Origin of the sequence: Streptococcus suis (genome assembly GCF_029616525.1) — a bacterium.
GTDB classification, from domain to species: Bacteria; Bacillota; Bacilli; order Lactobacillales; family Streptococcaceae; genus Streptococcus; species Streptococcus suis_AF.
Genome location: NZ_JANFME010000001.1, coordinates 119,880 through 172,635 on the forward strand (window position 1 = coordinate 119,880; position 52,756 = coordinate 172,635).

47 protein-coding genes and 1 other annotated feature (1 of these 48 running past the window's edge) are annotated in these 52,756 nt (G+C 38.0%); of the genes, 40 read left to right on the forward strand and 7 right to left on the reverse strand.

Annotated elements, in window-relative coordinates:
- The 3 genes from NOL38_RS00590 to NOL38_RS00600 form a co-directional block, all read left to right on the forward strand.
- Nucleotides 1–90, forward strand: the 3' portion of a protein-coding gene (locus NOL38_RS00590; RefSeq protein WP_105256005.1) for an LPXTG cell wall anchor domain-containing protein. The gene continues 954 nt to the left of window position 1, outside the view; the window shows 90 of its 1,044 coding nt (coding positions 955–1,044); its start codon lies beyond the left edge, outside the window; its stop codon occupies nucleotides 88–90.
- A gap of 37 nt (nucleotides 91–127) precedes the next feature.
- Nucleotides 128–3,235: an N-acetylmuramoyl-L-alanine amidase gene (locus NOL38_RS00595; RefSeq protein ID WP_425244224.1), complete on the forward strand. Its 3,108-nt coding sequence runs from the start codon at nucleotides 128–130 to the stop codon at nucleotides 3,233–3,235.
- A gap of 68 nt (nucleotides 3,236–3,303) precedes the next feature.
- A complete protein-coding gene (locus NOL38_RS00600) occupies nucleotides 3,304–3,741 on the forward strand; it encodes a glycoside hydrolase family 73 protein (protein ID WP_228475263.1) in 438 nt (145 codons plus the stop codon).
- Between the two features lie 59 nt (nucleotides 3,742–3,800).
- On the opposite strand, the gene NOL38_RS00605 is transcribed toward NOL38_RS00600, so the two are convergent.
- Complete coding sequence (locus NOL38_RS00605; RefSeq protein ID WP_024401401.1) at nucleotides 3,801–6,350, reverse strand: LTA synthase family protein; 2,550 nt, start codon at nucleotides 6,348–6,350, stop codon at nucleotides 3,801–3,803.
- A 213-nt stretch (nucleotides 6,351–6,563) separates the two neighbouring features.
- On the opposite strand from NOL38_RS00605, the gene cps2T reads away from it, so the two are divergent.
- The 15 genes from cps2T to NOL38_RS00680 all read left to right on the forward strand — a co-directional run bounded on the left by cps2T (nucleotide 6,564) and on the right by NOL38_RS00680 (nucleotide 22,928).
- On the forward strand, nucleotides 6,564–7,712 hold the full coding sequence (gene cps2T, locus NOL38_RS00610) for a beta 1-4 rhamnosyltransferase Cps2T (protein ID WP_208583913.1): 1,149 nt from the start codon (nucleotides 6,564–6,566) through the stop codon (nucleotides 7,710–7,712).
- Entirely contained in the window at nucleotides 7,709–8,638 is a 930-nt protein-coding gene (locus NOL38_RS00615) for a glycosyltransferase family 2 protein (protein WP_024413828.1), read from the forward strand. The genes cps2T and NOL38_RS00615 overlap by 4 nt, the downstream gene beginning before the upstream one ends.
- 2 nt (nucleotides 8,639–8,640) lie before the next feature.
- The gene (locus NOL38_RS00620) at nucleotides 8,641–9,447 is read left to right on the forward strand and encodes an ABC transporter permease (RefSeq protein WP_024384359.1); all 807 of its coding nucleotides are present in this window, start codon (nucleotides 8,641–8,643) and stop codon (nucleotides 9,445–9,447) included.
- Nucleotides 9,447–10,661, forward strand: a complete 1,215-nt coding sequence (locus NOL38_RS00625) for an ABC transporter ATP-binding protein (protein WP_105256010.1) — start codon at nucleotides 9,447–9,449, stop codon at nucleotides 10,659–10,661. The genes NOL38_RS00620 and NOL38_RS00625 overlap by 1 nt, the downstream gene beginning before the upstream one ends.
- On the forward strand, nucleotides 10,643–12,406 hold the full coding sequence (locus tag NOL38_RS00630) for a rhamnan synthesis F family protein (RefSeq protein ID WP_277941093.1): 1,764 nt from the start codon (nucleotides 10,643–10,645) through the stop codon (nucleotides 12,404–12,406). The genes NOL38_RS00625 and NOL38_RS00630 overlap by 19 nt, the downstream gene beginning before the upstream one ends.
- A gap of 32 nt (nucleotides 12,407–12,438) precedes the next feature.
- A complete protein-coding gene (locus NOL38_RS00635) occupies nucleotides 12,439–13,698 on the forward strand; it encodes an MATE family efflux transporter (protein ID WP_024378821.1) in 1,260 nt (419 codons plus the stop codon).
- On the forward strand, nucleotides 13,695–15,002 hold the full coding sequence (locus tag NOL38_RS00640) for a DUF2142 domain-containing protein (protein WP_105121780.1): 1,308 nt from the start codon (nucleotides 13,695–13,697) through the stop codon (nucleotides 15,000–15,002). Before NOL38_RS00635 ends, NOL38_RS00640 begins: the two co-directional genes overlap by 4 nt.
- 24 nt (nucleotides 15,003–15,026) lie before the next feature.
- Nucleotides 15,027–16,016, forward strand: a complete 990-nt coding sequence (locus NOL38_RS00645; RefSeq protein ID WP_277941094.1) for a glycosyltransferase family 8 protein — start codon at nucleotides 15,027–15,029, stop codon at nucleotides 16,014–16,016.
- 2 nt (nucleotides 16,017–16,018) lie between these two features.
- Nucleotides 16,019–16,999, forward strand: a complete 981-nt coding sequence (locus NOL38_RS00650) for a glycosyltransferase family 2 protein (RefSeq protein ID WP_277941095.1) — start codon at nucleotides 16,019–16,021, stop codon at nucleotides 16,997–16,999.
- Nucleotides 17,000–17,008: 9 nt separating this feature from the next.
- Entirely contained in the window at nucleotides 17,009–19,069 is a 2,061-nt protein-coding gene (locus NOL38_RS00655) for a rhamnan synthesis F family protein (RefSeq protein ID WP_063725199.1), read from the forward strand.
- Nucleotides 19,069–20,322 (forward strand): glycosyltransferase family 4 protein, encoded by a 1,254-nt coding sequence (locus NOL38_RS00660; protein WP_105256015.1) that lies wholly within the window; start codon nucleotides 19,069–19,071, stop codon nucleotides 20,320–20,322. Before NOL38_RS00655 ends, NOL38_RS00660 begins: the two co-directional genes overlap by 1 nt.
- A 102-nt stretch (nucleotides 20,323–20,424) precedes the next feature.
- Nucleotides 20,425–21,141: a glycosyltransferase family 2 protein gene (locus NOL38_RS00665; RefSeq protein WP_024395477.1), complete on the forward strand. Its 717-nt coding sequence runs from the start codon at nucleotides 20,425–20,427 to the stop codon at nucleotides 21,139–21,141.
- Complete coding sequence (locus NOL38_RS00670) at nucleotides 21,141–21,497, forward strand: DUF2304 domain-containing protein (RefSeq protein WP_002937073.1); 357 nt, start codon at nucleotides 21,141–21,143, stop codon at nucleotides 21,495–21,497. Before NOL38_RS00665 ends, NOL38_RS00670 begins: the two co-directional genes overlap by 1 nt.
- Nucleotides 21,487–22,257, forward strand: coding sequence for a glycosyltransferase family 2 protein (locus NOL38_RS00675; RefSeq protein WP_105256016.1), 771 nt, complete (start codon nucleotides 21,487–21,489; stop codon nucleotides 22,255–22,257). Before NOL38_RS00670 ends, NOL38_RS00675 begins: the two co-directional genes overlap by 11 nt.
- A 182-nt stretch (nucleotides 22,258–22,439) precedes the next feature.
- The gene (locus NOL38_RS00680; RefSeq protein ID WP_014637746.1) at nucleotides 22,440–22,928 is read left to right on the forward strand and encodes an EbsA family protein; all 489 of its coding nucleotides are present in this window, start codon (nucleotides 22,440–22,442) and stop codon (nucleotides 22,926–22,928) included.
- On the opposite strand, the gene NOL38_RS00685 is transcribed toward NOL38_RS00680, so the two are convergent.
- On the reverse strand, nucleotides 22,917–23,111 hold the full coding sequence (locus NOL38_RS00685) for a ferredoxin (protein WP_014637747.1): 195 nt from the start codon (nucleotides 23,109–23,111) through the stop codon (nucleotides 22,917–22,919). The genes NOL38_RS00680 and NOL38_RS00685 overlap by 12 nt on opposite strands.
- A gap of 50 nt (nucleotides 23,112–23,161) precedes the next feature.
- Here NOL38_RS00685 and NOL38_RS00690 point away from each other — a divergent pair, with 50 nt between their 5' ends.
- From NOL38_RS00690 to NOL38_RS00715, 6 genes are all read left to right on the forward strand, one after another.
- Complete coding sequence (locus tag NOL38_RS00690; RefSeq protein WP_015646683.1) at nucleotides 23,162–23,644, forward strand: SAG1386/EF1546 family surface-associated protein; 483 nt, start codon at nucleotides 23,162–23,164, stop codon at nucleotides 23,642–23,644.
- A 9-nt stretch (nucleotides 23,645–23,653) separates the two neighbouring features.
- A complete protein-coding gene (gene cmk, locus NOL38_RS00695) occupies nucleotides 23,654–24,331 on the forward strand; it encodes a (d)CMP kinase (protein WP_099831389.1) in 678 nt (225 codons plus the stop codon).
- A 26-nt stretch (nucleotides 24,332–24,357) separates the two neighbouring features.
- Nucleotides 24,358–24,486, forward strand: a sequence feature (ribosomal protein L20 leader region).
- A gap of 40 nt (nucleotides 24,487–24,526) precedes the next feature.
- A complete protein-coding gene (gene infC, locus NOL38_RS00700) occupies nucleotides 24,527–25,033 on the forward strand; it encodes a translation initiation factor IF-3 (protein WP_002940606.1) in 507 nt (168 codons plus the stop codon).
- 26 nt (nucleotides 25,034–25,059) lie between these two features.
- Nucleotides 25,060–25,260 carry a 50S ribosomal protein L35 gene (gene rpmI / locus NOL38_RS00705; RefSeq protein ID WP_002940607.1) on the forward strand — a complete coding sequence of 67 codons (201 nt, stop codon included), beginning with the start codon at nucleotides 25,060–25,062 and terminating at the stop codon, nucleotides 25,258–25,260.
- 49 nt (nucleotides 25,261–25,309) lie between these two features.
- Nucleotides 25,310–25,669 carry a 50S ribosomal protein L20 gene (gene rplT, locus NOL38_RS00710; RefSeq protein WP_012028296.1) on the forward strand — a complete coding sequence of 120 codons (360 nt, stop codon included), beginning with the start codon at nucleotides 25,310–25,312 and terminating at the stop codon, nucleotides 25,667–25,669.
- Nucleotides 25,670–25,898: 229 nt separating this feature from the next.
- Entirely contained in the window at nucleotides 25,899–28,394 is a 2,496-nt protein-coding gene (locus NOL38_RS00715) for a pneumococcal-type histidine triad protein (protein ID WP_105256017.1), read from the forward strand.
- A 296-nt stretch (nucleotides 28,395–28,690) separates the two neighbouring features.
- Here NOL38_RS00715 and NOL38_RS00720 read toward each other — a convergent pair whose 3' ends face one another.
- The gene (locus NOL38_RS00720) at nucleotides 28,691–30,844 is read right to left on the reverse strand and encodes an LTA synthase family protein (protein WP_105256018.1); all 2,154 of its coding nucleotides are present in this window, start codon (nucleotides 30,842–30,844) and stop codon (nucleotides 28,691–28,693) included.
- Nucleotides 30,845–30,959: 115 nt separating this feature from the next.
- Here NOL38_RS00720 and NOL38_RS00725 point away from each other — a divergent pair, with 115 nt between their 5' ends.
- The 11 genes from NOL38_RS00725 (at nucleotide 30,960) to NOL38_RS00775 (ending at nucleotide 42,284) form a co-directional block, all read left to right on the forward strand.
- Nucleotides 30,960–32,123, forward strand: coding sequence for a class I SAM-dependent rRNA methyltransferase (locus NOL38_RS00725; RefSeq protein ID WP_105256019.1), 1,164 nt, complete (start codon nucleotides 30,960–30,962; stop codon nucleotides 32,121–32,123).
- The gene (aroD, locus tag NOL38_RS00730; protein WP_024378346.1) at nucleotides 32,120–32,794 is read left to right on the forward strand and encodes a type I 3-dehydroquinate dehydratase; all 675 of its coding nucleotides are present in this window, start codon (nucleotides 32,120–32,122) and stop codon (nucleotides 32,792–32,794) included. The genes NOL38_RS00725 and aroD overlap by 4 nt, the downstream gene beginning before the upstream one ends.
- A 2-nt stretch (nucleotides 32,795–32,796) precedes the next feature.
- Nucleotides 32,797–33,963 carry a chorismate synthase gene (aroC, locus tag NOL38_RS00735; RefSeq protein ID WP_044670862.1) on the forward strand — a complete coding sequence of 389 codons (1,167 nt, stop codon included), beginning with the start codon at nucleotides 32,797–32,799 and terminating at the stop codon, nucleotides 33,961–33,963.
- Nucleotides 33,964–33,970: 7 nt separating this feature from the next.
- A complete protein-coding gene (locus NOL38_RS00740; RefSeq protein WP_044670864.1) occupies nucleotides 33,971–35,074 on the forward strand; it encodes a prephenate dehydrogenase in 1,104 nt (367 codons plus the stop codon).
- A 9-nt stretch (nucleotides 35,075–35,083) separates the two neighbouring features.
- Complete coding sequence (locus tag NOL38_RS00745; protein WP_002938966.1) at nucleotides 35,084–35,422, forward strand: YlbF/YmcA family competence regulator; 339 nt, start codon at nucleotides 35,084–35,086, stop codon at nucleotides 35,420–35,422.
- A 261-nt stretch (nucleotides 35,423–35,683) separates the two neighbouring features.
- Nucleotides 35,684–36,829: an N-acetylglucosamine-6-phosphate deacetylase gene (gene nagA, locus NOL38_RS00750; RefSeq protein WP_044692960.1), complete on the forward strand. Its 1,146-nt coding sequence runs from the start codon at nucleotides 35,684–35,686 to the stop codon at nucleotides 36,827–36,829.
- A gap of 23 nt (nucleotides 36,830–36,852) precedes the next feature.
- Nucleotides 36,853–37,854 (forward strand): tagatose-bisphosphate aldolase, encoded by a 1,002-nt coding sequence (lacD, locus tag NOL38_RS00755; RefSeq protein ID WP_002940627.1) that lies wholly within the window; start codon nucleotides 36,853–36,855, stop codon nucleotides 37,852–37,854.
- 714 nt (nucleotides 37,855–38,568) lie between these two features.
- Nucleotides 38,569–39,528 (forward strand): ABC transporter substrate-binding protein, encoded by a 960-nt coding sequence (locus NOL38_RS00760; RefSeq protein WP_105119945.1) that lies wholly within the window; start codon nucleotides 38,569–38,571, stop codon nucleotides 39,526–39,528.
- Nucleotides 39,529–39,551: 23 nt separating this feature from the next.
- Nucleotides 39,552–40,526 (forward strand): ABC transporter substrate-binding protein, encoded by a 975-nt coding sequence (locus NOL38_RS00765; protein ID WP_012028291.1) that lies wholly within the window; start codon nucleotides 39,552–39,554, stop codon nucleotides 40,524–40,526.
- A 54-nt stretch (nucleotides 40,527–40,580) separates the two neighbouring features.
- Nucleotides 40,581–41,474 (forward strand): ABC transporter permease, encoded by an 894-nt coding sequence (locus NOL38_RS00770; RefSeq protein ID WP_002940642.1) that lies wholly within the window; start codon nucleotides 40,581–40,583, stop codon nucleotides 41,472–41,474.
- Between the two features lie 9 nt (nucleotides 41,475–41,483).
- Entirely contained in the window at nucleotides 41,484–42,284 is an 801-nt protein-coding gene (locus NOL38_RS00775; protein WP_002940641.1) for an ABC transporter ATP-binding protein, read from the forward strand.
- Nucleotides 42,285–42,488: 204 nt separating this feature from the next.
- On the opposite strand, the gene aroB is transcribed toward NOL38_RS00775, so the two are convergent.
- Genes aroB through NOL38_RS00795 form a run of 4 tightly spaced genes read right to left on the reverse strand, consistent with a single transcriptional unit; the run spans nucleotide 42,489 to nucleotide 46,556 of the window.
- Nucleotides 42,489–43,556: a 3-dehydroquinate synthase gene (gene aroB / locus NOL38_RS00780; protein WP_044755630.1), complete on the reverse strand. Its 1,068-nt coding sequence runs from the start codon at nucleotides 43,554–43,556 to the stop codon at nucleotides 42,489–42,491.
- 12 nt (nucleotides 43,557–43,568) lie between these two features.
- Nucleotides 43,569–44,438 (reverse strand): shikimate dehydrogenase, encoded by an 870-nt coding sequence (locus NOL38_RS00785; protein ID WP_277941096.1) that lies wholly within the window; start codon nucleotides 44,436–44,438, stop codon nucleotides 43,569–43,571.
- A gap of 45 nt (nucleotides 44,439–44,483) precedes the next feature.
- Nucleotides 44,484–45,509, reverse strand: coding sequence for a 3-deoxy-7-phosphoheptulonate synthase (locus NOL38_RS00790; RefSeq protein WP_277941097.1), 1,026 nt, complete (start codon nucleotides 45,507–45,509; stop codon nucleotides 44,484–44,486).
- Between the two features lie 9 nt (nucleotides 45,510–45,518).
- Entirely contained in the window at nucleotides 45,519–46,556 is a 1,038-nt protein-coding gene (locus NOL38_RS00795) for a 3-deoxy-7-phosphoheptulonate synthase (RefSeq protein ID WP_277941098.1), read from the reverse strand.
- Nucleotides 46,557–46,768: 212 nt separating this feature from the next.
- On the opposite strand from NOL38_RS00795, the gene aroA reads away from it, so the two are divergent.
- The 5 genes from aroA to rlmD all read left to right on the forward strand — a co-directional run bounded on the left by aroA (nucleotide 46,769) and on the right by rlmD (nucleotide 52,405).
- Entirely contained in the window at nucleotides 46,769–48,049 is a 1,281-nt protein-coding gene (gene aroA / locus NOL38_RS00800; RefSeq protein ID WP_029176011.1) for a 3-phosphoshikimate 1-carboxyvinyltransferase, read from the forward strand.
- Nucleotides 48,050–48,057: 8 nt separating this feature from the next.
- Nucleotides 48,058–48,549 carry a shikimate kinase gene (locus tag NOL38_RS00805; protein ID WP_277941099.1) on the forward strand — a complete coding sequence of 164 codons (492 nt, stop codon included), beginning with the start codon at nucleotides 48,058–48,060 and terminating at the stop codon, nucleotides 48,547–48,549.
- Nucleotides 48,540–49,367: a prephenate dehydratase gene (gene pheA / locus NOL38_RS00810; protein WP_277941100.1), complete on the forward strand. Its 828-nt coding sequence runs from the start codon at nucleotides 48,540–48,542 to the stop codon at nucleotides 49,365–49,367. Before NOL38_RS00805 ends, pheA begins: the two co-directional genes overlap by 10 nt.
- Before the next feature lie 11 nt (nucleotides 49,368–49,378).
- Nucleotides 49,379–50,701, forward strand: a complete 1,323-nt coding sequence (locus tag NOL38_RS00815; protein WP_277941101.1) for an LCP family protein — start codon at nucleotides 49,379–49,381, stop codon at nucleotides 50,699–50,701.
- A gap of 66 nt (nucleotides 50,702–50,767) precedes the next feature.
- Complete coding sequence (gene rlmD / locus NOL38_RS00820) at nucleotides 50,768–52,405, forward strand: 23S rRNA (uracil(1939)-C(5))-methyltransferase RlmD (protein ID WP_277941102.1); 1,638 nt, start codon at nucleotides 50,768–50,770, stop codon at nucleotides 52,403–52,405.
- Nucleotides 52,406–52,756 lie beyond the last annotated feature (351 nt).

A 52,756-nucleotide genomic window follows, 5' to 3' on the forward strand; every position in this document is an offset into this window, starting at 1 on the left:
TCAGGGAAATCTGGTCTTCCATTAACTGTACTAGGGCTCGTAACAATTTTTGCTGGTTGGTTATTGACAAAGAAGCAAGAAGAAAAATAGAAGATTAGTGTAATTGCATCTATTTTGAGAAATATAGTTGTTTTTACATGTGAAATATATAAAGGAGATATTTGTGAAAAAAAGAACGTTGTTATTTCTTTCTTTGTGTGCATCAGCGTTGAATGCTCAGCTTGTTCAAGCGGATATGGTAAATGCCCCATCTAGTCAAGTTTCTTCATCTCAGGTTGCTGAAACTGGCGGGCAACTATCTGTCGTTGATGAGGCTGGTCAGATTAAAGCTATTCTATCGAACATTCAAGGGGAAATTATTGGTGTTACAGCCCAGTTTAGCTCTGAAACAAATAGCGGCATTACTGTCACCTTCTCAATGGATGAGCAGGGTAGATACGTAGCGGTTTTGGATCGGTCTGCATTTGCGGAGGAAGACCAAGTCTTTTCGCTGAAGTTAACAGCACAATTAACAGATGGAAGTTTTCAGACCTTATCAGATTATAGTTTCGAGTGGAAGAAGGATGTCGTAAGCGCGGCTGAGAAGCCTACTACTTTGGATAATAGTGATGCAACTCCGTCTAAAATTGAGGTGGAAGCAACTTCGACTACTACAAGCTCAACGGTTAATTCTAGTTTGACAGCAGGTGCAACAAGTAGTACCTCGAATTCGCTGACAAGAAGTTCTTCAAATACGATTGCAGGAAGTTCGAATGGCTCTACAAGTGTTCCAAGTGCTCGAGTCAGTACTGCTTCCAGTTCGGTCAATGTTACACAACCTACAGGCACCATCACAATTGAAAATCGTAACGATGCCCAAGGTACCTTCGATGTTCGCATCACTAATGTTTCATCACCGAAAGATATAGCAAGTGTTATCTTACCCACTTGGTCACAGTCAGACGATTTACGCTGGTATGAAGCAAAGCGTCAAGCAGACGGAAGTTATAAATTAACTGTCAATAAGAAAGATCATAAATACCGCACAGGTACCTACACGGTTCACTTATATTATAAGGACTCAAGTGGTGGCCTAACAGGTGCAGGTGGAACAACGACTCATTTATCAGAAGTGAAGCCAACAGGTACCATTACAATTGAAAATCGTAACGATGCCCAAGGTACTTTCGATGTTCGTGTTACTAATGTTTCATCGCCGAAAGATATAGCAAGTGTTATTTTACCCACTTGGTCACAGACGGATGATTTACGTTGGTATGAAGCCACTCGTCAGTCAGATGGCAGTTATAAGTTAACTGTTAATAAGAAGGACCATAAGTACCGTACAGGTACCTACACGGTTCATTTATATTATAAGGATTCAAATGGTGGTTTGACAGGTGCAGGTGGAACAACGACTCATTTATCAGAAGTGAAGCCAACAGGCACCATCACAATTGAAAATCGTAACGATGCCCAAGGTACCTTCGATGTTCGCATCACTAATGTTTCATCACCGAAAGATATAGCAAGTGTTATTTTACCCACTTGGTCACAGACGGATGACTTACGTTGGTATGAAGCCACTCGTCAATCAGATGGCAGTTATAAGTTGACTGTTAATAAGAAGGACCATAAGTATCGCACAGGTACCTACACGGTTCATCTATATTATAAGGATTCAAATGGTGGTTTGACAGGTGCAGGTGGTACAACAACTCATTTATCAGAAGTGAAGCCAACAGGTACCATCACAATTGAAAATCGTAACGATGCCCAAGGTACTTTCGATGTTCGTGTTACTAATGTTTCATCGCCGAAAGATATAGCAAGTGTTATTTTGCCAACTTGGTCACAGACGGATGATTTACGTTGGTATGAAGCAACGCGTCAAGCAGACGGAAGTTATAAATTAACTGTCAATAAGAAAGATCATAAATACCGCACAGGTACCTACACGGTTCATCTATATTACAAGGATTCAAATGGTGGTTTGACAGGTGCAGGTGGTACAACAACTCATTTATCAGAAGTGAAGCCAACAGGTGCCATCACAATTGAAAATCGTAACGATGCCCAAGGTACCTTTGATGTTCGTGTTACTAATGTTTCATCGCCGAAAGATATAGCAAGTGTTCTCTTACCTACCTGGTCTCAGTCAGACGATATACGTTGGTATGAAGCAAAGCGTCAAGCAGATGGCAGTTATAAGTTAACTGTTAATAAGAAAGACCATAAGTATCGTACAGGTACCTACACGGTTCACTTATATTATAAGGACTCAAGTGGTGGCCTAACAGGTGCAGGTGGAACAACGACTCATTTATCAGAAGTGAAGCCAACAGGTACCATCACAATTGAAAATCGTAACGATGCTCAAGGTACCTTCGATGTTCGTGTTACTAATGTTTCATCGCCGAAAGATATAGCAAGTGTTCTCTTACCTACCTGGTCCCAGTCAGACGATATACGTTGGTATGAAGCTACTCGTCAATCAGACGGTAGTTATAAGTTAACTGTTAATAAGAAGGACCATAAGTATCGTACAGGTACCTACACGGTTCACTTATATTATAAGGACTCAAGTGGTGGCCTAACAGGTGCTGGCGGTACAACGACTCATTTATCAACCCCGTCGGTACAGCGCTCCTACACAGTCTATATTGACCCAGGACATGGAGGGCGAGACTCAGGAGCTTCTTATGGAGGCGTACATGAAAAAAATCTTGCTTTGTCTGTTTCAAATAAGTTGCGTGAAAATCTCTTGAAATATGGAATCAATGTTTTGATGACCCGTACAGGTGATTATGATGTAGACTTCAAAACAGAGAGGTCACGAATGACGAATGCAAGCAACGCAGACTTATTTATTAGTATCCATTTTAATGCGACGGGTGCAGGAGTTTCGAATGCAACTGGTATCGAAACATATTGGTATCAATACGATCCGGAATACCAACCTAAAATTAATAAAGAAATGCATAATAACCCTACTCGTTTAGCTGAAAGTGAGATTTTAGCTAACAAGGTTCAGGAGAGTTTAATTAAGGAAACAGGTGCAGTTAACCGTGGCGTAAGAAGAGAAACTTTTGCAGTCCTTCGCGAGACAGCAATTCCTGCTATTCTAGTGGAGCTAGGATTTATGGATAATCCTTCGGAGTTACAAGTTATCAAACAAGATTCTTATCACACTCGCCTTGCGAAAGCATTGGCACAAGGTGTGATGAACTGGTATGGTGCTGTTGAGGGAAAGTAGGAACTGCAGGTACAGGTATTGAAACAGGAAAACTTTCTAATGATCAGAAAAGTTTCATAGCTAATCTAGTGCCTGCAATTGAGCAAAATTCAAAAGTGAATTCTGTCCTTTCGAGCGTCATGTTATCTCAAGCCATCCTAGAAAGTGCATGGGGAACGTCATACTTGGCGACTCATGGGAATAATCTTTTTGGCATCAAAGCGGATGCTGCATGGACGGGGGATACAATTGAAATCATTACCAATGAATACCGTGATGGTGAGAAGAAGCAAGAAAAGCACTTGTTTAGAAAATATAATTCATGGAATGAAAGTGTAGCAGACTATGCTAAGTTCTTTACCTCTACTCCGTGGAGAATAAAAAATTACCAGAGTTTTAGGGAGGCAACTGATTATCAACAAGCGATTCTTGCGTTAAGACAATCTGGATATGCTACTGATCCGAAATATGGTGAAAAATTACGATCAATTATCGAGAATTACAAGCTTTATCTTTTAGATAATTAAGTTTTTTGGATGATTGATGATAAAATAGCCTTGCTCAAAAACGAGCAAGGCTATTTTTATCACTCATATAGATCTGTTAGAGGTCGTTTATCAACGGCACTATTGTATTCTAGTTGTAAGTAGGTTTGGTAAAGTGATAGGCTTGATATGTCTTCAATTTGTTGGCCGCTATTATCGATGTTTCCCCAACTAGTAATGATAGGTGCTTCGATTTGCATATCGCTCAAAAATTGTTGGTAAGGTGATCGAGGAAGGGCATAGTCGGATTCGGATAAAATATCCATCAAATATGGAACGAGATAGTTTGGGCTAATAGTTGTAGATTCACGTTCCTTAATATCAAAATTAGACCAAATCACAAAAGGGGTAGAATATTTAGCAGCAGGATTATTTTCATCCATAAACTGCGCGTAAAATTCTTGACTCAAACTAGGTTGGTGATCGCCGTACATGACGATGACCGTAGGCTCTTTGTAAGTGCTAAAGAAAGTAATTAAATCAGCAAATGCTTCGTCCGTCTTCTTCATGCTAGTCAAAAATTCTGTTTCAGCTAAGTATTCAGATGTTGAACCATTAATGCTGACTTCACGAGGGTAAATTTCTTCCGTACTTGGATAGCCTCCATGTCCTTGCATGGTAACAACAAAGCTAAATAGAGGCTGGTCTCCTTTTTGGGTATAAAGTTCTTTTATTCCGTTGAACAAGAATTGATCAGATGGCCAGCCACGATCGATTGTTAGTGGTGCTAAGCTACTAATAGCAGGTTCCGAATCTAAAAAATAAGATTTATTAAATCCTAGTAGAGGATATACTGCATGACGGTTGTAATTATTTCCAGATTGAGGATGTAGAGCCACGGTCTCATAATTTTTATCTTTTAGATAGGATGTAAAACTTGGTCGTTCTTGTGTGATAATCTGTTGATATGGAAATAAATTAGAAGATAGTAAACTGATTGGGTTACTTGTCAGAACTTCATACTCTGTATTAGCTGTTCCGCCTCCAAATACAGAAACGTTTAATGTACCGTGAACAGCATTATCTGTTAAAGCATGTTGGTTTGAGAGTGGGTCAGGCTCCATATTTAATCCCTGTAAGTTTGAAAAATCACTCTGTGATTCATTCTGTATAAAGATAATATTAGGCCGGATTGTTTGTTTTTCTGTTTCAGGAGAGTACTTCTCAAGAACTTCATTAAGTTTGGGAACTGAGTATCCGTCAGGCTTAGTTATTTTACTATCTTCATAGAAAGAGGCGAGCGAGAGTGGCAGCCCAAATTGACCGTAGGTCACGTACATTCTCCAGTAGTTCAATGATATATTTGCATTAGAGACGATAGTTTTATTAATCATTGGAACGATTGTTATTAAAGTTATATATCCTAGTAAGATTCTGCTGAAACGTTTCGGCCATTTGAAATCATAACTAGAATAGAACGTTCTAGAAGGTAGAAGTTTTGGTAAATATAATTTAGGGATAAAGAAAAAGAAGGTCAATAAAATATAAGAAAATACCATGCTTTGTAGCATCCGATTGTTGATATTAATCGCTACGCTAGAAGCTACATTTAATCCATCTGTGATTTGAAAAAGATTATAAAATAATAGAGGAGCACCACGGCTGTCAATCAAAAGTTGGTTACTTATACCAATAAATACTGAAGCGGACAGAATTAATAGGCTGGCAAATCGTAGGTTAGTTGTAAAGACCAGTATTAGGTAGAGGACTCCGATAATGATTAGATTGTTCCAAAGACTGTTTGGGGAAAGAGTAGAGAATTGTGAGTAGCTATTTTCAATAATAAATAATGAAAAAATGGGAACTAGAAGATAAATCACTGATAGGCTAATCGTTTTGAAGGCTTTAGAGATATGACCTCGGAGTTGTTTGTATCCTAAAAGACCAAAAAATATCAGGAAAGTTAGTGCAACTAATAGCTGTTGGGTTTCCATTTTATTAAAACTGGAATTAAACAGTACTAGTTCGTTGCGATATAAACGTGGGAATGTAAAAGTAGTGAATATATATTGAGTGATTAATAATATTGTTAAGATGCTGATATGTCTTCTCTTGATTCTCCATGTTGATCCATTTAAGATAAAGCATGATAGGCCTAAAGCAAGGACTATTAAGTGGAGATACCAAAATTGATTATCTTTAGTTATCCCTAAAGTATAGGGAAGTTCAATAAAGGCTAAATTTTTATATTTATCTCCAGTTGATGTGTCAACGGATTCAACCAATTGTCCACCAACTTTAATTTTTACAATAGTCGGATTTTCACTAACAAAGTATTCAAATGATAAGGTTCTTACAGAAGAGGAAGATTTAATTATGAGTGAATTTTCCTCACCTAGAGAAGAGAAATTAGGGATTAAATCAGCATCATTGATTCCCCATTGGTTTTCTATAATTTCTGATGAATGAATATAGCGTCCATTTATTTGGATGCTGTCGATTACTTGGTTTGGTTGTTCTGCGATTATTTCTATAGTTCCATCATTTTTTGTAGAACCTAATTCGTTTTGAATGAGATGTGCATAGAGAAAAAAACTTCCAATCAATCCGATGGAGATTAGTATGTGAATAAGCTGTTTGATTAATTTCATATTTATTAACAATTCTAAGTTTTATATTTTTATGTAAAAGCCAGTACATATTATATCAAATTTTTCTTATTAACTCAAAATTTGTTTTTACCTATACTGTGGAGTTAGAAGTGTAGAAAAAGAAAAGGCTTTATAGCCAAACTAGGATAGAATTAGGAAAAAAAACTAAAAAATGGTATAATGAAAAGAACTGCAATTTGATGGAGAGGATTCATGAAACACGTTTTTATTATCGGTAGTCGTGGACTGCCAGCAAAATATGGTGGCTTTGAGACCTTTGTCCAACAATTGGTCAGTCACCAGCAATCTGAGAAGATTCATTACCATGTGGCTTGTTTATCGGATACAAGTCATCATCAACATTCGACCTACTTAGGTGCAGATTGCTTCACCATTAATCCACCAAAACTTGGACCGGCTCGTGTGATTGCTTATGATATGATGGCGATCGCTTATGCCCTTAAAATCATTAAGGAACAGCAGATAGAGCGACCAATTTTCTATATCTTGGGAAATACCATAGGTGGCTTCATAGCACCTTTTGCGAAAAAGATTCACTCTGTTGGAGGTACCTTGTTTGTCAATCCAGATGGTTTGGAATGGAAACGGGCCAAGTGGGCTAAGCCAGTCCAGAGGTATCTAAAATTTTCTGAAAAAATGATGGTCAAATATGCTGATTTGATTATTGCTGATAATGAGGGAATTGAGGATTATATTCAATCTGAATACTCGGCTACCAATACACGCTTTATTGCCTATGGTACAGATTTAAGTCCGACTAAGTTAACAAAAGAATCTGAGCCAGTTCGCCAATATTTTACAAATTGGAACATTAAAGAGAAAGAATTTTATCTGATTATCGGTCGTTTTGTACCCGAGAATAACTATGTGACAGCAATTCGGGAGTTTATGGCAAGCAACACGAGACGTGATTTAGTCATCGTTGCAAACCATGAAGGCTCTGCCTATTTTCAAAAATTGAAAGATGAGACAGGCTTTATATCCGATAAGCGGATTAAGTTCGTAGGAACAGTATATGACCAAGAACTACTTAAGTATCTGCGCCAAGAATGTCGAGCTTATATTCATGGACATGAAGTTGGAGGAACCAATCCTAGTCTCCTAGAAGCGCTGGCGCAAACCAATGAAAATTTGGTTTTAGGTGTTGATTTTAACCGCAAAGTTGCCCTAGAAGGTGCTCGGTATTGGAGTAAGGAGTCAGGTAGCCTGAGTCAATTAATTAACCAAATTGATGAGAATGCTGAAGCGATGGAATTAGGAGAAATTGCGAAAAAACACATGAAGGATGAATACACCTGGGAAAAAATCGTCCAAGAGTACGAGGAATTATTTTTACAATGAAAGTAAACATACTCATGTCGACCTACAATGGTCAACAGTTCTTAGCTGAGCAAATTCGCTCTATCCAAGAACAGACTTACACAGACTGGACACTATTTATTCGTGATGATGGTTCCAGTGATCGAACTAGAGAGATTATTAAAGATTTTGTTGAACAAGATCAGCGAATTCATTTCATAGATGTTGAGACAGACGAAAATCTCGGTGTCATCAAAAGTTTTCATAGGCTAGTTCATTATGATACTGCTGATTTCTATTTTTTCAGTGACCAAGATGATGTTTGGCTGCCAAATAAACTGGAAGTTAGCCTGAAAAAAGCACAAGCCTATCCAACAAATTTGCCATTGATGGTTTATATGGACCTCAAAGTTGTCAATCAAAATCTAGAGGTTATGGCAGAAAGCATGGTAAAATCTCAATCTCATCATGCCAATACGGAATTGGTGCAAGAGTTGACTGAGAATACTGTAACTGGCGGTGTCGCCATGATTAATCATCATCTTGCTGAAATGTGGCAAGTAACTGAGGATATTTTGATGCACGATTGGTACTTAGCCTTACTTGCTTCAGCCTTTGGAAATTTGGTGTTTATTGATCAACCAGGGGAACTGTATCGCCAGCATTCTGATAATGTTTTAGGGGCTCGAACACTCTCAAAACGCTTTAAAAAATGGATTCGTCCTCACATTTTATTTGCGGTTTATTGGGACTTAATTAAAAATAGTCAAAAACAAGCCCGTCATTTACTACAAATGCCTCTATCTCAGTCAAATAGAGAGTTAATTGAAGCATTTGTAACCATTATGGATAAACCAATGCTTGAACGATTCAGGATTTTGAGAAAATATGGATTGAGGAAAAATAAGGCTTTCCATACATTGGTATTTACAACACTCATTATTACAAAATTTGCTTATAAGGAATAGTTATGAACTTATTGAATAGAGAAAACCAAATTCTTTTGAAAGAAATGGTAAAAACTGATTTTAAACTGCGTTATCAAGGTTCTTTGATTGGTCACTTGTGGTCAATCCTAAAACCATTGTTACTTTTTACAATTATGTATTTAGTCTTTGTACGTTTTTTGCGTTTTGATGATGGAACTCCACATTATGCAGTAAGCTTACTGCTGGGTATGGTTACTTGGAACTTTTTTACTGAAGCAACCAACATGGGAATGATGTCCATTGTTTCTCGTGGAGATTTGTTGCGTAAATTGAATTTTTCGAAAGAAATTATTGTCTTTTCTTCAGTTGCAGGAGCTGCAATTAATTACGCCATTAACTTAATGGTTGTGTTTGTATTTGCTGCTATTAACGGGGTTCCCTTTACTTGGTCCGTTTTAGTTATAATCCCATTGTTTTTTGAATTGGCATTACTAGCAACAGGTATAGCTTTCATTCTATCTTCTTTATTTGTAAGATTTAGAGATATTGGTCCAATTTGGGAAGTGTTCTTACAGGCTGGATTGTATGCAACACCAATTATTTATTCATTGACATTTATTTTACAGCGTGGGCAAGTAACATTTGCTAAGTTGATGATGTTGAACCCTGTTGCACAAATTATTCAAGACTTGAGACATTTTATTGTTTATTCTGGGAATACTACAGTTAGTGAATTGATTGAAAATCCTGTAATTGTGGCAATTCCGTATATTCTTCCAGTCGTTGTTTACCTATTGGGTATAACTGTGTTTAGAAAAAATGCCAAAAAGTTTGCGGAGATTTTGTAATGGTAAAAAATAATAATATTGCTGTAAAAGTAGAACATGTTAGCAAGAGTTTTAAACTTCCAACGGAGAGTAGTCAGAGTCTAAGAACTACTTTAGTCAATTTATTTAAAGGGATTAAAGGCTACGTAGAGTATAATGTTTTGCAGGATATCAGTTTTGAAGTTGAAAAAGGGGACTTTTTTGGAATTGTTGGTCGCAATGGTTCTGGTAAGTCGACACTGTTAAAAATTTTATCTCAAATATATGTTCCTGAAAGAGGGACTGTAGCTGTGGATGGTAAATTAGTTTCTTTTATTGAACTTGGTGTTGGTTTTAATCCGGAACTAACTGGTAAGGAAAATGTATACCTAAACGGTGCTATGTTGGGATTTACTGCAGAAGAAATTGATGCAATGTATGATGATATTGTTGAATTTGCGGAATTAAGTGAATTCATGAATCAAAAGTTGAAAAACTATTCTAGTGGTATGCAGGTACGTTTAGCCTTTTCAGTTGCCATTAAAGCTCAGGGAGATATTCTGATACTTGATGAGGTTCTAGCAGTCGGTGATGAGGCTTTTCAGCGTAAATGTAATGATTACTTCCTAGAGCGTAAAAAAAGTGGAAAAACGACCATTCTTGTCACCCATGATATGGGAGCTGTGAAAAAGTATTGTAATAAAGCTCTTCTTATAGAGAAAGGATACGTCAAGGCATTAGGAGAACCTGATGATGTAGCTAATCAATACAGTTTTGATAATGTGCTTGCCTCAATAAGCGAAGTTACAGAAAACGAAGAACCTCTGCATCAGAGTGATATTGTAAAAGATTTGCAGATTAACCTGGTCTCAAAAAATCAAATTGAACCGGATGAATCAATTGAAATCGAGTTTAGATATACGGTTTTAGAAGATATTGAAACACATGTTGCATTTACATTTTTAGATTTAGAACGTCATTTTGATGTATATAATGACAATTCTATGGATTTAAAAATATTTGGTAAAGGCGAGAAGTTTTTCCGAGTGAAATGTAAGCTACCTTCAATTAATCAGGCAAAATTAAAAATGGCGGTGTCAGTACGAAATAGTAATAAGCAGCCGTTATTATTTGCCAAGACATCTGACACACCAGCTATTTTTATTAGTAGGAAGTTTAGTACTGATAATATTGCAGAGGAAGACGCAGCAACCGGGTTTATTCAGAGAAATAGTCAATGGGAGCTGCTAGATTAATAAAATATAACGGAGGCAGAATGTCGCGTTTGTTGGTATATGTTCACTATAATAAATATAATGTTGTTAGTGAATATATTTATTATCAATTAAAGTCGATACGAAGTATTTATTCAGACATAGTTTTTGTTTCTAACAGCCATGTTTCAAAGGACATAGTACAATATTTACAGTCGGAACGACTGATTGATTTTTTTATCCAAAGAGATAATATTGGTTATGATTTTGCGGCATGGAAAGAAGGGCTGAATCAAGTAACATTTTATCAATATGATTCGGTAACTCTGATGAATGATACATGTTTCGGCCCCCTCTGGGACCTAGAGGATTATTATAGTCAATTTAACAGTGATGTTGATGTAGATTTTTGGGGGATGACCAATCACTTAGAGACAAAGATAGATAGTGTAGTTGTCCCGGATCATTTACAGTCATATTTTATGGTATTTAAAAAACGAATCTTGCAGAGTCAAGCATTTGTTGGTTTTTGGTCATCGGTAAGTGAGTTAACAGATATTCAAGATGTTATAAAATTATATGAGAGCCAATTGACAAAAATACTTTTATCAGAGGGTTATAGCTATAAGTGTGTATTAGATACGTCCATTTATTGTAAAACCCTTGAAAATAGCAACATTACACTAGAATATCCAGAAGTTATACTTAAAAATAATGTTCCATTCATAAAAATAAAGAGTTTTACCGAATATCCAGATAGAATATACTCTTTATTACATCTTATTAGGATGAAAACGAAATATCCAGTTGAATTAATCGAGAGGCATTTGAGGCAGATAATTATTCCGGGTACGAGTTTTATTCCTCAAATACGGGTTTCGCAAACAACAGAAACCGCTCGTTATTCGACATCGGTGCTTCTTCATATTCACATAGAATCAGTGTCTATTTTTGAAGAGTATATTGAAGAGTTATGCAAAATAGCCGATAGGTGCCAGTTACTAATAACATTGCCAGAAACTGATTTTTCAAATAATTTTAGTATAGTTGAGAGATATTTATTCACCTACCAATTGAGAGCACAGATTGTAAAACTCACAGATGAATTGCATTTTTTTGAAATAGTAAATAACTATATGGGAGATGCCAAATATCTTGCTCATATAACTGTCAAACAAACAAAGGAAATAAAATATTCTGGAGAGGATATTATTGACAGGCATCAGTTGAGGAAAATGTTTTTTACATCATTCGATGCAGTGATTTCTAATTTTGAATCACAATCTAATTTGGCTGTAGTTATTCCGGACTTAACAATTAATCAAAGATATGATAGAAAAAGCCTTCGTGAGGGCAATCCAGAACTTATTCGTCAATTGAATATACTCTATGAATCACTTGTGAGAACTAAGAAAGTTGATTTTTATAAAGTGCCTTATATAATTGGAGAAGAAGTAAGTTGGTATTGGATAAAAACAGAACACTATAAAAAGCTTGAGGAAAAATTTAGAAACATTGATTTTTCAAAAGAAGATAGATTATTGCTAGTTCCAATATTATTTATTTATAGCGCGTGGGATTTATCAAATGATTATGCAGTGGTCGAGAATACTGAAAATGTGAGTCCAATATTGGAAAAGATTAGTTTTTCCAGCGAAAGGGAATTACGTTTAATTATTGAAGAAAAAGAATTTTTACAAATTGGACTGAGAAGGACACTAAAGATAATATCTGTTGGAATTGTAAGTGTGTTTAAGATGATAAAGAAATCTCTATTAAAAAATTAGGGATAACGGATGACAAACAAGGGGAAGATAGTGTGAAGAGCAAAATAGTATCACCGAAAACAATATTTATTTGGAATTTATTAGGAAGTATTTCTTCAGCAGCAATATCAATATTTTTATTGTTACTAGTAACACGTTTGTTGACGGAATTAGAGGCTGATATTTTTAGTTTTGCTTATGCAGTAGCAAATCTTTTTGTAATCATTGCTAGTTTTCAGGTAAGAGATTATCAAGCGACTGATGTTTCGAAAAAGTTTTCGTTTAGCCAGTATCTTGCAACAAGGCTTATAACAATCACTATTATGCTATTACTTGCCTTAAGCTATATTTTTCTGTCTAAATATGAATTTCAAAAATCTGCTTGTATTTTCCTAATATGTTTGTATCGCGGAAGTGACGCTCTGTCGGATGTTTTTCAAGGATTGTTCCAACAAAATGCTCGGCTAGATATTGCAGGTAAATCACTTTTTTTGAGAAACTCTATTGTGATTTTGACATTTGGACTTGGTTTGTTTATAACCAATAACCTGCTACTCTCATTAATCTATCTAGTCATTAGCTCATATTTATTTGTTTTCTTTTTTGATGTTCCGAATTTGTTTCAATTTACGAGGGTTATCAAAGAAGAAATTAATTTGAAAGCCATTAAAAATATATTGTTAGAATGCTTGCCGTTATTTATTAATGCATTTTTACTTGTTACTATCTATAATCAACCTAAATATGCTCTCAATACTTTTTTTGAGAGAGGTGTTATAGGAACAGGTGTTCAAAGGGATTTTAACATTTTATTTATGCCTGTTTTTTCAATGAATATTTTATTGATTTTGTTTAGACCCATGATAACTCAGTTGGCTATATATAGAAGAGCTGGGGACTATAATCAATTTAAACAATATCAGAAGCGTATCGTTAAAATGGTTGTCGGGTTGGCTGTGTTAGTTTTGGTCGGGGGGATAGTATTGGGGATTCCAGCATTAAATATTCTCTATGGAACGAATCTTAATAAATACTGGCTAAGCTTTATTATAACAATGCTTGGGGGAATTGCGAGTACCTTTGCAACCATTTGTGATAACATGCTTACTGTTTTGAGGAAGCAAAAGTATCTCGTAATTTCATTTGCAATTTCTTGTCTATTATCCATATTGATTTCTAATCCATTGGTAGAATATTATGGAATATTGGGGGCAGCTATTGCTTTTGTGAGTTCGATGTGGACTTGGTTTTTAATTTCTTTAGTAATATATCTAAAATTGCAAAAACATTTGAATTGGGAAGTACAAGAATGAAGATAGAAAAATTATTTTTAAGGTTAGCAATCCCCTTTTTGTTAATTTCAATATTTGTTATGCCTGTGACAAAGGTTCCTGATGAAGCAACACATGCTTTTATGTCGTGGAATATATTATTTGATTCTCCTACAAGTAGAGATACAGAGGCAATGAATGAATTACGGGCAGCAGATTTTACGTATTCAGAACCGGAGATTCATGCAGTTGATTCTACAGAATATTCAAGCCTTTTTACCAAAATTCGTGATTTTTCAAAGGACCAATTATCTATCGATTTTTCTCTGAAATCGTTAATGAGTACACCTCAGCTAATTGGTTTAGTTGTAGGTAAATTGATTTATCCGTCATATGGTATGATGGTCACTATAGGGCGCCTTTTTAATACAATAGTCTATATTATAGGCATCTACTATTTGATAAAAAAAATAAAGTATGGGAAGATGACTCTGTTTTTTGTCTCACTTTTACCTATGATGATTCAGCAGGCTGGCTCACTGTCTTATGATGTGGTGAACTATCTGGCTGTTGTTGCATTTTTTGTTTTTTATGTTAACTTATTGGTAGACAAGGTACTGACCACCAGGAAATTTATTAATTTAATATTATTATCCTTGCTACTATATTTAACAAAAGCAAATAATATTTTACTTTTGGCACTATTGTTTTTTGTTGATTTTGAATTTGAAGGTGTCTTATCTAAGTTTAATTCGATTTTAAAATGGATTCAAAAGAGAAGATTACCAATTCTTATTTTGGGATTAGGACTAGTTTTACTTGTTAGCTATCTATTCCTACATAATAGAGGTGGTGTCGTGCACTTTGTTAAAGTGATGATAAACAGTTTATTTATCAATAATAGAAATGATCATCTTAATGGTATTTTAACGATTGGTATTTTTGGTTATTTTGGCTGGTTTGTCACTCAATTACCTCTTTGGTTAATTTTCATAGATATTTTCATTTTTACGTTATTATTATTTAATGATGGAAATTTAAAGATAAGTAAAACAGAAGGTCTTGCTTCGTTATTTGTACTCCCTGTTCAGGTAGCTATCATTGTAGCGGGCATGTATTTTGCATGGACACCGACAGCTATTGGACCAAATGCAATAATTTCTCAAGGGGCACAAGGAAGATACTTTACTCCATTTTTAGTCTATCTATTTCCGGCATGTTTAATGTTAAAAGAGCAGGTAAGTGTATCGGTAAAACAGAAGTATTTGATACGGTTGATCACTGGCACAGTAGTCATTAACTTTATCATGTATCTATTTTTGATAGTGGATTATTATTGGTTGTAATTTAAGATAGTGGAAGAGGGAAACGTGAATATATTATTTACATTGAATGATGCTTTTGTTCCGCAAGTAGCAGCTTGTATGGGCTCAATCATGCGAACATTAAACGAAGACGATACATGCCATTTTTATCTTTTCTCAGATGGTATTAGTCAACAGAATAAAGAAAAACTTCATCGATTTGTTACCGACGGAGGAAATAAATTGACAATCGTTGAATTGGAAAACTTGGAATCATATTTTGATTTTGAAGTTGACACAAATGGTTGGGCTTCGGTTGTACTTGCAAGATTACTTGTAGATAAATTACTGCCCGAAGAAGTTGATAGAATCATCTATTTAGATGGAGATACTTTAGTTTTAGAAAATATTCGGGAGCTATGGGAAGTAGATTTGGAGGGGAAAGTCCTTGGAATGTGCCCAGAACCGACAGCTTCGTCTGAGAGAAGAGAAGGCTTAAATTTGGGTACGTATACATATCATAATGCGGGAGTTCTTCTAATCGATTTGAAACGGTGGCGTTCAAAAAGTATAGGAACAATTATTTTTGATTATTATAAAGAAAAAAATGGAGAGCTTTTTGCTAATGATCAAGATGCACTGAATGGAGCGTTGAAAGAAGAGATAAAAACACTCTCAATCACTTATAATTATTTTAATATTTTTGATGTTTATCCATATCGTACATTGGAAAAATTAAGTAGGCCTTCAACGTTTATTTCAAAAGAAGAATTTGTAAAAATTCGTAAGCAACCACGTATTGTTCATTTTTTAGGCGAAGAACGCCCATGGAGAATCGGAAATAAACATCGATTTAGAGAGGACTATGTTTCTGCATTAAATCAGACGCCATGGAAAGGTACTCAATTTGAGAGTGGTTGGCAGCTTTACTTTTTCTGCTTTAATCTTTTTAACATGGTTATGAAGCCTTTTCCTATGTTGCGCTATAAAATTATTACAGTCTTAATTCCTGTATTCATGAAATATAGGAAAATTAGATTACAAAAAGGAGTCTAGGTGTGAAGTTTTCCGTTATTATCCCAGCGTACAATGTTGCTGATTATCTGGAAGAATGTGTGTATAGTGTACTGAATCAGACTTATGAAGAATTTGAAATATTGTTGGTAGATGACGGTTCTACAGATGGTATAACCTCCAATATATGCGATAAATTAGCAGCTAAAGATGATAGGGTGAAGGTATTTCATCAGTCTAATGGGGGATTATCAGCAGCCAGAAATACAGGGATAAAGAACGCTAGTGGTGACTATATTTTATTCCTAGATGGTGATGATTTTTGGACCGATATATGCTTTTTAGATGAAATTAATAGAGAAATAATTTCACATGACGAAGTTATTGATGCAGTTATCTATCCATTTTCCTACTTTTACGGTAAGGATGATGTAGCAGTTCGAAATTTTTCTAAAAAATTACCGTTTCATCAGGTTATTACAGATACGCGCTTACTCGTTGAAACAGGAGCCCTAATCACCCCTGCTTGGAATAAGTGTGTCAGAAGAGATAAATTTACCTCTGCTCTTAATTTCTTGAGTGGATATTTATATGAAGATGGTATTTGGTGTGCAAATTTACTTAAGGAACTGAATAATTTTATAGTCATGGACAACACACAGTGCATGTATCGTCAGAATCGAACTGGAAGTATTACAAACACTATCACGCTTCGGCATATAGAACATGCCTTTAGAGGAATTGAAGAAAATTTAAAGAATTTTAAACAACTATCGAATGAGAAGCAAGAAGCACTTTTGATTTATTTATCAAATTCTTATATTTCCATCTTGCCATTTGTATTTCCATATCTGAATAATTCTGATATAAAAATGTTTGTGAAAAAATTTAGATATTTGCTAAAATATTCACAGAGGGTAGAACTTGTTTCGTTTAGAATCTCAGGTTTAATGACCAGAGTTCTGGGGATATATGTATCAACATTTATTCAGAACAAACTTTTGAAAATTTATAAAAGTAGATAATAATAGAAAGTGATTGGTAACACTGTGAAAAGGTGGATTAGAAATTTCACAACACGATTATTTATCTTATCAGGTAAATACAAACTATTGTTTTATATATTGGAGCTTACTAAAAATGTTGCAAAGTTTTTCTGGAGAATTCCAAAATATATAAAGCGAACTATACTAGCTTTGCAACGTGATAAGCAACGTAGAAATAATTATTCAGATATCAAAAATCGTTACTTGATTTACACAATTTATGAACATCAATCGTCTTTACAGGACTATAAAGTAATTTTTTTAGAGGCATTGGCTAAAATTTCTCGAGATGTTTTAATTGTTGTAAATGGTAAACTTCCACAGGCTGATATAAATCGTTTAGCACAATATGGTAAGGTTTTGGAAAGAGAAAATGAGGGGTATGACGTTGCGGCTTTCCGACATGGGATAATACATACTGGACAAGAGGCGTTACAAAAGTATAATCAGCTCATCTTGGTTAATGATACGAATATTGGTCCTTTTAGAGATTTGGAAGAGGTTTTCTCCGAGTTTAATTCCGATCAGCTAGACTTTTGGGGAATTTCTATGGGTGAGGAGCAACTAGACTTTACTGGTTATAACCCTTATGGTAAAATTCCTAAGCACTTACAATCATATTTTGTTGTTATTGAAAATAGCTTGCTTAGGTATGAAGGATTCTATGATTATTGGGAAAAGCTCTCTGATACGGATTCTCGTAATAAGGCAATTGGAAAACATGAAACTGTGTTTGCAAAATATTTTTATGATCGAGGCTTTAAGTATGATGCACTGATTAAAGACACGAAAGATAGTGCATTGTATATTCATCCGCTTAAATTATTAAAACAAGGTTGTCCATTAGTTAAGTATTCGGCCTTTAGAAATTATGACAGAGAACAATATTTTTGGCATGGTTTAGAAAGAGAATCTGAGATTCCGAATTTGATGGAGTATATTGCTAAGGAAACAGATTATCCGATTGAAGTGGTGTCTTCTATATTAGAAGATTTTAAAACTAGAGAAAATCAATCTTATATTTTGATTATTGATGGTGTCGAAAATATTATTCCACAATGTACACGTTATCGTGTGTTAAATAAGGCTGAGCAATTGCGAGAACTTGGTTATACAGTTCGAGTGATAAATAATTCTCTTGTACAACTTCAGGATGCACAGTTTGCTAGTCATATTATTATTTATAGAGCTCCATTCAATGATATGCTTAAAGAAATATGTAGGGCAGCACACATAAAGAACAGACCTGTTTATTTTGATATTGATGATTTGGTTTTTGATACAAAATTTACAGATGAACTTGAATTTACCCAAGGCTTGAGCAAGAGAGAGAAAAAAGGCTATGATACAAGTGTCTTGGCTTACAAAAAAATGCTTTCTCTCTGCGATTATGCTATCACATCGACTTCGAAATTGAAAGACGAACTCGAACAATATAAAAACAAGGTTATTTTGAATCGCAACGTCATGTCTAAAGAATTAGTTGAGCGTAGTTTACAAGTTAAGAAAAATTCGAACGACAATAAAGTTAAAATAGGATATTTCTCAGGGTCAATTACACACAACGAAAATTTTGATTTAATTAGTCAAGCATTGCTACATCTACTTCAAAAGTACCCGCAAGTGGAATTACATATAGTAGGATATTTAGACATTCCGAAACCATTCCAAAAATTCAAAAAACAGATTGTGAGTCATGAGTATGTTGATTGGAGAAAGCTTCCAATTTTAATTTCACAAGTTGATATTAACTTGGCGCCGCTTGTAACCACAACCTTTAATGAAGCAAAGTCGGAAATTAAATGGATAGAAGCGGCAGCAGTTAAAGTTGTGACAGTCGCAAGTAATCTTGGAGCATTTGAAGAGATGATTCAAGATGGAGTGACTGGAGTTCTAGCAGATGATAACGAATGGGAAAGTAAATTGGAGAGATTGATTCTTGAACAAGACTTGAGAGCACAAATAGCAGAAAATGCTTTTGAATTTGTAATGAATCATTGCACTACAGCAAATAGAATTAATGATTTTTTGAAAGAAGAGTTAGTCTAATGAAACGTATTTTGTTTATTTCTCCTACGACTAGTATGGATAATGGTGCGGAGAAGTCTATTTATTATCTAATGAAGTACCTTATTCAACTGGGACACACAGTTATAAATGTTACTCATGCAATAGGAGGGGAACCGCAAGATAAGCATGAGCAACTTTATAAAATGATAGGGGTTAAGAATTACTATTTGCCAACTGTCAAGTGGTGGTGGCCGGATGCACCAGGTGGAGAAATCCTTAATAGAGAAGAGGCTACAAGCTACTATCGCCAGAATGTTCAGGACATAGCTGAAATTATTGAGCAAAATGAGATAGACTTGGTTATTTCAAATACTGTTAATGTTTTTCAGGGAGCAATTGCTGCCTCATGTCAAAAGGTTCCCCATTTTTGGCTAATTCATGAATTCCCTAAAAATGAGTTTGCTTATTATGCTGATAAAATTGACTTCATAGAAGAGTATTCTTCAGAATTATTTAGTGTGACTGGAGAGTTAAATAATTTTTTAACACCACTATTTAATAAGAAAGTCCATCCGTTTATTTCTTATACTGAGCAAGAAACAAAAGATTTAAAAAAAGGCAACCAAGTTAGAATTGTTTCTGTTGGTCGATTAACAGAAGGAAAAAATCAATTAGAACTTATAAAAGCATATAAGACACTAAATAGATTAGATATTGAATTGGTTTTTATTGGAGGATGGGATAGTAAATACAAAGCAATTTGTGATGAATATATCCATGAAAATAAATTACAGAAAAATGTTAGATTTTTAGGTAACTTAGATAATCCTTGGGAAGAAGTAACTGATAGAGATATCTGTGTTTTCCCCTCATCTATGGAAACTTTTGGCTTAGTCTATGTTGAAGCAATCTTAAGAGGGCTTCCAGTAATTTTATCAGATAATTTAGGACATTTGACGGCATTTGAAATATTTTCAGCAGGTCAAATTTATAAATTGGGCGATATAGAAGAGTTGGTGACTAAGTTAGAGCAAGTGATTGAATCCTTTAGAGATTTTTCAGATAGGGCTCGGCTTGATGTGGAACGTTTACGTACTCTATATACACCGGAAGTTGCCTATAAAGAAATACTGGACGGCATCAATCACTTAGAATATATTGGATACCAAAATACAAATTTAAGTCACATAAAAGAGTTACTGACTTTAAATATACATCCAACAAGATTGGAGCGTTATGCAAGATTGATCAGCAATATCACGACAAAAATCAGACATAAACTTCGACTTTAATAAATAATAGGATAGCTATGCTAAAATATGTATATTACAGTTTCTTCAAATGAGTAGTAGAATCTGAAAAATTATATAGAATTCTAGTTTTAGAGAGAAAAAATGAAAGTATTAATGATTATCCCTGCCTACAATGAAGAAGAAAGTATCCTTCAAACTGTTCAGGGAATTATAGATTATAGAAATAGTGTCAATTTTCAATTGGATTATGTTGTCATCAATGATGGTTCAACAGATAGCACGAAAGAAATTTTGATTCAAAATAAATTAAATGCTGTTCACCTAGTACAAAATTTAGGTATTGGTGGAGCTGTTCAGACGGGATATAAATATGCCTTGGACAATGACTATGACGTAGCAGTTCAATTTGATGGTGATGGTCAACATGACATTCGTTCCTTAAATAGCTTAATTCAGCCAATCTTAGTTGGTCAAGCTGATATGGTGATTGGCTCACGCTTTGTTGGTGAAACCTTGTCAGAATTTCAAACCAGTTTTATGAGAAGATTTGGAATAGGCATTATTTCAAATATGATAAAACTAACAACTGGAAAACGCATTTGGGATACAACATCTGGTTATCGTTTGGGAAATAGAAAAGTAATTGCTCAATTCGCCAGACGATACCCTACTAAATATCCGGAACCAGAATCAACTGTTCATTTACTAAAGCAAAATTTCCAAGTAGTAGAAGCACCTGCTAATATGTTTGAGAGAGCAGGAGGGGTTTCTTCGATTACTCCATTTAAGTCCATCCGCTACATGGTAGAAGTTTGCTCATCTATTTTGATTGCATCGCTTATGAAGGAGGGGGAATAATGACTATACAAGCATTAGCTATGTTTCTTGCCTCACTAGGTTTTTTGTATTTTATTTTTAGGAATATTAATAAAAATAAGATTTTATTCGAACATGCCTTTATGTGGATTGTTATTGGCTTCGGACTGATTGTTTTTGCACTCTTTGATGTTATTCCCATTAAATTGGCTTATTTATTCGGGTTTGGTCTGACTTCCAATTTCTTGTTATCTGTGGCAATTTTTGTTCTCTTGGTGATTGGATTTTTGCATAGTATGGCTTTATCTCAACAAAAGCAGCAGATTAAAAATTTAATTCAAGAAGTATCAATGGCTAAAAAAAGAATCTCTGAGTTGGAGGAGCATCATGCTGAATAACCATACATTTGTTATCTGTGCTTATGGAGATAGTAAGTATCTAGAAGAATGCATCCATTCGTTAAAGCAGCAAACACTTCAATCACAACTCATCCTATACACTAGTACTCCGAGTGAATATATAGAACAAATTTGCCAAAAGAATGCAATCGTAATGCATACCGCGCAAGGAGGAGGTATTGGAAAAGATTGGAATTTAGCACTCTCTTTTGTAACAACCCCTTATGCTACAATTGCTCATCAAGATGATATTTATTTACCAGACTATTGTGAAAAAATAATGTCTCAGATGACAGAGGAAACGTTGATTGCTTATTCAGATTACCAGGAAGTTAAGGAAGGTGTGGCTATTCCCTTAACTTCAAACTTGAAAATCAAGCAACTCATGTTACGGACAATGGCCATGTTTCCCAAATGGAAGTTTTGGCGGAATAGGGTTTTAGCCTTTGGTAATCCAATTTCTTGTCCAGCTGTGACCTATAATTTGAAGAAACTGAATGATTTCAAGTTTAATGAAGAAATGAAAGTTTCTCTTGATTGGTTTGCTTGGTATCAGATTGCGCAAAAAAATGGGAGCTTTACCTTTGTAGATGAGAGTCTGATGTATCATCGTATCCATGAGGAATCTGAGACGACAAATAGCATTGAAAACAATATTCGTACAAAAGAAGACTATGAAATGTATTTGTTGTTCTGGCCAAAGTTTATTGCTAAGTTTCTCCTGAGTTACTATGTTAAGAGTCAAGAGACGAATAATTAAAATTTTTTAGTTACCAATCATTGTATTCCCACCAATTTCTACTCAAAATATTTCAAAAGCATTTCAGAAGTTTTACAAATCAACTTATATTGTCATGTAAATGTAATAAAAAATTTCAAAAGATAGAGGTTTTCATAGGAAAATCTCTTTTTTTGTGCTAGAATAATAGATGGAGGTCCGATATGATCAAAATTTTTGGTAAAATTCGTTACCATTGGCAACCAGATTTATCATGGGCCATTATTTACTGGTCACTTACCTTCACGCCTATTTTCATTGGTATGACACTTTTATTGGAAAAGTTGAGAGTTTCAAGATTATTTATCTTACTTCTCTCTCTCTTTGCTGTATTAGTAGTGCTTGGCTTACATCGCTATTTCGAGATAAAAGAAAAGCATTTACGGATTGCTTCGGCTAATCCTTTTGCAGTACAGAAAATTGAAATTGCTACCATAGAAAAAATTGAAGTTTCTTATCTAGCCATTCGCATATTTTCACAAGAATTTCCCAATGGGCAGGTGTATCACATGCGCAAATGGCCGAAAAAATACTTTATTAACCATTTAGCTATTCATAATTGCTTCAAGGGTGAGATTGAATTAATAGACCATTTAATAAAACAGGATTATTTTGAAGAGTATTATACAAAAAAAGCCAAATCAATCCGCTGAAATGGCTTTTGTAGGACAGGATTTGATGGCTTTGAGAATATCTGGATTGGGTTCAATCGTTTTCTCAAATTGTGAGTCGTCTGAAAAAACAACGATACCGTCGTCATCATAATCGAATATAGATGAATAGGTTTGGCAGAGCCCACAGGCAATGCACCGTTCAGGAATAAGTTTTATTTTCATATTAGTATTGTAATCATATTTTAATAAAAATACAAGGAGTTTTCTCGATAATGTCACAAGAGCCATGGAATGAAGAAGTTTATCAAACAGAAACAGTTAGTCGAAAAGAACGTCTAAACAAGGGAGTAGCAAGTACAACAGTATTTACAGTCTTGGCAATTATTTTCTTTGTTATCGTACTGATTATTGGTATCACTGCCATCTATTTGTCGGTTGGAGGAAGTAAAACAGATTCAACTAAAGAATTTTATAATCCAAGCTCCGCGGCAGTTGTAGCAGAAAGTTCAACTTCAGTTGCAGAAACACAGGAGTCTACTTCTACTGATGCGACAGAAACAGAAACAACGGAAACAAGTTCCAGTCTAGCAGAAGCTACGGATGGCTCTACCCTTACTGTTCAAGCAGGTGAAGGTGTTGGACAATTAGCCGCACGTGGCGGGATTTCAATTGCTGAGTTAGAGCGGTTAAATCCAGAGAAAATGACCACAGGGTCTTGGCTTGCGCATCCAGGTGATGTAGTCCGTATTAGATAAAGAGGAGTTATGAAATCAATTCAAATTGCAATTGACGGTCCAGCTTCAAGTGGGAAGTCAACGGTTGCTAAAATTATTGCTAAAAATTTTGGATATACTTACTTAGATACAGGAGCTATGTATCGCTCGGCTACCTATCTAGCCTTGACAAACGGCATAGAGATCACAGATCAAAATAGAATCGTGGCCTTGCTTGCTCAGTATCCTATTCGATTTGGGCGTGATGAAAATGGCCAACAATTAGTTTTTGTTGGTGATGAAGATGTCACTTTGCCCATTCGTGATAACCAAGTTACAAATAATGTATCAGCAGTAGCAGCACTTCCTCTAGTACGGGAAGAATTGGTACGCCTGCAACAGGAAATTGCCCAGGCTGGCGGCATTGTTATGGATGGTCGCGATATTGGAACAGTTGTTTTACCACAGGCAGAACTCAAAATATTCCTTATTGCTTCTGTTGAAGAGCGTGCCCTCCGTCGATTTAAGGAAAATACGGAACGTGGCATTGAGACCGACTTGGAATCTCTAAAGCAGGAAATTGCGGCTCGTGACTATAAAGATTCCCATCGAGAAGTTTCTCCTTTAAAGGCAGCAGACGATGCCATTACCTTTGATACAACAGGAGTATCCATCGAAGGTGTAGTGAAATTTATTTCCGAAAAAGCGAAAGAAATTCTTGACAAGTAGTTTTGGACGTGTTAGAATAGTCGTATTGAGAAAAGCAGAAGTGAGAGCTTCTCGCCTTGCGACTAACGTTGTCTGGCTCTACGGATTAAGATTTCTTCGGAAAGAATAATGGTGTAGTGCGGACTTGTTTAGCAAGTCCGTTTCGTTTTTCTCGAAAAATATAAAATGAGGTGAAAAGCCATAGCAAAGCAAGATTTGTTCATCAATGATGAAATTCGAGTGCGTGAAGTTCGTCTTATCGGTCTTGAGGGTGAACAGTTGGGAATCAAACCGCTCAATGAGGCTCAGGCCATTGCTGATAGCGCCAACGTGGATTTAGTATTGATTCAACCACAAGCTAAACCACCAGTAGCGAAAATTATGGACTACGGTAAGTTCAAATTTGAATATCAGAAGAAACAGAAAGAACAACGCAAAAAACAAAGTGTTGTCACTGTAAAAGAAGTGCGTCTAAGTCCAGTTATTGATAAAGGGGACTTCGAGACAAAACTTCGTCATGCCCGTAAATTCCTTGAAAAAGGAAATAAGGTTAAGGTTTCGATCCGTTTCAAGGGTCGTATGATTACCCACAAAGAAGTTGGAGCGAAAGTATTAGCTGAGTTCGCTGAAGCAACCCAAGATATTGCCATTATCGAACAACGCGCTAAGATGGACGGACGTCAAATGTTTATGCAATTGGCCCCAGCTTCAGATAAAAAATAAGCTTTTTAAGCAAAAGGAGAATTAACATGCCAAAACAAAAAACTCACCGCGCATCAGCTAAACGTTTCAAACGTACAGGTTCTGGTGGATTGAAACGCTTCCGCGCTTATACTTCACACCGTTTCCACGGTAAAACTAAAAAACAACGTCGTCACCTTCGTAAAGCAGGTATGGTACATTCAGGTGACTTCAAGCGTATCAAGTCAATGCTTACTCAAATGCGCTAAGCACTGATATAGCACTACTTATTATTTGAATTATTTGGAGGAAAATTAAATGGCACGTGTTAAAGGTGGCGTTGTTTCTCGTAAACGCCGTAAACGTATTTTAAAATTAGCTAAAGGTTACTATGGAGCTAAACATCTCTTGTTCCGCACTGCGAAAGAACAAGTAATGAACTCTTACTACTATGCATACCGTGACCGCCGTCAGAAGAAACGTGATTTCCGTAAATTGTGGATCACTCGTATCAACGCGGCTGCTCGCATGAACGGTTTGTCATACTCACAATTGATGCACGGTTTGAAATTGGCAGAAATCGAAGTAAACCGCAAAATGCTTGCTGACTTGGCAGTGAACGATGCAGCAGCTTTCACAGCTCTTGCAGATGCTGCTAAAGCAAAGCTTGCTAAATAAGTATATAAAATAAAGAGTTTGGTCTGTGTACCAAGCTCTTTTTTTGTTTTAATTCGCTCAGAGCTTGCTAAATTTCAATATGAATGATATGCTTAACTGGTAAATTAAAAAGGCGACAAATTTTATTTTATAAAGTAAATAGATATGGCGATGGCATTCTACAATGGTAGAATCCATTTATCATGTCAATAATATAAATATAATAGTAAGTAAGGAGAGAAACATAGATATGAAACAAGGTAAGACTTTTCTTTATGTAGCAGGAGTATCGCTTATTTGTGCTGTAGCATTGGTTACTTATCAAGCGTCTAACTATAGAGAGCAATCGAACCATCAAAAAACAACAAGCATAGAAACATCGCAATCAAAGCAATCAAAAGAGATTCCTTCAGATCCGAAAAAGGAAGTTCCAGGGATTGATAAGGCGACAGATGATGGTTTTTTACTCACTGATGAGTCACAAATTGAGGAAAAAACTGATTTAGGAATTATTGTCAATCATGGTGATCATAAGCATTTTTTCTTTTACTCAGATTTAAAGAATACAAAATGGTCCTATTTAATTCCTGAGAACTATCAAGAAAAAACACATTCTTCTCAACCTAATAGAAATCAGCGACCATCTGGTTCGAAACAGACCGAAGATGAATACGTTTTTGATCCTAAAGATATTGTCGCAGAGGATGCAAATGGCTATACTGTTCGGCATGGGGATCATTATCACTATATTTTAAAATCAAGCTTAGGTGGTATGACACACAGGCAATTGACCTCCGGTAGTCGTCAAGCGTCAACTCTTCCTGTCGTTCACCAACAGGAAGGGACTCCGGGGATTGATTTTCAAACGAGTGATGGTTTCTTGTTTGATGGGCAAAATATCAGCGGTGTAACGGAAACCGGGATTCTAGTAAGGCATGGGAAACATTTGCATCTTATTCATTTTGAAACATTGAAAAAGAGTAAATGGTCTTATCTTGTGAATCAGTATAAACCAAATGTTGAATCGGATAAGAAGTCACAACCTGAGGTAGAAAATACTGAGTATCAAACCAAGTTGGACTACTTAGCAAAAGAACTGAATTTAGAGCCATCACGTCTTAAGAAAGTCATCGTTGACGGTCAAATTGGATTAGAGTATCCGCATGGAGATCACACACACATTGTTTTATTAAAGGAAATTGATACAAGGAAGCCGTTTGAAAGTCCAGAGGATCGTATTCTTAAGCAAAAGGATGGAGAAACTCTTGAACAGAGAAAAGAACGTCTCATTAAGCAGTACATGGAGCGTTTTAAAGTCAAGCGTGAGGACGTTACAATTGACGGGAACTATATGAGTGTACGCCATGGGGACCATGCGCACGTTTATAAAATTGATCCTAGTTTGCCAGATGATCCTGAGCGTGATGTTAAGACCGAAACGGTAAATCTTGCTATTGAGAAACAATCGGTATATGGGCCTTTTTATACAGAAGGTTCAACAGAAAATTTAACACGTAATGGTGTCCATCAAAAGTATCATCCAGAAGGGCTTCAGGATATTAAAAATTTCATTCTAGTAACATTCAGTACAAATAGTGATTTTGGTAATTTTGTCGTTAATGGTAAAAAAACGAAGAGAGTTTATTATTTGGTTCGTAAAGATTTAAACTGGGAAGATTTGAACATCACCTACCCGCAGACCCTTCAACAAAAGGGACGCGTCTTTAATGGTTGGAATGCTACTTTGCCAAAGTCTGGCAAGATGGCAAGAGAACATCAGAGTTTTTATGCTGATTTTGATAATGTTTATCGTAAGCCGACAAAAAATATTTACACTCCAAGTGATGATGTTTCAAATATTGATCTATCAGACTATGTACCTGTTAAATATAGTGCGATAGCTAATGGTCGTTTAAAATTAAATGGTGAGATTCGAGCAGGGTTCATATACTTTGTGAAATCTGACTTAACTTGGAAACAAGCTAAGGAGCAGGGGCTTGTTGTACCAGAACCGGTTCCAAGCAAAGATTATGAATTCATCGAGTTTAGGACAGTTATTACCGGTGGAGAAAAAGATACAGATTATGTTAGTGCCACAACGAGCTTGGCAGCATTTGGGACAACGGCTCTTCGTATAGGGCCATATATTGCCGAAAATACGGATAATCCAACGGACATCAATGATCCAAGTAGACATCCAAATTACCATTGGCATGATCCAAAGAATTATGTAGCTCTTGCATTTCGAGCAGGTGAAGGCGGTCAACTTCAGACCCATTTGGGAACTAGTAAAACAGTGGTTTACCTTGTCAGAAAAGGGTTAACATTGAACCAAGCTGGAATTTTTCCGCCATCTTTGAAGAGTGATACAGGTTATAAACGAGATTATACAAAACCGATTATTCCAAATGTAGCATGGGACATACCTATTTTGAAAGATACTGTCCACGATATTCATTTCGATAAAGTTGAAAGTGATAGCAAAGACGGAACAGCTGAGAACGTGAACACTTGGTTGCCTGGAAATCCACTGCCGAATACTCCAGATGTCTCTAATGGAGAAGAGAACGCAGATAGCTGGTTAGATGATTTGTTGACACCTAGCCCAGAAGTAGAAACTGTAACAGAAGCTGAAACTACAACAGAAGATACAAAAGTAACTGAAAGTAGTACTGTTGCACCCATAGATGTCCCTAAGAATCCATCAGCAGGGGAAGAGTCTAGTGAGGATTCTATATTTCCTTGATGCAATAGATATGAGTGATTTGAAATAGTGGTCTAATACTCTTCGAAAATCAAAATCAGACGTTGTTGACTTGATTTGATGAGTGAAAGGCTCCAGTGGAGCCTTTCAGCCTGTTACCTTGAAACAAAATAGTAACAGGGTTCTATCTGCTAAGTAGAAACGAACTACGTTCGCTCTATCTCCAACCTCCAAAGGTTCCCCAAACCTTTGGAGCTAGTCTGTTTTTGATTTTCATTGAGTATAAAAAGGCTTAGAATCAATGTAGTAACTGACATGATTCTAAGCCTTTTAGTGTATTACTGCGAGTTTGAACTGGTACTTGTTGAGCTAGTACCAGTTGTACTACCGTGAAGTTCTAGGTAGCTTGGTGCTTTAAATAGTTCAATTGTTGACTTATTGCCGTTTTTACTATACAAACTTGTCGATTGTGTACCAAGTTTATTCTCTAGTGCAATCTCGGCAGCCAATGAGTCAATGTAGTTATATTGGCTTGGATCCAAGGCTGGCAATCCATTGTCGAAGAACCGGATAAGATCACCAGTTTGAATGGCATCGCTAGTCGCCAGTTGTGCTGCGGTAGCTTCTTTAATTGCATCAATTTCTTTCTGAGTTGTCTCATCTGGATTTGTAATTTCAAGACCAGTTTCTGTATAGTAGATTTTACCTTCGTAGCTAGTGTATTTTGGTGTGATGAAACTGCCAGCGGTTCGAAGAGCCACAATTTGGCTGTGTTGGCTGGAAAGTAGGTCTTGACCAACTTGAAGATAGTTATCGGATTTGATTCCTAAAAGATGTTCGAGAGTAGGAAGTGCATCAATCTCACCACCGTAGGTATCAAAAATCCCACCGTTGGTCATTCCAGGTACGACAATCATATATGGAACACGTTGCATCATGGCATTGTCAAAATCTGACCAAGTCTGAGAATCTTTTCCAATCAACGGTGCCAAGTCAGGATTGCGTGAATTAGAAATTCCATAGTGATCACCATAGAGGACGATGACGGAGTTTTCGTACAAGCCAGTCGCTTTTAAGTAATCGAAAAATGCCTTTATGGACGCATCGAGATAGTTGGCAGTAGCAAAATAGCCATTAATGGTTTCATCATCTGTATTGGCTAATGGAAAGCCAATCTCATCCCCAATCAAGCTGGTTGTATAGGGGTAGTGGTTGGAAACTGTGATAAATTTGGTATAGAAGGGTTGCTGTAAATGTTCCAGATATTGGATAGAGTCGGCGAACATGATTTTATCATTCAGACCGTATTGGAATGAATTTTCAGCAGTGGCTTTAGAGAAATAGGATTGATCAAAGAAGTAATTGTAACCCCATTGTTTATAGGTGTTGTTCCTATTCCAGAAACTGGCTGCATTTCCGTGGAATACAGCAGATGTATAGCCACCATTTTGAGAGAGAATATATGGTGCAGCTTGCTGGGTATTGCTTCCGCCATATTGGACCATGAAAGAGCCTTGATTGAGTCCAAAAAGTGAGGTTTCAATCATGGTTTCGGCATCAGAGGTCTTACCTGCCTTAACTTGGTTAAAGAAATTGGAAAAGGCGAGAGTAGAGCTAGAATGATACAGAGAATTGAGGAAAGGTGTGACTTCGTATTCGACACCGTTGACATTCAACTTATAGTCAATAACAAATTGTTGTAAGCTTTCTAGGTGGAGATAGATAACATTTCGCCCTTTGGCAATACCGAAGTAGTTGTCATTCGGCTGAGCATAATGTTCTGTAATATATTGTTTTACAGGCTCCAGGTCTGAGGCGGTGGCCCCAGAGCGATCCTTATGGGCATTGTAGGTTTGATTAGCATTGTAGCCAAGGAAAGCTGGTAACCCAAGGGCTCTGACGATATAAGTATTAGAAAATCCTCTCGTAAGTAGCTCAGGTCTATCAATTTCTGCTAAAAAGAGATTGATAGAGAATAATAATACTGAAAAGGCTGTGATGGCAAAGCTAGATTTTTTATGAAATGGAGTTTTGTCCCAGTGAAATGCCTTACGGTAGACTAAGAAACCAAAAGCTATAAAATCAAGAAAATAGACAATATCCCATAGCCTAAATAACTTAAGAGCTGCTTCTCCTAATCCAGCAGATACGCTAGAGGTAGCCATCATGGTAGAAATAGAGATATAATCGGAAAATTCTCTATAATAGACTGCATTTGAAAAGAGCCAGGCGAAAAGAACGATATAAATGGTCATCGCTACACTATAGAATGCCTTCGTATTCTTTATATAAAGCGAGAGACCAAGCAATAAAATTCCTACTGGTAGAGGATTTATAATAGCGATAAAATTTTGGAAAAATCCTTGGGTATCTAAATTAAAATCAACATAGTAGGCCCAGAGTGTTTTGAGCCAGTAAATGATTAGCAAAATCAAGACGAAGCCAAGTCGAGTTTGTCCGCTCTTCTTGACGTAGTCAATTAGTTTTTTCACAATAAAACCTCATGGTCCTTTCTAAAAGCTTAGTTCATTATACCATAATTTTAAAATAAGCCTCAAAGTTTAGAGTTTTTTTGGCATATATGAAGAAACATGTTATAATAATTCTATGAAAATAAAGGTAAACCGTATTGCAGAACAGAAAATAAACAGAGGGATTCAACTCTTGGATAGCGCTGATTTTTCAGGTTTTTCGTTTGATGAGGACAGGCTGGCTGTTTTGTATTCAGAGTCTGGAAGCTATTTGGGTCAGGCTTATTTGTCCAAACAGAATAAGGGAATAGGCTGGCTGTTTAGTAGAAGCAATCAAGACTTGACCATGGATTTTTTTGTTAAATTATTCGTGGAGGCTAAACAGAAGCGTCAACATTTTTATCAATCTGAGATGACGAACGCTTTTCGTTTATTTAATCAAGATGGAGATAATTTTGGTGGAATGACGGTTGACTTATATGATGAATACGCAGTTTTTTCATGGTATAATACCTTTATTTATTCTGTCAAAGAGATGATTGTTGCTGCCTTTCAACAGGTATTTCCAGAAGTAAGAGGAGCTTATGAGAAGATTCGTTTTAAAGGTTTGGCCTTTGAGTCTGCTCATCTTTATGGAGAAGAAGCACCTGAGTATTTCACTGTGTTGGAAAATGGAGTCCACTATCAGGTCTTTATGAATGATGGTCTGATGACGGGAATCTTTTTGGATCAGCATGAGGTACGTGGTTCCTTGGTGGATGGCCTGGCGGCAGGCAAGTCACTTTTGAATATGTTTTCGTATACGGCAGCATTTTCTATTGCTGCAGCCATGGGCGGAGCAGGGGAAACGACTTCTGTTGACTTAGCCAAACGCTCGCGAGAACTTTCTAAAGCTCACTTTAAGGTTAATAGTTTAGACTTAGATAATCATCACTTTGTGGTAATGGATGTATTTGAATATTTCAAATATGCCAAACGTAAAGGCTTGACTTATGATGTGATTGTCTTGGATCCGCCAAGCTTTGCACGAAATAAGAAACAAACCTTTTCAGTAGCCAAAGATTATCACAAGTTGATTTCTCAATCTTTGGAAATACTAAATACAGGTGGAACTATTATCGCTTCGACCAACGCCGCAAATGTTTCTGTTGAAAAATTTAAGAGGCAGATTGAAAAAGGTTTTGGTGTTAGAAAACACCGTTATGAGGCAAGTTACCGCTTGCCAGCCGATTTTGTAATCAATAAAAATGATGAAAGTAGTAATTACCTAAAGGTCTTTACGATACAGGTAGATAAATGAAAATAGTAGTTCCTATTATGCCTAGAAATCTGGAAGATGTAGAGGCCATTGATGTAGAACGTCTAGCAGAGGCAGATATTGTTGAATGGCGAGCAGACTACCTTCCGAAAGATGATATTTTAAGAGTAGCACCTGCTATATTTGAAAAATGTAATGGTAAGGAAGTGGTTTTCACCATTCGGACAACACGTGAAGGTGGCCACTTGGATTTGGACGATCAAGAATATGTCAATTTAATCAAAGAAGTTGCAGCGCTTTATCAGCCAGATTATATTGATTTTGAATATTATTCTTATAAGTCGGTTTTTGAGCAGATGTTGGAGTTTCCTAATCTTGTGTTGAGTTATCATAATTTTGAGGAAACACCGTCTAATTATATGGAAATCATGTCTGAACTAACTAGCCTGTCACCAGCTGTTGTTAAAATGGCTGTAATGGCTAAGACAGAGCAGGATGTCCTAGATGTTATGAATTATACTCGTGGTTTTAAATCGCTGAACACCGAGCAGACATTTGCGACAATCGCTATGGGTGAACTAGGGAAGTTAACGCGTATTGCAGGTGTGATTACAGGATCCTGCTGGACTTTTGCCAGCTTAGATGAAACATCTGCACCTGGACAGATGTCTTTAGGCAATACTCGTAAGTTTTTGGAAATTTTGGAGAATTAAGTATGCGTTATTTAACAGCTGGTGAGTCTCATGGACCACGTCTAACAGCCATTATTGAGGGAGTTCCAGCTGGTCTTCCTTTAACAGCTGAGGATATTAATGAAGATTTAAAACGTCGCCAGGGGGGATACGGTCGTGGTAGTCGGATGCAGATTGAAACAGATCGCGTAGAGATTACAGCTGGAGTTCGTCACGGTAAGACGACCGGTGCCCCGATTACATTGAATGTGACCAACAAAGACCATCAAAAATGGTTGGATATTATGGCAGTTGAGGACATCGAAGAGAAGCTCAAAAGTAAGCGTCGTATCAAACATCCACGACCAGGACATGCTGACCTAGTTGGTGGTATGAAATATCGCTTTGATGATTTGCGTAATTCCTTGGAGCGTTCTAGTGCGCGTGAGACAACTATGCGTGTGGCTGTTGGTGCGGTTGCCAAACGGATTTTGGCTGAGTTGGATATTGAAATTGCTAACCATGTAGTCGTTTTCGGAGGGAAGGAAATTGATGTCCCAGATGGTTTAAGCGTAGCAGAAATCAAAGAGCGTGCAGCCCAGTCAGAAGTATCCATTGTCAACCAAGAGCGTGAAGAAGAAATCAAAGCCTATATTGATCAAATCAAGCGAGATGGAGATACTATTGGCGGAGTGATTGAGACTGTTGTTGGAGGAGTTCCAGCTGGCTTGGGGTCATATGTGCAATGGGATAAAAAGTTAGATGCAAAATTAGCGCAGGCTGTTGTTTCAATCAATGCTTTTAAGGGAGTAGAATTTGGAGTAGGCTTCCAAGCTGGTTATCTCAAAGGGAGCCAAGTCATGGACGAAATTCTCTGGTCCCAAGAAAAAGGATATACGCGCCGAACCAATAATCTAGGTGGTTTCGAAGGTGGTATGACCAATGGCGAGGCCCTAATCATTCGTGGTGTTATGAAACCAATTCCGACCCTCTATAAGCCATTGATGTCGGTTGACATTGATACTCATGAGCCTTATAAAGCTACTGTGGAGCGTTCAGATCCAACGGCTCTCCCAGCAGCTGGTGTAGTCATGGAATCAGTCGTAGCTACAACTCTAGCGACAGAAATCCTAGAGAAGTTCTCTTCCGATAATATGGAGGAATTGAAAGTTGCAGTAGCCAGTCATCGCGACTATGTCAAAAATTTCTAGGTAATTAATGAAAAAAACGATTTTAATTGTAGGTCTAGGGTTGATTGGAAGTTCACTTGCGCTCTGTATTCGCAAAGACCATCCTGACTATTACCTCATTGGCTTTGATCCTAACGAACAATCATGCCAAATTGCCTTGGGCAAGGGGATGGTTGATGAGGTATCAACGGAATTGGAGGGTGTAGTAAAGCAGGCTGATGTGATTCTTCTTTGTGTTCCAATTCAAGTTTCTTTGCGTTTGATTGAAGAATTTAGTGCCCTTGAATTGAAGGATACGGTCTTGATTACAGATGCAGGTTCAACGAAGTCTGCAATTGTGGCTGTTGCTGAGGAACATTTGGCGCCAAGAAAAATTAATTTTATCGGTGGACACCCTATGGCAGGTAGTCATAAATCTGGTGCCAGTGCAGCAGATCTCCATCTATTTGAGAATGCTTACTACATTATGACACCATGTCAGGCTACCAAGCAGGATGCGGTTCCCCGATTGACAGACTTGTTATCTGGAACGGGGGCACGTTTTGTTCAGATTGATGCAGCAGAACATGACCGTGTGACCAGTCAAATTTCACATTTTCCACACGTATTGGCTTCTAGTTTGATGCATCAAGCTGGTGAGTATGCCCAAGATCATCCCTTTACGAATAATTTTGCAGCTGGAGGATTTAGAGATATGACACGGATTGCGGAAAGTGAGCCGAGCATGTGGACTAGTATTTTGCTAACCAATGCAGATTCTATTCTAAATCGAATCGAGGAATTTCAAGAACGTCTTTCAGAAATTTCAGATGTTCTCAGATCTGGCGATCAAAAAGCAATTTGGAACTTTTTTGATAAGGGACGTCAAACTCGTAAAGCCATGGAAATTCACAAGCGTGCAGGTGTTGATTCTTTCTACGATTTATTCCTTAGTGTTCCTGATGAGGAAGATACGATTTTGAAGGTTTTGGAAGTCTTACGGGGTATTTCCATTGTCAATATTCGTATCAATGAAGAGAACCGTGAAGATATACACGGTATTTTACAAATCACGTTTAAAAACAAGGGAAATTTGGAAGACGCAGCGAAACGTTTAAGAGAGCAGACGACTTACAAAATCCATTTAGATTAGGAGAAAATTATGTCAACAAATATCTATGATATCGCAAATGAATTGGAACGTGCAATCCGTAACCTGCCTGAATATAAGGCGGTGGAAGCCGTTAAGGTCTCAGTTGAGGGAAATTCAGAAGCCAAAGAAATATTGGAAAGTTATATTTCTTTCCAAAAAGAAATCCAATCTAAATTGCAGGCTGGTGAAATTCCTACTGAAGCTGACCAAAAGAAAATGTTGGATTTCAACAAGAAAGTTCAGGGAAATCCACTTTTGACGGAATATTTCAGCAAGCAACAACAGTTGGGAACTTATGTAGCTGATTTGGAACGTATCATCTTCAAGCCTCTCAACGAATTGTTGTAATATATTTATATTTGATAGGAGCAGGGTATTAGGTCATGAATTGACGCCTAGTATACGCTGCTTACGTGAGTTCTTATCTCCAAGTACAGTTTCAGAAACGGTACTTTGGGGAGTAAGAACTCTTTTTTCTACCTTCTCACAGCATCCATTTCTTATAAAGTTATGGTAATTACTTGACATTTTCTAATAGAAGTTCTACAATATATTTAGTATATGGTTATAACCAGTTTGATGAGTATATATATCAACAAAGGAGATAATATGACAGTATTTATAAAAGCAAAATCTATTATTTTACCAGAGAGTGAGGTCGAAACAGCCTATTTGGAAATTACTGACAAGGGTCAGTTTGGACGGATTGTGACTGAAAAGCCTGAAGGGGAGATTGTTGATTATTCTGACTTTCATTTAGCACCAGGGCTAGTTGATACACATATCCACGGCTACGCTTCTCACGATGTTATGGACAATGATTTTGAAGGGATTAAGGTAATTTCAGAAGGTCTCTTGTCTTGCGGGGTGACCTCTTGGCTTCCAACGACCTTAACAGATACGACTGAAAATTTAGATGCAGTTTGTGAAACGATTGGGACTTATGCAGGGCAGGAAACAGGCGCCAAGATTCAAGGTATTTTCTTAGAAGGTCCCTTCTTTACAGAAAAATACAAGGGAGCACAAAATCCTAAGTACATGAGCGATCCGTCCATTGAAAAGTTGGACAACTGGCACAGCTTATCTAAAGGTTTAGTCAATAAAATTGCTATTGCTCCAGAACGTGAAGGTGTCAAAGAATTCATCGAGTTTGCTAACAGCAAGGCAATTCATACTGCCTTGGCTCACAGCGATGCGACCTATGCGCAAGCGGAAGCGGCAGTAGAAGCTGGTGCCAATATCTTCGTCCATGTTTACAATGGGATGAGTGGGCTTCATCACCGTGAACCAGGCATGGTCGGAGCTGCTTTGAATTTAAAAAATGTCTATGCGGAAATGATTTGTGATGGGCACCATGTTCATCCAGCTGCGGCAGAAATCGTGGTCAAAGCACGTGGAGCAGAGGAAACTGTTTTGATTACGGACTGTATGCGAGCTGGCGGTATGGGTGAAGGGGAGTCCCGCCTCGGTGAATTTGAAGTTGTTGTAAAAGATGGAACTGCTCGTTTAAAAGAAAGTGGTAGTTTGGCAGGTTCTATCTTAGAATTGATCGAAGCAGTGCAGAATGTTGTGAAATGGGGCTTGGTGTCCCTACCTGATGCCCTTCGTATGGCTTCTCTGGCACCAGCTCGCTCTGTCAATATTGACCATATTTGTGGTCGGATTGCAGAAGGCCGAGCTGCAGACTTTATCGTCGTAGATGATGCAGGACGCTTACAAGCGACCTATCTAGATGGCGTGAAACGATTTGGTTAATAAAATTCCTTAGGAGGAAACTAATGACAAAATTACAACTTTCTCAGGCTAAATTCAATCACATGACCCGCTTGTCAAACAGCGATCAGGTGATTGCGGCCTTGGCGATTGACCAACGTGGTGCATTGAAACGCCTGCTTGCGGCTGCAGCAGGTGGTGGCGAATTTGGAGATGACATTTTGATTGACTTCAAGAAAGTCATCTCAAGCGATTTGACTCCTTATGCAAGCTCCATTCTCTTGGATGCGGAATATGGTGTTCCAGCTTCAGAATTGCGCCATGCAGATTGCGGTTTCATTGCAGCTTATGAAAAAACAGGTTACGATGCGTCTACACCAGGTCGTTTGCCAGACCTTTTGCCAAATTGGTCAGCCAAACGTATCAAAGAATTGGGGGCAGATGCCGTAAAAATCTTGCTTTACTATGATGTAGATGACAAGCCAGAAATCAACGACATTAAGCATGCTTGGGTAGAACGCATTGGTAGTGAGTGTATCGCAGAAGATATTCCTTACTTCGTTGAAATCTTGACTTACGATGCCAGCGATATGGATGTGACTTCTCGTGAATACGCAGCCCTCAAACCACACAAGGTCAATGGTGCCATGCGTGAATTTAGTAAGTCACGTTATAATGCCGACGTGCTCAAGGTTGAAGTACCTGTCAATATGAACTTTGTAGAAGGCTACACAGATGAAGAGCCAGTCTATACAGTTGAGGAAGCTAAGGCCTTCTTCAAGGAACAAACAGACAGCACCCACTTGCCATTCATCTATTTGAGTGCGGGTGTATCTGCCAAACTCTTCCAAGAAACCCTTGTCTTTGCTAAAGAAGCTGGTTCAAGCTTTAATGGTGTTCTTTGTGGTCGGGCGACTTGGAAGGATGCAGTAGCCATCTTTGCAAGCGAGGGTGAAGAAGCAGCTAAAGCTTGGTTGGCAGATCAAGGCCGCCGCAACGTAGAAGAACTAAACGAGGTTCTAGCAACTACAGCGCGTCCTTGGACTGAAAAAGTTGAAGTAAAATAATTGTTTTAGTAGGGTCTGGGCTTAGGTCCAGACTTTTTTGTTACATCAAATATAGTCATTTATACTCTTCGAAAATCAAAATCAGTCGTTGTTGACCTGATTTTGCAATCCGCTCTTATATCTCCCACCTTGAACAGTCCATTTACTGTGCAAGCAATCCCAGAAACAAGAAAGCCTTGAGTTATAGCTGCGACTGTTGACGCAAACCTTGTTCCCCTTATTTCCAACCTTTGACTATTTGTGAAATAGTTGGAGCAAGTACTAAAAGGCTATATAAACATGATGACAGGTCGTTTTATAGCTAATAATATAGGGGCTATTTTTAGAAAAATTCGAAAAAACTTGAAAAATCTGAAAATTTACGCAATTTCCTATTGACAAATAATTTGAAAACAGTTATGATAGTTACAAATAAATGAGAAAGGGAAACAGAGATGTTACAAATGTGTCAAAATCATTCAGCTAATCATACTTATTTCTACGGCTATTTTAGATAGTGTTTGTAGACATGGTAAACATGGATGCAAACACGGGAACGTAAAGTTTGTATCTATGTGGCTGTAGCTATTTTGACATGTGCCCATAGATGATACATCTAAATGGCACGGATAATTCATTCTGTTTTCCTATACAGATGAAATATAAGGACCGTTTAGAGTGTAGTCTAAGCGGTCCTTTCTTGTTTGCTATTATATTTATAAAAGGAGAATAATCATGGGATTTAAAAAAATTATACTTAGTTCAGTAGCACTTTTGTCAGCAGTAACGCTTGCTGCATGCAGCTCCAATTCGTCAGATTCAAGTTCAGTCAATGTTGGTATTATTCAATATGCTGAACATGAAGCGTTGAGCTCAGCTCGTGAAGGCTTTGTAGAAGCGCTCGAAGAAGCAGGCTACAAGGAAGGTGAAAATCTGACGATTGATTTGCAAAATGCCCAAGGTGATCAAGCAAACTTACAGACAATGGTTGAGAAATTGGCAGGAAAAAATGATCTTAACTTTGCCATCGCAACACCGGCAGCCCAAGCCATGCTTAATGCAGATAGTGGAACATCAAGTGTATTCACAGCTGTCACAGATCCAGTTGAAGCAGGTTTGGTTGAATCATTGGAAAAACCAGGTGGGACCATGACGGGATCGATTGATGCAACTGATGTGGAAGGTCAAATCGAGATGTTGCTCAAAGTTGTACCAACTGCGAAGACTGTCGGTATTTTCTACAATTCTAGCGAGGTAAACTCAGAAGTTCAAGCTGAGCAGGCTAAAAAAGCACTCGAAGCAAAAGGTGTAAAAGTAGAAGTGACAACAGTTACGACGACAAACGATGTTCAGCAAGCTATTACTTCACTTGCAGGAAAAGTCGATGCTATCTATCTTCCAACTGATAATACAGTTGCCTCTACAGCTTCAACAATCGGTGATATTTTAAAAGAAGCAAAAGTTCCAGCTATGGGAAGTGACGCGGCAGTTATTGACGCAGCTCTATTTACCTACGGTGTCGACTACCATGCTATCGGTGTTCAAGCTGGTGAATTGGCTGTGAAGATTTTGAAGGGTGAAAATCCAGCTGACTTAGCAGTTGAAAAACCAAATACAGCGGCTATTACCGTCAATGAAGAAATGGCTAAAGCTGTTGGTATTGATGCAGCGACTATAAAAGCATTAGAAGAGTAATATATTTAGGAGAAGAAACGTTTATGTATTATAAGCTAGTAAAAAAATTGGCAACTATTTCAGTAGCAAGTATGGGTTTGCTAACACTTGCAGCTTGTTCCTCATCATCAGAACAAGCTTCCTCAGATGTGGTCAAAGTTGGAGTTCTCCAATATATGGAGCATGAATCATTGACAGCTGCCCGTGAGGGTTTTGTGGCGGAATTAGAAGCAAATGGTTATAAAGAGGGTGAAAAATTGGTTTTGGATTATCAAAATGCCCAAGGCGATCAAGCTAACCTTCAAACCATTTCAGAACAATTAATCGATGGAAATGATATTGTCTTGGCAATCGCTACGCCGTCAGCCCAGAGTTTAGCGACTGTGTCTACTGAAACGCCGATTGTATTTACTGCGGTTACAGATCCCTTGTCAGCTGACTTGGTAGAATCCATTGAAAAACCAGGTGGACTTTTGACAGGTACTTCTGATCAAGCTCCAATTGATAAACAAGTTGAATTGCTAGGTCAAGCTGTTCCAGATGCTAAGACAGTTGGTATTTTGTACACTACTAGCGAACGTAATTCAGAAGTCCAGGTAGAGCAAGCTAAGGAATTGCTAGAAAAAGCAGGTTATAAGGTAGTAGTAAAAGGAATCACATCTTCAAATGAAGTCCAAGATGCGACAACTAGCTTGATGAAGGATGTAGATGCTCTCTTTATTCCAACAGACAATACTGTCGCTTCAACCATGACCATGATCGGTGAATTATCTGTGGAGCATAAGGTTCCAGTAATCGGTGGTTCAACGGATATGGTGGATGAAGGAGGGCTTTTGACTTACGGTACCAACTATGAAGCTTTAGGTCGTCAAACTGCAAAAATGGCTATTAAGATTATCGAAGGAGCCAATGTGTCAGAAACAGCAGTAGAATACCCAGAGACCGTCAGTCTTCACGTTAATGAAGAAATGGCTCAGAAATTAGGTATCGATACTTCTAAGCTTGCTGTATCTGAATAAGATCGGTAAGATAGAACCTAGTATTGACTACGAATTTAGAAAAAGGAGAAAATCGTGGATATTATTTTATCAAGTATCTCGCAAGGCTTGCTTTGGTCAGTTATGGCGATTGGTGTTTACTTGACGTTTCGTATTTTAGATATTGCTGATATGACAGCTGAGGGATCTTATCCGCTTGGAGCTGCTGTTTGTGCGACAGGGATTGTGAACGGAGTGAATCCCTTGCTGGCAACCTTTATGGCTATGGTAGCTGGTATGGGTGCAGGATTGATTTCTGGTTTACTTCATACAAAACTAAAAATTCCAGCCCTTTTGACCGGTATTGTAACCTTGACAGGTCTCTACTCTATCAACTTGAAAATATTAGGCAAAGCCAATGTGGCTCTGCTTAAGCAAGAAACTCTAGTGACCCAATTGCAGGATTTCGGTCTAACCAAAACAAATGCCGTTTTGGTGATTGGTCTGGTCTTTGTACTAGCAGTTGTAGGATTATTGACGCTCTTGCTCAATACACAAATTGGTCTAGCTATTCGTTCAACAGGGGATAATATTCCAATGAGTGAGGCCAATGGTATCAATGTAGACAATATGAAAATCTACGGTTATATGTTGTCGAATGGTCTAATTGCCCTTTGTGGTGCTCTTCTTACTCAGAATAATGGCTATGCGGATTTGAACTCTGGTACAGGTACCATTGTTATCGGTCTAGCATCTGTCATTATTGCAGAAGTTATCTTGCGTAACTTACGCTTGGGTTGGAGACTCCTATCGGTTGTTCTCGGTGCGGTTGTTTACCGTTTGATTATCTTAGCGATTTTGGAAATTCCAGGTATGGATGCAGACCTTGTTAAACTCTTCTCAGCTATCCTTCTGGCAACCGTTCTCTATGTGCCAGAATTGCAGAAGAAATTGAATATTCGTCGTCCAAAATTGAATGGAAATGCTTAGGAGGAAGTCATGTCTACAATTTTATCAATTCAAAATATTCATAAAACCTTCGAAGCTGGAACAGTTAATGAGAACCATGTCCTTCGTGGGTTGAATTTAGATGTAAAAGAAGGTGATTTTATCTCTATCATCGGTGGTAATGGTGCTGGTAAATCAACTTTCATGAACTCACTTGCAGGTGCCTTGACGGTTGATTCGGGCGATATTTTGCTTGAAGGTAAATCCATTAAGCATGTATCAGCTGCCAAACGCTCTAAGGACATTAGTCGAGTATTTCAAGATCCAAAGATGGGAACAGCTTCTCGATTGACCATTGAAGAAAACATGGCTATTGCCTATCGTCGTGGATTGTCACGTGGTCTTGGATGGGGTGTGAAGGACAGTGAACGTGCCATTTTCAAGGAAGCTTTGAAAGAGCTTGGTCTGGGACTAGAAAACCGTATGAAGGTGGACACGCAATTTCTTTCAGGTGGTCAACGTCAGGCTCTGACCTTGATGATGGCTTCGCTGGTTAAACCAAAGGTTCTGCTCTTGGACGAACACACTGCGGCCCTTGATCCAAAAACCAGCGATATGGTTATGGAATTGACCAAGAAAATCGTGGAAAGTCACCAGTTGACAGCTCTGATGATTACGCATAATATGGAAAACGCCATTGAATATGGAAATCGTTTGGTCATGTTGCACCGTGGTCAGATTGTTGTCGATGTAGAAGGAGAAGAGAAGAAGAACTTGACCGTTCAAAACTTGATGGACCTTTTCTACAAAAACAGCGGTGAAAAGCTAACTGACGATGAGATGATTTTATAAAAAAATAAGACTACTGATTTCATGCAAGTCAATAGTCTTTTTTCTTATATCGTCATCTATACTCTTCGAAAATCAAAATCAGACGTTGTTGACTTGATTTGATGAACTTCAGTTCTATCTGCATCTGCGTCGCCTAGTCTGTTTTTGATTTTCATTGAGTATTAGTTGACTTTTTTTACTTCGACGTAAAAGTCAACTAAATGACTATACTTGTAGAAATTCTAGCATTTCTTCCATTGGAATTTGATGGATGGCAGCCTGTCCCAATTGAGGAACGATGACAAGTTTGATGGTCTTGCCACGTGCTTTTTTATCGTGAGTTAGGGCGGCGTATAATTCATCTACATTCCAAGGCTGGTGTGTAGTCGGCAAGCCGAATTTTTCACACATGGCGATAATCTTTTCTGTCATACCAGCTGGCATCAGTCCTTTTTTCTCAGCTGCGCGTGAGATTTGTACCATACCGATGGCAACAGCTTCACCGTGCATGACCTGGCCGTAGCCAGCGGTCGCTTCAATAGCATGTCCAATCGTGTGACCGAAGTTGAGATAGAGTCTGACACCGTTGTCTAATTCATCTTCGACAACAACCTTGCGTTTGACTTCACAGGAGTGGTAGATAATATAGTCAGCATGCTCCAGAATGCTCTCGACAGAGCCGTCTAATTGGTCTAGGGTTTCCCAGAGCTCCACATCATCTATTAAGCCATATTTGACAACCTCGCCCATTCCTTCAATCAATTCTCGTTTGCCGAGTGTTTTTAGAGTATCAGGGTCGATGAGAACGCCGTCTGGCTGGCAGAAGGTCCCCACCATATTTTTGGCAAATGGGGTGTTCACGCCAGTTTTTCCCCCGATAGAGGAATCAACCTGAGCAGTCAAGCTGGTTGGAATTTGTAGGAAATGGATACCACGCATATAGGTAGAAGCGACAAAACCTGCCAAATCGCCAACGACTCCCCCGCCGAGAGCAATGATTCCATCACTTCGTGTCATACCATTTTTTACGAGAAATTCGTAGGCCTGGTTGACGGTATCAAGATTTTTTGAGGCTTCACCTTCTGGAAATTCAAAAACAATGGTTTCAAAACCAGCTTGTTCTAAGCTTGACTGAACTGTTTCGCGATAGAGTGAGCCAACGTGGTCATCTGTAATAATGGCGATTTTCTGAGGTTTCCAAAGTTCTTTGACCCATGCACCTGTCTGTGCTAAACTTCCTCTTTGGATAAGGATGTCGTAGGGAGTGTTGGGAAGATTGACGGTCAGTTTCATCAGATTTCCTCTCTATTTGATGTCGTATTTCTGGACTAATTGGTCCCAAATCAAGTCAGTCGGCATTTCCTTACCAGTCCAGGATTGGAATGCTTCAGCCGCTTGGAAAAGGAGCATGCCCAAACCGTTAATAGTAGGGTTGCCTTGTGACTGGGCATGCTTCATTAAAGGTGTTTCGAATGGTTGATAAATCACATCCGCAACCAAAAGATTTTCGGGAAAGCGAATGGTAGAAGGAACAGGTTGAGAATACCCATCCATGCCTACACTGGTTCCGTTGACTAGTAAGTCGGAGTTGGTAATATGTTCCTGTAGTAATTGGCTATCATCAAGCGCTAGGACCTGCATGGGAACTCCAGTAGCTTGAGCAATAGGTGTAAGACTCGCCTGTGTTCTTTCCAAGCTTTGTTGACGGCAGAAAATGGTAATTTCCTTTGCACCATCCAATGTAGCCTGAGCTATGATAGCAGTAGAAGCACCACCACCACCTAGGATGGTTAGTCGCTTGTTGCGTACTTGGAATCCTCTTAGTTTTTCTAAACTTTTGAAGAATCCAATGCCATCGGTGTTGTGCCCAATTAGTTTTCCATCTTTATGAATCACGGTATTGACAGCACCAATCAAGCGAGCAGAGTCAGTCAGGCTATCGAGATAAGGGATGACAGCCTGCTTATAGGGCATGGACAGGTTGATACCAAACATATCATATCGTTTGATATTTTCAAGCGTTACAGCCAAATCTTCCTCGGGAATTTCCCAAGCGACATAGACACCATTTACACCTGTTTCCTTAAAAGCCAGATTATGAATGAAGGGGGAGATGGAGTGTTTGATTGGCTTTGCAACAACGGCAGCAAGACGAGTGTAACCATCAATGTTCATAGCTTACCTCCAAATTATTTATCGTATAAAAAATTAAGGAAAGAATTAGACGGTTTGATGAATTTCACGAATCAGAGCTTCCGTTTTTTCCCAACCTAAGCAAGGGTCGGTAATGGATTTGCCGAATACCTCAGGGCTATCTTGACGGCCGTCTTCTAAGTAGGATTCAATCATGAAACCACGAACGTACTTGCGAATGGATTCGTTCCAATCACGGTTGATGAGGGTTTGACGGACGATACGGATTTGTTCCAGGTAATTTTTACCAGAATTGTCGTGGTTGGTATCAATTACGATAAATGGATTTTTAAGACCAAATTGTTCATACTGTTTGATGGTTTTCAAGAGAATATCATAGTAGTAGTTTGGCTCATAACCGCCCTTTTCAGTATTGGCACCACGAAGGATAGCATGAGCTAGAGGGTTGCCGTCTGTATCAACTTCTGCATCACGGTAAATAAAGTTCTGTTTGTTTTGTGCGGCGTAGATACCATTGAACATAACGGTCAAATTACCAGAAGTTGGGTTTTTCATTCCCGTCGGCATATCAATACCAGAGGCAACGAAACGGTGTTCTTGGTCTTCAACAGAACGGGCTCCGATAGCGTGGTAGGATACCAAATCTTCTACCAGAGGGTAGTTGGCAGAGTAGAGCATTTCATCTGCAGTTGTCAAGCCGGTTTCTGTGATGACACGGTAGTGCAGATTGCGAACAGCAGCGATGCCGTTGATAAGGTCTGGTAATTTAGAAGTATCTGGCTGATGAACCAGTCCTTTATAGCCTTCCCCATTGGTACGTGGCTTAGCTGTGTAAACCCGCATGACCATGAAGATTTTATCTTTGACTTCTTCTTGAAGTTTGGACAATCGGGTTGCATATTCCAAAACAGCCTCTTCATTATCTGATGAGCAAGGACCGATAATCAAGAGCAGACGGTCATCTTCGCCTCGGATAATTCTTTTCAGTTCTTCATCGCGCTGATTTTTTGCAGCTAGAAATTCTCCTTCTAACTTGGAAAGTTCCTTTACTTTATCGATGTCTAAACTGGTGCTACGTTTGTGAATTCCCATAGTATCTTCCTATCTGTTGTAAATTTCTCGGATGAGTTCTTGTGTTTTTTCCCAGCCTAAGCAAGGGTCTGTGATGGATTTTCCATAGACATCTGGATTGTCTTGGCGACCGTCTTCAATGTAGGATTCAATCATGAATCCGCGAACGTAGTTACGAATGGATTCGTTCCAGTCACGATTGATTAAGGTTTGACGGACGATACGGATTTGTTCCAAATAATTTTTCCCAGAATTGTCATGGTTGGTATCGATGATGATGAATGGATTTTTCAAGCCAAATTGATCATAGAGCTCAATGGTTTCCAAGAGATTGTCGTAGTAATAGTTTGGTAGGTATTTACCATTTTCATTGACTGCGCCACGAAGAATAACGTGAGCAAGTGGGTTGCCAGATGTTTCAACTTCAGTATTGTTGAAGAGGAAGGATTGCTTCTTCTGAGTAGCAAAAAGACCGTTGAACATGACTTTGAGGTTGCCAGATGTTGGATTTTTCAAGCCTGTTGGAACATCGATGCCTGACGCTACAAAGCGGTGCTGCTGATTTTCAACCGAACGAGCTCCGATAGCGATGTAGGAAACCAAGTCATCAACCAAAGGCAGGTTTTCAGGGTAGAGCATCTCGTCAGCAGTAGTTAAACCTGTTTCCGTAATGACACGATAGTGGAGGTTACGGACTGCTTTGATTCCGTTGATGAGGCTTGGTGCAGCATCTGTATCTGGTTGGTGCATGAGTCCTTTATAACCATCACCATTGGTACGTGGCTTGGCAGTATAGACGCGCATGACCATGAAAATTTTATCTTTGACCTCTTCTTGGAGCTTGGCCAAGCGGTGAGCATAATCTAAGACCGCCTCTTCATTGTCAGAAGAACATGGCCCAATTACTAGGAGAAGACGATCATCTTCACCTTTTAAGATGGCTTCAAGTTCACGGTCACGAGCTTGTTTTTTAGCAAGTGTTTCTGGAGAAAGTTTTGAATGTTCTCGTACTTGATTGATGTCAATTTTTTCGCTGATTGGTGTAAACAATAGGTCTTCCTCTTTCATTTATAGATTTCTCAATTATACCATTATTTTTAAGAATTTAAAACCAATATTCATGATTTTGTGTAAAAATTACAGTAAATTCTGAAAATTCTTTCTTTAATTTCTGTAGATTTTGAGTATCGCTTTTATTTAGATATAATTTTCCAAAAAAAATCTGAAAATATTCAATAAATATGATAGAATAGGTCTAACACTATTTCGAGGTATGAGTTATGAAATTAAGAACAAATATAGAAAAATTACAAGGAAAAATTCGAGTTCCGGGTGATAAATCAATCAGTCATCGTTCTATTATTTTTGGTTCCCTTGCAAAAGGTGTTACCCGTGTCCACGATATTTTGCGTGGAGAAGATGTCTTGTCAACCATGCAGGTCTTTCGTGATTTGGGTGTAAAAATTGAAGACAATGGTGATATTGTTGAAGTACACGGTGTTGGCTTTGATGGTCTTCAAGCACCAAAAAATGATTTGGATATGGGAAATTCTGGAACCTCGATTCGTTTGATTTCAGGCGTTTTGGCAGGTCAAGACTTTGAGGCGACTATGTTTGGTGATGATTCCTTGTCCAAACGTCCCATGGACCGAGTGACTATTCCACTCAGTCAAATGGGAGTAGAGATTTCTGGACAAACTGAACGTGACCTACCTCCGTTGACCATCAAAGGGAATAAGAATTTAAAACCAATTCGCTACCAACTCCCTGTAGCCTCTGCCCAAGTAAAATCAGCTCTGATTTTTGCTGCCCTGCAGGCTGAGGGAGAGTCGGTCATCGTAGAAAAAGAGTTGACTCGAAACCATACAGAAGATATGATTGTCCAGTTTGGTGGACAGTTAGAAGTCAATGGCAAGGAAATCCGCATCCAAGGTGGTCAGGAGTTTATTGCCCAAGAGATTACAGTTCCAGGAGATATTTCAAGTGCTGCTTTTTGGTTGGTTGCTGGCCTAATCGTACCAGGTTCAAAAATTGTCCTTGAAAATGTGGGAATCAATGAAACTCGGACTGGTATTCTAGATGTTATTAAAGCTATGGGCGGAAAAATGACCCTTTCTAACATAGATGAACTTGCAAAATCAGCAACCATTACAGTTGAAACGTCAGAATTGAAGGCTACGGAGATTGCAGGCGAATTGATACCTCGTTTGATTGATGAGTTGCCAATTATTACCTTACTAGCGACTCAAGCACATGGAACAACGATTATTCGTGATGCTGAGGAGTTGAAAGTTAAAGAAACGGATCGTATTCAGGTTGTTGCAGATGCTCTAAATAGTATGGGAGCAACTATTGAACCAACAGAAGATGGTATGATTATTCACGGACCAACTGCTTTACATGGTGCTGAAATCAATACATTTGGTGACCACCGTATCGGTATGATGACTACCATTGCCGCCTTGTTGGCCAAAGATGGAGAAGTTGTATTGGAAAGAGCAGAAGCTATCAATACTAGCTATCCTGCCTTCTTTGAACACTTAAATAGTTTGATGGATTAGGAGAACGTATGCCAATCGTTTTACTTGGATTTATGGGAGTTGGAAAAACAACAACAGCACATTTGTTAAATCTCCCAGTTTACGATATGGACCATATCATTGAAGAACGGATTGGTATGCCTATTGCTGACTATTTCAGTCTTGAAGGAGAGGCTTCGTTTAGACAACTGGAGACAGAGGTACTGAAAGAATTGCTGGGCTTACCTAGTAATTGTATCGTGTCAACTGGTGGTGGGGTGATTAAATCTGAAGTAAACAGGGAATTGCTGTTGGCAAATAGGGAGAACAATGTACTTCTTACTGCCTCCTTTGAAGTTTCCTATCAGAGAATTAGTAAGGATAGCCAATCGCAAAGACCTCTCTTTTTGCAGTGTAGTAAGGAAGAATTTGAAGCCCTCTATCGTGAACGAATGGCACTTTATCAAGGTTTAGCCGATACTGTAATTGATACAGATAAACTGAATCCAGAACAAGTAGCAAGGAAAATTTTATGCAAGTAGCCTATCTAGGACCTCGTGGTTCTTTTACACATCAAGTGGCCCAGCAGGCCTTTCCGACTGCGGATTTGCAGGCTTTTGAAACGATTACAGAGGTTATCAAGGCCTACGAAACGGGGGAAGTTACCTATTCCGTTATTCCAGTAGAGAACTCGATTGAAGGTAGTGTTCATGAAACGATTGACTATCTCTTTCATCAGGCGGAGATTCATGCGGTTGCAGAGATTGTTCAACCGATTGCCCAACAACTGTTAGCCACGAGTACCGATAAGGCTGTAGAGGTTATCTATTCTCATCCGCAGGCTATTGCACAAGGGAAGAAATACCTACTTGAACATTTTCCTCAGGCTCGTATTGAAATAACAGCTAGTACAGCCTATGCTGCTCGCTTTGTGGCAGAACACCCAGAAAAACCATTTGCGGCAATTGCTCCGCAAGCGGCAGCAGTTGAATATGGACTGGAAGTAATTGCGCAAGACATCCAGGAAATCAGCGAGAATTTTACACGTTTTTGGATTTTGGGGGATAAGGCTCCGTCTATTGCCCTGGAACAAGTAGCTAAAAAAGTCAGTCTTGCACTGACATTGCCAGATAACCTGCCAGGAGCCTTGTATAAGGCCATGTCTGTTTTCTCATGGAGAGGAATCAGCTTAACAAAAATAGAAAGCCGACCCCTGAAAACGGCTTTGGGTGAGTATTTTTTCATACTGGATCTTGACAATCAGTCTGAGGAATTATTAGCCTATTCTCAAAAAGAATTGACTAGTTTAGATATAACCTATAAAGTACTAGGGAATTACCTGGTCTATATGACCAGCTAGGATGAAGACAGATGAATAAAAACAATAATATCCTAACCCATCATGAACAATTGAGGTTAGATTATTTGCAAAAAAATATCCACTACTTAAATGACAAAGAAAGTCGCGAGTTGGATTATCTATTATATAAAAAAGAGTTGAGAGAACGGCATGGAAGTCCAAGGCAATCTCTACGTAGCTTCACACCAACGGCTTATGAAGATGACTTCGAGGAAGATTATTTTGAAGAGGATGATGAGCAAGAGGAACTGTTGCCTCGCTATCCTGAACGTAAATCCAGAAAAACAAGACAAGCCAAACCTCAACGGTTTCAGTCTCCTCGTATCGAGCCCAAAGCGAAAGTACCTAAACCTAAAAAAGCACGTAAAAAGGGTGGTTTCAAGCGCTTTATTGGTTTCGTATTGCTTGCTATAGCGTTAGTGATTGTAGCGATGGGCTATAGTTTTTTCAAAGGTATGAATAGCGTGAGTGAGAAGCCAGTAGCTGAGGTCTTCAACGGTGTAGATACATCGAATGGGACAAATATTTTAATTTTGGGAACAGATGGTCGTGTTGGCGAAAGCTCAGGTGAAACTCGAACGGATACCATCATGGTTCTAAATGTGAATAACACAGATAACAAAGTCAAACTTGTTAGCTTTATGCGGGATACCTTGGTGGATATTGAGGGATATGAATATAAACTCAATACTGCCTATACTTTGGGAGAACAGTATAATCAACAAGGGGCTGAAGAAGTTCGGAAGGCATTGAAGAATAATTTTGACATTGATATCAAGTACTATGCGATGGTCGATTTTGCAACCTTTGCGACAACGATTGATACACTTTTCCCTGAGGGCGTAACGATTGATGCACAGTTTTCAACTATTAATGGTGAAGTCGTTAGCTCAGTAGAAGTGCCGAATGATTTACAGCTGGAAGAAAATGCTCCTGCTTATCAAACGATTCAGGTCGGTGTACAGCAGATGGATGGTAAGACCTTGCTTAACTACGCGCGCTATCGTTCGGATGATGAAGGTGATTTTGGTCGTACGAGACGTCAACAGGAAGTGTTATCTGCTGTTATGACACAGGCTAAAAATCCAATGAAACTATTCTCTGGCTCCGAAGCTATAGGTAAGGTTGTGGCGATGACTCCGACAACAGTGCCACAAAGCTTTATGTGGCTACAGGGACCAGGCCTTCTATTGGATGCGGCAAATGGTATCGAACGTATTACAATCCCAGAAAATGGAGACTGGATTGACGACTATGATATGTATGGTGGTATGGCTCTTCGTGTTGATTTTGAAAAATACCAGCAGCGCTTGGCTGAGTTAGGCCTGCGTTAAGAAATATGGTATACTAGAAGTGACTTCGGTCACTTTTTTAGTGGTCCAAAAATAGAAAGTAGAATTATGTTAAAGAAAAACGATATTGTCGAAGTAGAAGTTGTAGATTTGACACATGAGGGGCAGGGTGTGGCAAAAATTGATGGTTTTGTCTTCTTTGTAGACAATGCTCTCCCAGGCGAGAAAATTTCCATGCGCATCTTAAAACTTAAGAAAAATATTGGTTTTGGTAAGGTGGAGCAATGGCAGAGCTTCTCATCAGACCGTAATCAGGACTTGGATTTGACCTATCTAAGAACAGGTATTGCTGACTTGGGGCATCTCACTTATCCAGCCCAACTAGCTTTTAAGAAAAAACAAGTTGAGAATAGTCTACGTAAGATTGCAGGCATTTCAGAAATAGCAGTAGCAGATACGTTGGGAATGGACAATCCTCTTGCTTATCGTAATAAGGCAGCTGTTCCAGTTCGTCGTGTGAATGGGCAGTTAGAAACAGGATTTTTCCGAAAAAATTCACATGATTTAGTTCCGATTGAGGATTTTTACATTCAAGATAAGGAAATTGATGCCTTGGTTCTAGCGACACGTGACCTCTTGAGAAAATTAGACTTGAAGCCTTACGATGAGAAAGAACAGACAGGACTTGTGAGAAATATTGTTGTTCGTCGTGGTCATTATTCAGGTCAGTTGATGCTAGTTTTAGTTACGACTCGTCCGAAGATTTTCCGTGTTGAAACCCTTATTGAGCGTCTGACAAGCCAATTTCCAAATCTTGTTTCTATCGTTCAGAATATTAATGACCAGAATACCAATGCTATATTCGGTCAAGAATTCCGTCTTTTGCATGGCAGTGAAATTATTACAGATACCATGTTGGGCAATGAATTTGAAATTTCTGCACCGTCTTTCTATCAAGTCAACACAGAAATGGCTGAAAAACTCTATCAGACCGCCATTGATTTTGCAGAATTGTCGGCAGATGATGTCGTGATTGATGCCTATTCAGGTATTGGGACAATTGGTCTCTCCTTTGCAAAACAAGTTAAGCATGTTTACGGTGTAGAAGTCGTTGAAAAGGCTGTCCTTGATAGTCAGAAGAATGCTGCTCGAAATGGGATTGATAATGTTACCTATGTCTGTGATAGTGCAGAATCCGCTATGCAAAAATGGGTGGCAGATGGAGTCAAACCGACTGTGATTTTTGTCGACCCACCACGAAAAGGTTTAACAGAAAGTTTTATCAAAGCAAGTACTTCTGTAAAACCAGTGAAAATCGTCTATATCTCTTGTAATGTGGCAACCATGGCGCGTGATATTAAACTTTATGAGGAATTGGGGTACAAATTGACGAAGGTACAGCCGACTGATTTATTTCCGAATACGCATCACGTGGAGACTGTTGCACTATTGTCCAAACTTGATGCTGAGCATCATATTAACATTGAAATTGATGAGGAAGATTTTAGTTCCATTAATATAAAAAAAGACGCAACATATTCAGAGATAAAAGAGCATGTTTTGAAAAAGTTTGGTTTTAAAGTTTCAAGTTTGTACATTGCACAAGTAAAACGCAAGTATGATTTAATTGAACGAGAAAATTATAATATATCTAGAAAAGCAGACGGTGACCAACATGTCACAAATTGTCCAAAAGAAAAAGAAGACACAATCAAAGATGCACTGAGATATTTCGGTATGATATAATCGAAAGTTTTGGTATAGGTAATTGTAATCTAAATAGATATTATAGAAATGGCAACATAAAAAATATGATTCTATTCAAATAAGAACAACGCTATTTTTATATTCTATTGATAGTGATAATTAATTAAATTAATATCCGCTATTGAATTTTATGTATTTTATATGCATTTGGAGCAATACTCCACTTTGGTTATAAAGCTGTATGTTTCTTTTTCTATTACTTCAATCCACGTGGAGTGTGTAACTCTGCTCGTAAAAGCTTAGAAACCTTTGAACGAAAGGGATAATGAAAGCCTTGATTGCAAGGCTTTTTGCTTTATGGTGGGTAAGTATCAGAGTGAGAAAATTTTT

Coding starts and splice junctions, on each gene's coding strand:
- NOL38_RS00805 (WP_277941099.1), top strand. CDS start 48,058: ATGCCAATCGTTTTACTTGGATTTATGGGAGTTGGAAAAACAACAACA.
- NOL38_RS00760 (WP_105119945.1), top strand. CDS start 38,569: ATGGGATTTAAAAAAATTATACTTAGTTCAGTAGCACTTTTGTCAGCA.
- NOL38_RS00745 (WP_002938966.1), top strand. CDS start 35,084: ATGTCAACAAATATCTATGATATCGCAAATGAATTGGAACGTGCAATC.
- NOL38_RS00620 (WP_024384359.1), top strand. CDS start 8,641: ATGAACTTATTGAATAGAGAAAACCAAATTCTTTTGAAAGAAATGGTA.
- rlmD (WP_277941102.1), top strand. CDS start 50,768: ATGTTAAAGAAAAACGATATTGTCGAAGTAGAAGTTGTAGATTTGACA.
- aroD (WP_024378346.1), top strand. CDS start 32,120: ATGAAAATAGTAGTTCCTATTATGCCTAGAAATCTGGAAGATGTAGAG.
- aroB (WP_044755630.1), bottom strand. CDS start 43,556: ATGAAACTGACCGTCAATCTTCCCAACACTCCCTACGACATCCTTATC.
- NOL38_RS00675 (WP_105256016.1), top strand. CDS start 21,487: ATGCTGAATAACCATACATTTGTTATCTGTGCTTATGGAGATAGTAAG.
- NOL38_RS00740 (WP_044670864.1), top strand. CDS start 33,971: ATGAAAAAAACGATTTTAATTGTAGGTCTAGGGTTGATTGGAAGTTCA.
- NOL38_RS00790 (WP_277941097.1), bottom strand. CDS start 45,509: ATGGGAATTCACAAACGTAGCACCAGTTTAGACATCGATAAAGTAAAG.
- pheA (WP_277941100.1), top strand. CDS start 48,540: ATGCAAGTAGCCTATCTAGGACCTCGTGGTTCTTTTACACATCAAGTG.
- NOL38_RS00715 (WP_105256017.1), top strand. CDS start 25,899: ATGAAACAAGGTAAGACTTTTCTTTATGTAGCAGGAGTATCGCTTATT.
- NOL38_RS00795 (WP_277941098.1), bottom strand. CDS start 46,556: ATGAAAGAGGAAGACCTATTGTTTACACCAATCAGCGAAAAAATTGAC.
- NOL38_RS00690 (WP_015646683.1), top strand. CDS start 23,162: ATGTCACAAGAGCCATGGAATGAAGAAGTTTATCAAACAGAAACAGTT.
- NOL38_RS00660 (WP_105256015.1), top strand. CDS start 19,069: ATGAAACGTATTTTGTTTATTTCTCCTACGACTAGTATGGATAATGGT.
- rplT (WP_012028296.1), top strand. CDS start 25,310: ATGGCACGTGTTAAAGGTGGCGTTGTTTCTCGTAAACGCCGTAAACGT.
- NOL38_RS00775 (WP_002940641.1), top strand. CDS start 41,484: ATGTCTACAATTTTATCAATTCAAAATATTCATAAAACCTTCGAAGCT.
- cmk (WP_099831389.1), top strand. CDS start 23,654: ATGAAATCAATTCAAATTGCAATTGACGGTCCAGCTTCAAGTGGGAAG.
- rpmI (WP_002940607.1), top strand. CDS start 25,060: ATGCCAAAACAAAAAACTCACCGCGCATCAGCTAAACGTTTCAAACGT.
- aroC (WP_044670862.1), top strand. CDS start 32,797: ATGCGTTATTTAACAGCTGGTGAGTCTCATGGACCACGTCTAACAGCC.
- NOL38_RS00725 (WP_105256019.1), top strand. CDS start 30,960: ATGAAAATAAAGGTAAACCGTATTGCAGAACAGAAAATAAACAGAGGG.
- lacD (WP_002940627.1), top strand. CDS start 36,853: ATGACAAAATTACAACTTTCTCAGGCTAAATTCAATCACATGACCCGC.
- nagA (WP_044692960.1), top strand. CDS start 35,684: ATGACAGTATTTATAAAAGCAAAATCTATTATTTTACCAGAGAGTGAG.
- NOL38_RS00670 (WP_002937073.1), top strand. CDS start 21,141: ATGACTATACAAGCATTAGCTATGTTTCTTGCCTCACTAGGTTTTTTG.
- NOL38_RS00615 (WP_024413828.1), top strand. CDS start 7,709: ATGAAAGTAAACATACTCATGTCGACCTACAATGGTCAACAGTTCTTA.
- NOL38_RS00630 (WP_277941093.1), top strand. CDS start 10,643: ATGGGAGCTGCTAGATTAATAAAATATAACGGAGGCAGAATGTCGCGT.
- aroA (WP_029176011.1), top strand. CDS start 46,769: ATGAAATTAAGAACAAATATAGAAAAATTACAAGGAAAAATTCGAGTT.
- NOL38_RS00665 (WP_024395477.1), top strand. CDS start 20,425: ATGAAAGTATTAATGATTATCCCTGCCTACAATGAAGAAGAAAGTATC.
- NOL38_RS00625 (WP_105256010.1), top strand. CDS start 9,447: ATGGTAAAAAATAATAATATTGCTGTAAAAGTAGAACATGTTAGCAAG.
- NOL38_RS00815 (WP_277941101.1), top strand. CDS start 49,379: ATGAATAAAAACAATAATATCCTAACCCATCATGAACAATTGAGGTTA.
- NOL38_RS00765 (WP_012028291.1), top strand. CDS start 39,552: ATGTATTATAAGCTAGTAAAAAAATTGGCAACTATTTCAGTAGCAAGT.
- NOL38_RS00785 (WP_277941096.1), bottom strand. CDS start 44,438: ATGAACATTGATGGTTACACTCGTCTTGCTGCCGTTGTTGCAAAGCCA.
- NOL38_RS00685 (WP_014637747.1), bottom strand. CDS start 23,111: ATGAAAATAAAACTTATTCCTGAACGGTGCATTGCCTGTGGGCTCTGC.
- cps2T (WP_208583913.1), top strand. CDS start 6,564: ATGAAACACGTTTTTATTATCGGTAGTCGTGGACTGCCAGCAAAATAT.
- NOL38_RS00640 (WP_105121780.1), top strand. CDS start 13,695: ATGAAGATAGAAAAATTATTTTTAAGGTTAGCAATCCCCTTTTTGTTA.
- NOL38_RS00680 (WP_014637746.1), top strand. CDS start 22,440: ATGATCAAAATTTTTGGTAAAATTCGTTACCATTGGCAACCAGATTTA.
- NOL38_RS00605 (WP_024401401.1), bottom strand. CDS start 6,350: ATGAAATTAATCAAACAGCTTATTCACATACTAATCTCCATCGGATTG.